Here is a 57,671-nt window from a genome sequence, read left to right on the forward strand (position 1 = left end):
ACTAACCAAGCTGCAACGATCAACGCAGAACCGGAAAGCCACGCAACGTGGTGAACAGGTTCTGAAGAGATGACCAACCTCAAAATCTTCCAGTTTGAAAATCCGACTTTTTCAACAGAATCAGCCGACTGCAGTCCATCTTGCACGAGGGGCAAGCTAGACCTCCACCAACGGAGGTCAAATGACATGAACACAAAAACCACCTCTCCTTGTCAGCTCTGGAATAAAGGCAAACTGGTCCGAAAAAACAACCGCTGCTGCCGCGTGACGTCTGGGGCATCAGGATCAGGCGTGAGGTTGCGCAATAACGTGAGGAGTCCTCGCCCTTTTCGGCTCAGCAATCGACCGCAAGCTTCGTGCATGCGATCTGACGAAGCTACATATTCGTGATGTCGCACACGCACATCGCGTTGCAGCTAGGGCCACAGTGATGCATCAATCACGGTAGGAATGTTGTCCTTCAATCAGCTAGAACCATTGTAAAAGCCTCCCCCCTTTCGCAACTAACTGCAGTGTAATCAGCATTCCATCGAGAGGTACCTATTCGGCGATACGTTCTGAATCTTAGTGAGGACCCTACCTGCTCGACAAAAAAACCATCAACGTCTCCCGAGCATTCTCCATCAGCGTATTCAAAAGTAATCTGGCAGACTTGTTCAACTTCCTTGTCATTACGTTGCAAACTGTAATTCTGCAATTCGTAACTTAGTTTCGGCGCACTATTTTCAAACTGTACACCTTTGTAAAACCCGGTTTGCTTGTATGTGAGATAGATACCACTTCCTTCGTGCAGCCATTCACTGGATGTTAATAATCCTTGTATTTCATCACAATCTGGAAACCATGCATGCGCAGTAAGAGGCAAGCAAAGAGAATAGGCATAACAAAAACATCTAACGATGCTCGATATTTTCGAACGTGCTTTTATAAATTGATTCATTTTAGCCTCCGGCCTTTGTGATTACAGAGTGGCTTATACATCACTGTTTAGGGATCTAGGGCCAGCGATAGTCGTACGTCCTGCAACATGCATCATCAATAAAACTGGGTACCCAATACGCGGTACAGATACCAAACCCCTCAAGAAACTCAAGTGATCCCCCCACCACTTCAACGAAAAAATACCCGTTTCTCCAACGCACAGATTCGTGCTACAGGCACGGGCTATCTGGCAGACTGGGGCAATCTCCCTACCGTTATCCCGCACACTTATAACTTGTAGAGTAGAAGCTAAGCGTCTCACGCCACATTGAAACTCAAGTCTTTTTTCAGAATCTGTAGATCGGAACAAGAAACCCTTAGCCGAAGAATAACCCTTCCATCCTTTAAATGTAATTAAGTTTTGGGCATGTTCATACTTTGAAAATGAAGCATTCACAACAAGAGACAAGAAAAACAAAAAACCAAACAACTGCAAGCTTTTAGTTGTAAAAATATTCACTATTGCCTCCCTCCTCCAGACTAGAGGGGAATGTCCCTATATCGCGAGTACTGCCGTTCTATCTCTTGAATTGTAGAGCATTCTAATAAACGTGCATGCCGATCGTCGGGATCGCTTCCTTAGTACCGAAGGCGGGTACGGCCATGAGCGCCTGGCCCGGTTATTTTCTTGACTGGCGATGTAGAAGGTTGTCAGTAACGACAGCCTTGAAAAACACTTCGCCCACAACCCCGCCAATCCTCCGCATTTGAGCGGCTGGGGCATTGCCGTGCCGCAAGGCCTGCGCAGCCAACAATGGCAATATGCCTAGTTGTGAAAAAAGTAAAATATAGGGAAAAAAGTCTAACTTGGCAGTTACCTGTATTTTTCGCAATTGGGACTGTAAACGCGGCGCTTCAGCGCCCATGTACCATAACCCAAGAAAATTCCCTAGGAGTTGGATTAGGAACGACGACCTCCCCTGAGGCAAATAACCCTTGGCCTACCGCAGGAAATTGGTGCCGGGTGTCAGGTAAATGGCCTGCCCCATGGCAACGGACGCCAAGAAGCGATAGTTATATCCTTACTGGAAGACTTACCGCGCCTTAAGCACAATAATTCATACATGCTCCGCAGCGAAGGTTGTGCAAACGCGTTTGCCAATCGAGCCGGAAGTTTGCAACAGCGGTGGCCGCCTCCCTTAACATCCCGCACCTAACCCAGTTTTCCTGCCCCCCCTACCCACCCAGGCTGGCACCGTCGATCTACTTTTCGAGCTGACGACCCCTCCCATGCGCTTATTCCTCTGCGAAAAACCCTCCCAAGGCAAAGACATCGCCCGCGTAGTCGGCGCAACCCAGCGCGGTACTGGCTACCTCACCGGCCCAGACGTCTGCGTCACCTGGTGCATCGGTCACCTACTGGAAACCTGTCCACCTGAAGCCTACAACCCTCAGTTCAAAGGCTGGTCGCTGGAGCATCTGCCCATTATTCCTGCGACATGGAAGGTCGAGGTAAAACCGAAGACAGCGACTCAGTTCAAGGTGGTGAAGAAGCTGCTCGCTCAAGCCACAGAGCTGGTGATTGCCACCGACGCCGATCGCGAGGGTGAGCTGATTGCCCGGGAGATCATGGAGTACTGCGGGTATCAAGGGCCGGTGCAGCGGCTGTGGTTGTCGGCGCTAAATCCTGAGTCGATCCGCAAGGCGCTGGCTGCGTTGAAGCCTGGGCAGGAGACGTTTTTCCTGTATCACGCAGCGTTGGCCCGCTCCCGGGCGGACTGGTTGATTGGCATGAATCTCACGCGGCTGTTCACGTTGATCGCCAGGCGCTGCGGGCATCATCAAGTGATGTCTGTCGGCCGGGTGCAGACACCGACGCTTTACCTGACGGTCATTCGCGAGCGTGCGATTACGGCGTTCGTGAAGAAGACGTATTGGGAGATAGATGTTCGTCTGTTAGCCAGCGGTGCGGCATTTCTGGCGAAGTGGCAACCACCCCGCAACGCAGTGGACGCTGATGGGCGTTGTATTGACCGTGCGCAAGCCGATCAGGCCCAGCGCCAGTTGAGTCATGGACAGGCGACGGTAGCGACGATCGATGTTGAGCGAGTCAGTGAGCGCCCACCCTTGCCTTTCGACATGGCAGCCCTGCAGGAGCAATGCGACCGGCAGTACGGCCTGGGCGTTGAGGAAACGCTGAATATCGCCCAGTCGCTGTATGAAACCCATAAAGCCACTCACTACCCGCGGACCGAGTGCGCTTATCTGCCGGAGAGCATGCTGTCGGAAGTACCGACGGTTCTGGCGGCGCTGGCTAAAACCGATCCGTCGATCATTCCACTGCTGCAGACGCTTGACGCAACCAGGCGCTCTCAAGCCTGGGACGACCAAAAACTCACCGGCCCGCACCACGGCATCATCCCCACCACCGAAGCGGCGGATATCTCGAAGATGTCTGAGAAAGAGGCCAAGGTTTACGACTTGATCCGCCGCCGCTATATGGCGCAGTTCATGCCGCACCATGAGTACAACCGCACGGTGGTAGTGCTCGACGCTGGGGGTTTGGTGTTGAAGGCGGTGGGCAAACAGGTTGTGATGCCTGGCTGGAAGGTACTGTTCGCTCGTGAGCAAGAAAGTGACGGCGATGAGCATAGTCAGCGGAGGACCCAGCTTCTGCCGGAGCTGAGCTCAGGCCAGGGCTGTGCCATTCAGAGTGCGGAACTCAAAGCCTTGACCACCTCACCGCCCAAGCGCTATACCGAAGGCACACTGCTCAAGGCGATGAAGAATATTGCCGATGTGGTTGAGGATCCGCGGCTCAAAGCCAAGCTCAATGCCACCACAGGGATCGGCACTCAGGCCACCCGCGCCTCGATCATCAAGGGTCTGATGCAGCGTGGTTACCTGAACAAGAAAGGCCGCTCACTAAGCCCTACTGCCTCAGCATTCGCGCTGATCGACACAGTCCCGAGCATGGTCAAGGATCCTGGCATGACGGCGATCTGGGAGCAGGCCTCTGACGAAATCGAGGCCGGCAGGATGCCGCTGGAGAAATTCCTCACCGGTCAGAGCGTGTGGATCGGCAAGCTCGTGGAGCAATGCTCGATACTGAATCTGACCATCGATCAGCCGCCCTCGTCGCCCTGTCCCATCTGCGGCGCGGCAACGAAAAGACGTACGGGGAAGAATGGCGCATTCCTATCCTGCTCGAAATACCCGGACTGCAAAGGCATCCTGAATCTGGCTCCGGCCAAAAAATCTCGGAAGCGGTAAAAATTCCTACTGAGCAATCCTACTAAATCTGTCGGCATGTAAGACCTGTTTCCTGCGTTCCCATCGGCCACGCCTTGTGCAAGAATTTGCTTGCCTCAACGATCACACCCGTTGGCTACTGTCGGTCATCAGTAGCAAGCCAGCTCAGCACGCTAAGCCTCGGGAAGCGCGTGCAGATTCTCCCTGCGTCTCCCTGGTTATCTAGGCAAGTTGCCGTCACGATCACCCTGCATGGGTAGTCATAGACGCATAGAGTTCGAAGCCCACCTGTCCTCGGGCCGCCCTGTTCCAGCGCGGCCCCTCCTCCCTGCTCCGCGGTCCCTTTGAAGAGTGCCCTGACGCCCTGCACGCCGGAGCGTGAGGACACCCTTCCGAGGGCAAGTATTCGTTGCCGGTGCCCGCCGGTGAAAATAAGGGCTCCTTTTGTGCGCGGATGCGCGCCAGTTGATACCGATCCCAGCCACGAAAAGGGTCGGGTGTTTGTGTGCAATGACAGGTCAATGCCAAGGGCCCGTCGCTGCGGTGCGTTCACAGGTGGTTACATTTTCCTAGCCGAGTTTATCTCGGCTTATTACCCAGCCCCTTCCTCGTTTCGCCATCATTTTTTGGGCAGCTTCTGGCTGTATATTTCAATATACATATAAGATATGCATAATGACGTTCAGAATCCAATTTGATCCCGCTAAAGCGCGAAAAAACCTCAGGAAACACAAGGTCCGTCTCGCCGACGCTGAAGCTGTTCTCCATGACCCTCGGGCGCTAACCATGGAGGACAATGACCACGATGAACCTCGCTGGGTAACGCTTGGCGATGCCGGCAGCGGGCAGATACTGGTTGTGGTGTACACCTACCGCGACCCGAATTTCATCCGATTGATCTCTGCCAGGAGAGCTACGTCCCATGAGATCAGTCAGTACACAGGTGGGTAAGCTGATGAAAGACCAATACGATTTTTCCAAAGCGAAACGTGGAGCCGTTGCCCCTGCCAAGGGCAAGAGCCGGATCACGATCATGCTGGACGACGCCGTGCTCGAAGCGGCCCGCGAACGCGCCGACGAACAAGGCATTGGCTACCAGACACTGATCAACGGGTTATTGAGAGAGGCGCTCGGCGTTGCCAACAAGCCTGTACCTGGTAAGGAACGGCTGCTCACAACAGGATCAGAGCTATCGCTCAATGCGTTCAATCGACAGCAAGTCGAAGAACTGGAAGCGCAGTTGAGCAGCATGGCTAACTCGCTGCATGTCTTTCTGAGTGACGGCAACAAGTCTTCCTCAGCCTGAAAAAAACTGGGACGTCCACGCTTCTATCGAGGTGCTCGACGTCCCTAGCTGTGCTGAAACTCGAACGGCATCGCGCCTAAGCCAAAGCCTACAGAAAACACGCCCAGCCCGATCCACTTTTACAACGTCAAACCACCTTGACGCCCGCCGCACCATTTTCCATCCTTCCCCCATGTTCCGCTGACGTGTCAGCAACATGCCCAGGTAGCTTAGATCTTCAAGGCTACGACGCCGCCATGCGTTGATCATCCCAAGATCGCCATCGCATTCGGCAGCGCGATCAATCGTCGGCAGAATCGACGATCGAATGCCTGACAGCACACCACCCACGCGGGGAATTACTTTCCCGCCCGGGTGAGTCGTTCTCCGCGTTTCATTGAGAAACGGAGAAACGACATGACTGAGACCAACGAAAACCAATACTTCGACCTGCACACCACCGGCATCGGCTACCTCAATCGCATCCGCGAAGTTGAGGTGCGCAAAGGCAAGCCGTTCATATCCACCACCATTGCAGCACTGCATGGCTCCAAAGACGATGTGGAATATTCCTATATCGACTGCAAGGTCAGCGGCAGCGAAGCAGAACGCCTGGTGATGCGCTACAGCCCTGAGGTTTCCGCCGGCAAGAAAGTGCTGGTTGCGTTCAGGATCGGCGACATTTGGGCCGACGCGTTCACCTATACCAAAGGCGAGAAACAGGGCAAACCCGGTGCAAGTCTGAAAGGCCGGTTGTTGTTCATCTCATGGATCAAGGTTGATGGTGAAACTGTTTACCAGGCCAAACCTAAAGACGAGCAACAGCAACCTGATCACCTGCAGAAGAGCAAGCCCCTGCAGCAGATCCCGACGAGGACTACTACGCCGCCTGAGCAGCCTGGTAACGCCTGATTCATCAACCACCTTCGCGGTCATGCCCAGCATGACCGCAGTACCAACCTCCCGGGGAGACATCCCCTTGGGGTGCTGCCCAACATTCTTAATGGAGAGCACCTCATGAAACTGCACATGATCGACGAAGCCATCACTGACCTCGCCGCTACTACCATCACCATCGAGAACGAGATGATTCAGGAAGCGCTGGATATCCTGGATCGACGTCTATTTACCTCCGCTGATCCGCTGGTATGCCCTCAGGATGTGGCGGCTTACCTGAAACTCAAACTAGCCGCTGAAGCCCACGAAGCGTTTGGCGTTATTTTCCTCAACGCCAAGCATCAGCCGCTGGCCTTCGAAATCCTGTTCCGAGGCAGCGTCGACTGCGCAACCATCCACCCCAGACAGATCGTCAAACGCGCCCTAGCTCACAATGCGGCGGCAATGATCATCAGTCATAACCATCCTTCCGGCTGTACCGAACCCAGCAATGCGGATATCAGCCTGACAGAGCGAATCAAGGAGTCGCTGAGACTGGTGGATGTGCGGTTGATTGATCACTTTGTCGTGGGAAGTGGGAGACCGCTTTCGTTTGCGGAGAAAGGGTTGCTCTAGGCGATCACAGCCCCCGAATTCGTACCCATGGGAATCTTCCACCCGCTTGATCAGAAAACTCCTACGCCATCCTCAGGTTGACATCGATGCCGGCCTGAACCATGGTTTCCAGACGACTCAAGCCCGTACGCAGCGATTAAGTTCGCTGGCCGTTGGGGTGAAAAAACCGGCCTCGGCCGGTTTTTTCGTTTTCAAGGAATGAATATTCGTGCGTACCGCGTTTTTCGTTGATGGCTACAACATGTTTTATGGCCTGCTTGCAGGCACTCAATTCAAATGGCTGGATCTGCGTGCATTGCTCTCGCATACCAGTCCGGCTCACTGAGGTAGGCGGCCACCATAGGCGAACCGTCAAAAATCCCGATTCGAGGGAACTCGGATCCGGCCGGAAAACTGCCCAGCAGCTTCTGCAAGTCGTCTTGAGAGACAGCGCTCATCAGGTTTGCAGAGAGATCCGCAACCCTTCGTCTCTGGGCATCCAGCAACAGACTTGGGTAACCGCTCAATAACTGTTCGATGCGGGTCAGCCGTTCATTCAGCTTGAGCTCATAGCCGGTCATGAACAGCGGTTTGCCGTTGGCATCCCGGGACACCACCGCCACGCTGAGCAACTGCTGATCGAGCAATGCATCGTAATATGGCCCAGACCACTTGCGGGCCATTGACTGGCAACTGGTCGAACAAGGCGCGCAATTGAACGGTACGGTTCTGCACAAACCCGGACGGAATATCAAGCTGCGTGGAGAACGCGGCCCCCGCATCAGGAAAATAGAAAAACGTATCCACGGTCATCGCCTGCCCCGCAGTGCCGAACGCTTCGGCTGCAGAGGCTGCACGCGCGAGCCTGTCGATCGCGACACGGTTGTCGACGTCGTCTGGCGAGGGTGGGTTAAGCACCCAATGCATGGTGCTGCGCTGGAAGATATTGCTGCCAAACTCGTTGGCCGCTCCACTTTCCCAGCGCGTCATCAGCCGCTTGGCACCCTATTGTGCGTCGCGAAAGTCATCGTTATCTGGAAAGCAAACGCATGCGCTGGCTCAGATCATTCAGAGCCTCGCTTTGCAGCTGCTCGAAGGTTCGCCAGGCGCTGAGCCCTGCAGCCACGCACCAGCAACGCCAGAACCAGCGCCAGCACACAGGTGATCCGCAGCGCCAGCGATCTTCGCCAACTCGTCATCGCACGCCGACTTTGCCAGAAGCGGTGCTATCTAGCTTTGAATCGACCCCCATCTTGCGCGCAATCTCCCGTATCGCCCGCTGTGCAGCCGCATCGTCGCGCAACGACACCACCAGCAAACGTTGCACTTTTTCACCTGTGGCGGTTTGTGCAGCTTCACGTTGCGTAGCAAGCCCCAGGGTGCGCAATTGCGCCTCCAGGTTTCTCGTCCGCATTTCGTTGTCGTAGACACCCAGGTCCAGCCGCAACCCTTCGCCAGCTGCAAAACCGGTATCCACTGGCCGTGGTGTCCAGCACCAGGCGATCTGTGTAGGCGGTTGAATGTTGGCGACGCCCTGCTGAGCCGGCGACCCAAGTGCCGAAAGGCTCACGTTCAGGGCAGCGGCCTGAGCTTCCATCGCCGTGAGTTGCTCGGCAATGCTCTTCAGGCGCTCATCCAGGACCGCGACCTGCACCTGCAGCTCATCGGCTTTGGCGTACTTCTCCAGCAGCAGCTGTTCACCTTCCTGGCGATACGTCAGCTGGATGCCTATCAGGTTTTCGCTGCCCATCAGATTACGCTGGCTCGGAAAGTCGGTAGCGGTGAAGGTGTGTTGCCCGCCGTTGAACAATCGCAGGAAGTCTACGAAAGCGCGGTCGCCGGTCCAGTGCCGAATCAGCTTGAAGTTGGCGAAGCTGATCTCCAGCGAGACGTCCGCACAGGCTCCTGGCGCCCAGACGAAACTGGCGCTGGTCGGGAAGTTGAAGTTGTCCAAAACCGTGGAGCGGCCACTGCATTGCAGGGTCAGGCGCGTTTGCTGAGGCAAGGAGCGAGCACTGATGTTGACCTGGGAGGGCGAGGCCGAAAGCTCCACCACCGCAGCAGTCGCCTGCAGCGTTGCAATGCTTTGCTTGAGCTCAGCCCGTTGCGCCGTCAGGGTTTTCTGCTCGGCGTCCAGCGCCTGCTTGCTTTGCTGCTCAGTCGCTTGCTGGGTCTGGCTTTGTCGTTGCGCGCTGACCAGATCGTTCTGCGCGTGCTGCATGCGACTGACGTAGGCATAGAACGCCCCGGTCAACGGGATCTGAACACCCAGGGACTCACGCCCGCTGTAGCGCTGCGCGTCGCGCTGCACAAAGGTTTTTACCGGCCCGTTCATAAACGCGGGCAGTTGGCCGCGATCTCCGTACAGCAACTCATTGAGCATCACCGGATCGCGCACACCCTGGATTGAACTGAGCAACTGCCCACTCCAATCACTCTGCAGACGGCAGGCGGCCACCTCCGCGACATAGTGCGAAGAGAAATCCAATTGCCCGGTCGCCAGTGACCAGACCACATCTTCACGCGGGTCTGGCCCCTTGAGTGCCCGGATCAACGCAGTCCGAATGCTATCGGCTTCCCACAGCGGCGCCGCTTTGACCGCCGGGTCCGCACCAAAGCCCCACGTATCGAGCGCGACCTGGAATGCCTGGGCGTCGTTTTTCTGCAGATCGTCAATCACCCCTTTCATGAGCTGCCCAAACCGGGCCAGCGCACGGGTCTGCGTCAGTTCATCGCGCAGACCACTGACACCGCTTTCGATTGATCCGCCATTGACCATGCCTTTGAGCACGTCGCCGCCCAGCGCATTGGTCACCTTGAAATTGGCCAACACGCCAGGCTCGACGTGCAGATCATTATTGGCCGCCAGCTTGAGCAGACGATCCATCGCCACCGCACGACTGGCCCATGGCGCCCGGTGCTCCACCGGAATCAACTCGAAGCGCGCAGCACTGCGATGCAACAGCCTGATAAACGGGTCGTTGGGAGTGCCCACCACACTGAGCGTCTGTTGCCAGTCACTGCGGGTTTTCAGACGTGTCTGGGAGCTGAGCAAACTGCCCTGGATAAACCGGTACCAAGCGTCCTGAGTGTCACTCTGGTAATGCTCCAGAAACTTCACCCGCTGCGCTTTCCACAAGGTCTGGTCGCGGCTGGCCAGGCCCAGTTCATCAATGAAGCCCAGAATTGCGCTGTGCCCTTGCGCGGTGTAGGCACCGGACAGGCTCAGGTTTGGGTTATCGGTGTCGGTCCAGTATTCGCTGAGCTGGATCGGCGGCAAATTACCCTGTAGCTCTGCCCACTCCGTGAGCCAGACCAACGGGCGCCCTTCAAGCCCCATGCTTTCGAGCTGCCCTAACAGTCCGGCCCGCTGGGTCTGCATCTGCGCGATGTCGGTTTGCCACTCCAGATAGGAGCGATAAGTAGACCCCAAGGTGACCAACTGCCCTGCGCCTATGGTCTGTTTAGAGCCATAGGCCAGGTTCAGAAAGCCCACCTCGGAGCCGGGAAGTGGCAGGTTTTCCATTGACTGATTATTCAGACGGGCGTCGAGCAGATTAATCCTGCGGACCAGGAACTCCACATACGCGGCAATCAATCGCGGGTCGCCATTGTTCAGCGCATTGCGCAGATTCTGTGAAATGAATCCATCGAAAACCGGGTGACGTATTTCGCTATCGAACAGGCTGACGTAGTCGGCCCGATAGTGCTCTTGCACGTCATCGATATGCCGTGAGAACGGAAGTAAGGAACGCCAGCCGCCTTGCTGCGCCTCAGATAAATTGATCAACGCCTGGCGGTAACGACGCAAGGCGTCCAGATCAGTTTCCAGCCCACCCGCGAAATCGGTGACAGCAGGCGGTTCGTGGAGCGCTTCAGCGAGCACCCCTTGGGTGTGACGATCGGCATAGAACATCAAGGCAGCAAACCCCACGCACAATCCCAGCCAGGCAATCACTGCGGCATGGGCCAGCAGACGTCGCCAGCGATGCCAGCTGTCGATGGCTTGATACGCGTAACGCTGACCCGGCAACAGCTGCCCCAGCAGGTCATGACTGAACCAACCCTCTGCCCGCCCCTCTGCATCGGCAGATTGTGCGGTGAGAAACAGCCCGCTCAGCAGCGGCGACTCGCTGTAGGGACTGGCATCAAATGCGGGCGAGAGCAGTTTCTCAAGGCGCGGACGCAAATCATCAATGCGTTCCGGCAGGCTGAATGCCTGCTCGTCGGGCAGGCCGCGCACGCCCAGCTCTATGCGCAAATCAGACAGGCGCCGGGCAAGCCCTGTGAAGACTTCATCCAGAAAAGCGCCCGCACCCGTGCGTTGCTGGCTGAGCAAGCCAAAGGGCTGTTCGCGCTGTACCGGCGTCAGTGCCGCCCCCCATTGTGTGAAACCAGGCAGAGCCTCGGCATGAGTCACGATGAAATAGACTGGCAGACGGGCACCGAAAACCTTCACCAAATCATCCAGACGACGGCGCAAATGGTGCCCCTGTTCGCCCAGAGCCTCATCGGAGTCCGCCAGCAGGCGTTTGCTGTCGATCACCAGCAACACGCCATTGAGCGGCTCGCGACGCCGGGAGCGCAATAACCAGTACAGCAAACGCCGCCATTCAGGGCCTGCATCGCTATGACCTTCAGACAGGCGTCCGGCAGGGTCAATCACCACTGCGCGCTCCAGGAACCACCAATCCAGCGTCCCGGTAGCAGCCGCCTGCTTGCCCGGGTTGGCCGAGCGCAACGCAGAGGTAAGACCGCTGTGGTTCAACAGGCTGCTCTTGCCACAGCCGCTCTGGCCCAACATCAGGAACCAAGGCAGGACATACATCGGTGAACCCAGCCGGCTCAGGCGCGAATCGCGCAGCCCGCGCACACCACGGTTCCAGTCTTGGTCCAGATGAGGGGATTCATCCCGACGACTCTGCGGCAGCTCGCCTTTCATCCGCGCACGCAAGCGCCATGCGTACCAGCGGCGCACGACCCAGCGGACCAACACAACCAGCGCCAGGGTCGCGATAAAAATCACCGGCACGTACCACAGCGGCCAGCCCTCGTAGAGCACCAGCGCCCAGAGCAGCACTGCAAACCCAGCCAGGAGCAGCACCCAGAGCAAGAAAACGCCTGCCTTCTTCAACATCAGCGCATCTCCAGTATTTGGCTGACTTGACGACCCAAAGAGAGATCGAAACTGATGTAAAGCACGGTCAACACGATCAAAGGAATCCCGATCAGCAACAGCAGGGAAATGCCCGGCAGACCACGACGTACCACACGAGCGCGCTTGGTCAGCAGGTCTTCAGGTTGCGAAAAAAGATGGCTGGTTGCATCCAGCCCCACCATCTGGTGATCAAGAATGATCCGCTCCATCAGCAACCTGCGGTACTGGGCCAGCTCGCCACCGGGACGCGCCGCATAGCGACCTCCAAAGCCACTTAACAAGGCCAGCCCGAACACTTCGCGAGCCTGCACCGCAGCCTCAGGCAGCGCCTCCAGGCGCTGGAAGAACTCGACACCTGCCCGGGTGGTGGAGAAGTAATGCCGCTGCAACGGAGCCCGGCGCCATTGCGCAGAACCCGGCCATTCGCGAGACATGGCGGTTTCGTCAATCCAGGCCACCACGGCGAACAACGCCTCGCGAACCTCAGCTTCGGCAAATTGCAACTCGCGAGCACGATTGGCGGCGGCATCAAGCAGCGCAATCAACGCTGGTGCCAGGTCTTCATAGGTCTGTGAGGGATCACTGATGCCGCGCTTGGCGGCATCGAAAACGGGCGCCCAGCAGTAAGAAAGTCGCCGATTGCTCATGAACGCACTACCACCAGATCAATCACCAGGTCAGCTGGCGGCTGGGGCAGAAAGAACGCTGCCTGACGCTCTTTGAGCAGCGCTTCCCAGCCATCACTGAGCGTTTCCAGGCGGAAGTACAGCGCCCCGGCAACTCGCGGCAAACCTTGTGGCGGGACTTGCAGATAAATCAGCTCGACACCAGGCAGGGCACGGTTGACCAGGCCCTGCATGACGCTGGCGGCGCCCAGCTTGCCGTCCAACGGTAGGTTCTCGGCCATCCAGGTCGGATCGACGGCACTGCGTGCCACCAGAAAATAGCGGTGGCGAGGGCCAAAAAAAGCATCCGGCAGTTCGGCTTGATAAAAACCATCGTGCAGTTGCAAACGAACCAGCAACTCGGAGCCGATGCTGATTTCATTGAGTTGCTGGCCAATCAACGCCACCAGCGCAATGATCGCGGCCCCTGCCTCCTCATGTTTGTAAGGCGGGACCAGCGCACGGTCATCCGGCGTTTCACCGAGCATGTCGCAGATATCGGAAAACAGACTCAGCTCACCTACCAGCTGACGCAGGGTGCCGTAAAGCTGCCAGGGCGATACCTGCGGTGTTTCCAGCAAATGAGTCAGCAGCGGGCCATAACGATTCAGCATCGCCAGGGCCATCAGGTGATTGATCTGCGCGCCGTCAACGTCGCCGCGCCGCGATTCGCCAGGCTGCTTGTACACCGACAACTGCCGGGCTCGGCCGACCAGCTCGTCGCGTACTTCGCGCAGCGTTTGCAGCAGCATGGGCGATGCCGCCAGATTGACCGAGGGTGGTACGTAGCGCTGCGCAACTCGCACCCGGTCCCCATCGAGATCGAGACGAGCGATGGGCAGCAACTCATAAACGCTCAAATGCTCCAGTTCGTCTTCCCAAAACAACCGCAGCACATACGACATCGAACGCACGCGGGCTTCCGGTGAGTTACCGAGACGGTCGGCGATGACTTCCGGGTCAGCAGCCACGACAAAGCGCGCTTCTGCCCGAACTCCATCAGCCAGGGTTTCGAAGACTTGGGCATTGGCATCACCGGGCAGCAAGCGACGCAGACCAACATACAACGTACGCCCGCCGCTGAAATCGCTCAGGTCGAGCGTGCGCGACTCCAGCACGGCGTTGCCCGGATACTCCGCCAGCGTGCCCTCGGGAAAGCGCACCGACAACTGATCCAGCAAGCACTGCTTGGCGGCCAGCGCCGACTCGTTGATCTTCAGCGAAATCAAGCCCCATGGGTAAGGGTGATTCAGCTCGGTGGTGCGCCTCAAACGGTGCTCAATCCGCGCATCATTCTGCTGAAAATGCTGAGGCTGGAGGAACAAGCCCTGATGCCAATACAACAACTGATCGATATTCATAGGGCTCGCGTTCGTGCAAAAAGATGGAAAAAGTGGTGATCACATTCAGGACGTAAGGATCAGTCCCTAGCGTCCGGCAGACGAACCTCGCCTTCCCTGGGCTGCACGGGTTTGGGCAACGCGAGGCGGCTTTCTTTGCCACGCAGCAGCGCATCCGGCCCTGCCAATAAATCAATGGCAATCGGCCTGGGCGTAGCGGTCCAGGTCTTGCTGAACCATCCCGTGGAAGTTACGTCCACACCCACCTGATAAAGCTTGGCGCTACGGGCCGGGTCCAGGTGGGCATAACCGGCGGCGATACCCACCATCCTGGCGCCCTCCAGCCTTGGCAGGCGCAACTGCTTGCTCTGACCCGGTTCGATGAACAGCCGCGTCAGGCCGATCATCCCGGTCGGTGCGCTGTTCATCAGCAACAGGCTGCTCAATTGCTGAGAGCTGCCGGTGTAAGCCGAAAACGCACTGATCTGATCGAACTGCGCGACCACTACCAGCAGGTTATGCGCCTGACCGTCGTACTGATTGAGGTCGTTATCGGCGGTAAACGTCAGCTCGATAGCGTTTTCGGTGTAATCCCACTTGAGTTCGGCGAGGGCCTTTTGCTCAGGGGTGAGCTCCTGGGAGCTGCAGGCGGTGAGCAGCAGACAGAGCGTGAGCAGTGGCGCAATTACCTTAATCATCCGAGCACCCGTGCGCGTGTCGGCGTTTTGCGCCGACCCAAGGCAGTGCAACTGTTTGTCACGGCTTCATTTTTGATCATCATCACACCTACCCTTGACCCCATTTATTCATTCGCCATCGGGCGTCTGTAACTTCACCGCTTAGCGCCAGGCTGTGGCGCCATGCCTCGGTCTTGCCTGACACCGTTGCCTTGATCAGGACATGACCATGACCACGGTCTGACTTGGAGCGCTGACCATCCCCGTGGTGTTGGGCGGGGTTCCGTTGTGAGCTGTCTGCGAGGTGAGCCGCACGGCGGGCATACCGCCCACCATGACCGCGACGCTGCCATCGATAAATGCCATCGAACCCATTATTACCCCGCTCACCACGCCTCCCCCCACGCCGGGCTCGTCGCCGGTGCTCAACAAGACCTTGCTCATGAAATTCATTGCAGGCAAACCACAGACCAGGACCGGCATAACCAATCCGCCTGGATCAGCCAGGGAGGTATCAGCCGTATTGGGGTAAGGCATTGGCATCGGTCCGGCGGGCGTTGGCGTCTTGCAGATGTCAGGCACCGTGGAATTCGCGGTCGCACCGCCATTGTTGAGCATGTACATAGCGAGTCCCCTCCTAACCCAGCTTGATGCGTTCGCCGCGGACGGCAACGGTGACTTCGGCAAACAAATCCAGCGTCTCGCCGCGCAGGCTCCAGTCTTTGTCAACGCGCTGGCGAAGCGACCCCGAGGTCAGCTCCTCATGGCCTTTGACCTCACGGCGGCTCTGGCTGTAGTTCGCGGTATGTCGCACCGCTTTCTCGCAATGCCTGATTGCGCTGTCGTTGCGCTCGTTCCAATAGTGATCCGAACGCTCACCCGTGACGCTCAGCGCCTTGACGCCAACCTGCGCCTCAGTGAAATGCGCCACAGCGTGATCGGCACGCAGTGCAAGCATGGGCCCCGTATCCGCCGAGAGGCCATCGCGGGTCTTAATGCTCAATGCGCCACTGGGCAGGCTCAAATGCACGTCGCCTTCTACACGCAGCTGCGAGGGCTGCTGTTGAGTGCGCTCCAGCACGCTAAGGATGTAGCCATCCTCCCCCGCCAGCGTAATAAGCACCGTGTCGCCAACGGCGGGGTGAAGCAGGCAACCCATGGCGGTTTTTAACCAGTAGCGATGGCCTTGCGCGCTGACGACGCCAAAACGCTCGCCGCTGACCGCATTGATCTGTGCATGGCGCAACACGGCCGGGGAGTCGATAAAGTTCAGGGCTTCTTGCATCGCAGGGCCTATAGAGTGGGTAGCCAGCGTTGCGCCGCCAGGCGATCGCTGTCTTCAGGACGGAGGGTGGCTACGTTGGAACCGCGCCAGTCACAATGGGTAACGTCGGCACCGTGAAAATCAGCACCGTTGAGCCTGGCGTCCACAAAGCTTGCCCGAGGCGCTTGCAGCGCCTCGCACAGCGCATACTCAAGAGAAGCTTTGGCGAACACGGCATCGGATAACTGGGCGTTGTTCAGACACGCCATGTTCAGGCTGGCCTCAGTGAAATCAGCGCCTGGCAGGTGTGCATCGGCAAAAATGGCTTTATCCAGGCGTGCGCCTTTAAACACCACACGTAAACCCTGGCTCTGGTAGAAAGACGCTGACGGGGCATCACACCCCGTGAAATCCGCAGCCGTAAGCGTGGAACGATCAAAAGCGCACTGGTGCAAAATCATCGCGGTGAAGCGCGCCCGCTCCAGCAGGCAATTGATAAACCGCGTCTGTGACCAGCGAGTTTGAGCGGTTTGCAGATCAGTCAGGGTGCAAGCCTCCCATTGGCTGGTCTGCATACTGGCCTCTTCCAAACGCGGGCGAGCAAACACACCCTCGTTCACCGACAGCCCCGTGATTGTGGCCTTGCGCAAATCCAGATCATTGCCCGTGCAGCGCAGCCATAGACCATGATCCAGCCGGGAACCTGACAAGCTTGCCCCGTTCAATATGCAGTCGGTGAGCGTTGAATCGGTGAACGCGCAGTCGTCGAATTGCGCCCCGGACAGTTCGCAGGATATCCATGAACAGCCTTCAAGATGAGCGCGGGAAAAAATTGCCCCACGCGCATTGACGCCCTCAAAGCGGACATTGCGAAGATCAATTGCGCGATAGTTTCCACCTTCCAGATCAAGCCCCACCAACGGCTCATTGCTGGCGACCAGCATTTGCAACTGATCAGCTGTCAATGTTTGCTCAGACATGGGCGAGATCCTCTTTCAGACGACACCGCCCCAGTAGAGCTCGATCCAGGACAACGCCCGTACCCTGGACCGCTTCGGTCATCGCACCGAACAGATTGCTCCCGGTCAGGTCCGCTGCGTCCAGTTGTACTTTACGTAACCATGCCTCCATCAAATTGGCCCCTCGCCAACGGACCTGCCTGAGATCACTGCCGGTAAAGTCAGCCTGCACCGCGTTCAAGTGGTAACCGTCGCTGTCTCGCAGATCGCAACGACTGATCAGCGCCTGCTTGAGCATCGTGCCTTTTAAACTGGCGCCCCGCAGATTCACCCCCTGAAAACTAGCCCGCTGTAATTGCGCATCATCCAGGCAGATACCGGGTAGCTGGCAACTTTGGTCTAGGCGAAAATTAGTTGCCTGGGCAGCTTTGGCATTAACTGCAGTGCCGGTCACTTGCGACCAGGACGCTTCTTGAAGATTAGCGCCAGACATCTGCAAACCGTCCACCACGCAGGCATGCAGGCTGGACTTGGACAGGTCCGCGTCAACGGCGCTCACCGCCGTCAGCGTGCAAGTGTGAAAGCTTGCACCGGCGAGTTCAGCGCGGGTGAAGTCGGCGTGGTCCAAGGCGCAGTCGACGAATTGTGCTTGAGGCACCACCGCCGCGGTAAATTGCGCTCGCAGGAAGCTGCAATCGCTGGCATAGGCCTGGGCAAGATGTGCGCCGCTGAGGTTGGCATCGTCCAGACAACAACCCTGAAAGAAAGCCGAGGACAGCTGCCCTTCATGCACAGCGGCCTGCGCCAGATCACAGTCGATAAATACACCCTGATGAATATCGGCTGCGGTCAGCACGGAGCCCGTTAACTTGCACTTTTCAAACACGCTACCCATCAGCCGGGCACCGCTTAAATCGATGCCCGAGAGGTCAAGCCCTGTGAATTTTTGATTTTCAAGCGCTTGCGAAGCAGCACAGGACGCCTCAATGAGCTCACGGGTCCAATCAACCTTGGCCACCACTAGCCCAGACGCAGGCAGCAGCGCAGTAGCTGCCACAATCTGCTCGGTCAGCGCAGTGATTTCGGCACCGATATTAGATTGCACCGATGCAGCCTGGCTCAATACATCCTCGATTCTGGCCTGATACTCCGCTTTGCTGGCAGCCGAGAGCGGTAACTTAGCCAACATGGAACCCGCATTGAATGATGGTGCCGGGTTTGCAGCCTTTAGTTCGGCGGCCTGGGCGTAAATGGATTCAGCGGTGCGATCAAGATGTCTGGCTACCTGCTCAACATAGCGGTGCGCTTGCCGCTCGGAGTCGACAATAGCAGCACGAATATTGGCCTCTAGCACAGCAGGATCAAAGGGGGCTTCTGCGATCACTGACGCAACATTGCGCTGCGCGATGGCTTCGGCGAAGTTGACCCGCTCCGGTGGCGGGAATCTGGATGCATCAAACGGTTTGCCAATGTCGGTGGCCAGTTTTTGCGCGGCCTGTATGCCTTCCTGATGGGCCGTTAGAACCTGCGCGTGGATTTGATCTGCTTGTGCTTGCAGGTCACGCAACATCTGTTCCTGGTCAAAGGTGGGTATCTCCAGCGCAGGCACCATGAGCGGTTCGACGGTCTCCTGGGCCCAGAGCCTGTCAATCCAGGCTTGAGGGCTCAGCGTCGGATCATCCCGATGTTCACAGGCCACGCCCAATGCAGCGATATCTTCAGCATCGACTTCATTGACCGGTATCTGCGCACGATAAATCAGCAGCAGGTGTTCGTCGTTCGGAAACAGCCATACCGTATCCAGGTCCAAAGGTTGTTCGACGATGGGCGAAGAGCTTTCCACGCGCTCCACGAACAGTCGCGCACGCAAGCCAGGCAAATTACCTTTGAGCTGCGGATGCAGTGGATGCATGCCGCTAACTGACCAGCTTTCATCACCGCGCCAGTAGTGCGCCTGGCATTGATCTTCAGCCACTTCATTGAACCATCGCGGATCGGTATCGGCGGGCAACCAAGGTGCGGTTTGCATCTGCCAGGACTCGTCCAGCCTGCCCATGAATCCCTTGCGCGCCATGCACTGGGGCGGCATAGGTAAAAAACTGGCCGGCGCTGGACGATCCATCGGGCTGCGCAAAGGTGCATCGGGGTGCTCTACCTGTGGCAGAGCAATCTGTTGCAATGGCCCAGGGTTTTCGACATAGCCCACACCCTCCAGATTATCCGCATAACCCTCACCCCCAAATGCATGCTGAAAATCCAGCGCAACCGATTCCAGCCCACCGCTGGAGACTGCATTCCAGCCGCTCAACCCGTAACGCCAGGTGCGCGGGGCGAAGGCATGCAAGGTTTTCTCGCATGAACCCACTCGGACATGGACAGGCATCGCTGTGCGCTGCTGCTCATTGAGCGCAAATGCCTGTCCATGTACTGCAAAAGTGCCGCAGCTTTTCTTCAGACCTCGATCAAAAGCTGCCCCGCTAAATCGAGCACAAATCCAGTCCCAGCTGTCTTTGGCGGGCACCGTCTTGCCTGTCTGAAGATTCACCAGAAAACCAACAGTCACCACCAGGTATTTCGATGAGAGCGACTGGTGGCGTGCAATCAGCAGCAGACTGCTTTCATCAAGTTTGTAGTTTTTCATACGACGCCGGCTACATCTCGTACAGCCTGGGCAACTGTGTTCAGCTCGTCTGCGGTCCGGTTCACGACACTGGCTACAATCACCGCTTGAGACTTGACCTGAAGCGCTGCTTCCATTGCAAAGATCATTGCGTTCTCAACGGCGGGCACGGTCGGAGCAACGCCAGTGCCCAGCAAAGGCTGCGTTGATTTGATGATGACCGACTCAAGTTTGTTGGTATTGATCGCCAACCCAGCCTTCACATTCATGATCGCGGTCAAATTTTTTGCGATCGTATTGCCACTAACAACCAGTTGGCCGCTCACATGGACGTCCCCGTGCAAGGAGATGGGTGTCACCGGTGAAGAGATAGTAATTCCGGCAGGAGTCAACGAGATGCTATGCGGTCCACAAACAATCTTTGTCAGGGCTGTCGTACTGTGAACATAGGTGCCCGTATCGACTGTTTTATTAACTGTTTTCTCTGTAACAGTGACGTGTTCTTTCTTGGAGTTGAGGGCTTGCTCCATCTTGGTGGCATGGGTTGATTCAAACCCTGACTTGAATTCGCGACCACCTGGACTGATCGCGTAAGACGTTTTGGGTCCGGCAATGCTGATGGCAAGTTCATGGACCATCACACTCAAGCTTTGCTTTAGCACGCCAAGCGTCGCGCTCGTTTGTACGGTTGTTGAATCGGCCTTTACCGACCAGGTTGGCGTGAAGCTTGCGGAAGGCAGGACCCAACCGTTGCGGTATTTACCTGCCGATGAAAAAGGCTTGAAATCATCCGACTTGGGCGCCGGTGCCGGTGCCTTTGCGGGCGTAGATGATGAAGGTGAAGATGAAGATGATGTGTCGTCATTCGACCCATTGCTTGGGGGAGGAGGTGAGGCACCTAATCCGCCGCCCATGCTGTGGGAATACATATCGGACACTTCGTGCTTGTATGAGTTGGATGCCAACTGCATATGATTATCGGTTTGCAGGTGAGCACCACTGACACTGCCCTCCCCCAGAGTCAGCCTGGTATTACCGATGGGCGCCCCCATTCTCATCATCGGACCCGATGCACTGTCCTCCATAGCAAGATAGTGGCCGCCAGGGGTATTGATCCCACTCTGTGTTGCATTGTCCATCGTGACCCGCGCAGGGTTTTCGGAGTTGGGTACGCTGCCGGTAATAACTGGCCGATCGGGGTCTCCCCCGAGAAAAGACACCAGCACTTCTGTGCCCTTGAGCAGTGGAAATGCCATGCCATGACTTGAGCCATTGGAAATGGTTGCCATGCGCAGCCAGGCCGAACCACGCGTCGCATTCTTCTCGCCACGAATGAACGGAAAACTCACTTTGTAACAACCGTGCTCATTGAGGAGCGGCCGGCCGGTGTCTTCATCACCATCAACCACAGCGCTGAGCACCCCTTGCACATACGGCTTGCGGGTCAGGCATGGCGCCCGAAACTGGACATCTGCAGGCAACGCGATGAACTGAGTGCTGATGCCCTTGACGATGCCCTCACCCTCCACGCCCAGACCCGGCAACGGCTGGTCGCCCTCGTGCTGCACCTGGATCACTTGATAGCGGGTGTTGAAAGACAACTTAGGATGGGCGACAAGCAGCATGGGATCGCCTGCGCGCAAGCTGCTGGCGCGACCGCTGCCGTGGAACTCGCGAGCGCGACAGCCGATTACCTGGGCCCGCCGTGTGGCCAGCCATTGCCCCTGCGCCTGGGAGCCAAAATGTTCGCCATAAAGACCCTGCTCACCCAGGAATGCCGCTGAGGCAGACACGGTTGACAGCTGCTCTGGCGTCGCATCGGTGGGCAGGCTCGCGACGGCCACCGAAGCATCAGCCTGCAACTGGAGTTGTGCATTGCTGGCTGAGAAGTCGCGCAAGGTCACCACTGCCGCCTGGCGAGTGAGTTTGCGCGCAAAGCTACGCACAACAGCCAAGCCTGGCTCAACATCAAGTGCCGAGTCGTGGCTGCGGTAGGTCAACAGGTGAGGGGTTTGCGGCTGGAAGCGCTGATCGCCGCAAAACACTATGGCTTCGCCACCCGCGTTTTGTTCGAAAAAGTAGTAAACCCCGAAGTATTCGAGCAGACGCGACAGAAAAGCGAAGCTCGACTCTTCGAACTGACACGTAAAGCTCGCCTGGGTCAGCGCCACGTCATCAACGGGCACGCGGATATCGAAGTCGTAAACCGAACCTCGCGCCGCATTGATGCCCGGTCCTTCGACATTCAGCCCCGTAAGCTTTAGTACGTCGCGAATCAGCTCCGGCAGGCTTTTGTCCAGCCAGATTTCGGAAAACCGGAAATGACGCAGTTGCACCAGGCGCGGCTCCAGCACCACGCGGTAGTAGTAATAAACGCAATCGGCGTCCAGATAATCCACCTGGGTCACCACGCCCTGATAAGGGTGTGGCTCCCCCATTCCATCACTGAGCGTCAAGACCGCCCGATGCCCCAGCAGCGCTTCGTCATCGAACAGCGGATTGACAGTGGCCAGACGGACCTCGAAACGATAAGGCTGCGAGAGCTTTTCCTCTCCCTGCCATTGCTGCACCCACAATGTTTCGAGCACAAGCGAGGGTGCCAGGCTGACGAAAGTGCAGAGTGCGTGATCATTGAGGGCCATCAGTTAATCCTTGGTCTTGAGTCGGTAACGAGCAGTCACTCTAAGGTTTCGAGCAGCGCTTCACCCTCGGGTAAAGACCTGATCGGATCCGCCTCTACTGGCGTAATGATCCATTCGCCCGACACATCCACCGCCACTTGCAACTCCGCCAGCGGCCGCTGATCGGCAATGGCCCCCAGCAACACGTCAGACAGACGCGGCGTCAGGCTTTTACGCAGGATGAAATCGATGTTACGTGCCCCGCTCTCCACTTCCGTGCAGCGTGCGGCAATCACGTCGGCGACTTCGTCTGCAAAGGTCAGGCGCACTTTCGATGAAGCCAACAGCCGCTCGCTGAGCCGGGCCAGTTTCAGTCGCACGATACCGGCCAGTTGCTCTCCGCCCAGGGTGAAGAACGGCACGATGGTCATGCGTGCCAGCAATGCAGGCTTGAAATGCCGGGAGAGCGTCGGGCGGATTTTTTCCGCAAGGGTGTCGGGGTCCGGGCGTCCGTCAGCGCACAGGTTCTGGATTTCGTCAGTGGCCAGGTTGCTGGTCAACAGCACCACGGTGTTGGAGAAATCGATCTGCCGCCCTTCGCCGTCGGACAGGCTGCCCTTGTCAAAGACCTGGTAGAAAATGTTCACCACGTCCAGGTGGGCTTTCTCGACCTCGTCGAGCAGCACCACTGAATAAGGGCGCTTGCGGACCGCTTCGGTCAACATGCCGCCTTCACCGAAACCGACATAACCGGCAGGCGAACCCACCAGTCGGCTGACGGTGTGCTTTTCCTGATACTCGCTCATGTTCACCGAGATCATCGCCTCCTCGCCGCCGAACAAGTGCTCGGCCACCGCTAGGGCGGTTTCAGTCTTGCCGACACCCGAGGGGCCGACCAGCAGAAACACGCCCAGCGGCTGCTGCGGATCGCGCAGGCCCGATTGTGCCGCCTTGAGGATTTCAGCGATTTGCTCGACGGCAGTGTCCTGACCGCGAATTCGCGTCTTGATGTTAGCGGCCAGGGCCATTACGCCACCGGCGGCGTCACGCAGCACTTTGCCCAGCGGCACGCCGGTCCAGTCAGAGACCACCTTGGCGATGGCGTCAGGATTAACCTCGGTGAACAGCAACGGCTCATCGCCTTGCAGCGCAGCCAGCGCCTGGCGAGCCGACTCCAGTTCCGCCTGACGGTCGGTCAGCGAAGCCAGAACCTGAGCCGTTTCGCCCTCGGGGGGCACGGGCAGATCGTCTTCTTTCAAGGCCACTTGCTTGCGAGCCTCCAGAACCCGCACTGCGGCCTCGCGCTCGGCAAGCCAGCGGGTTTGCAGCGTCACACGGCGATCTTCGATGCTCGTCTGTTCATCGGCAATATCGGCCAGACGCTGCACCTCCACCGGGAAGCCGTTGCTGCGATCACGCTCCAGCGCCGCCAGTTCGCGGGCCAGACCGGATAACTCGCGCTCCATACGCTCAAGCTCGGCGGGCTTGATACCCAGGCCAATCCGCACGCGGGCGCTGGCAGTGTCGAGCAGGTCCACGGCCTTGTCCGGCAGCAGGCGCCCGGTGATGTAGCGATCCGACAACTCGGCCGCAGCGACGATGGCGTCATCACGCACGCTGACGCCGTGGACTTTTTCGTAATGCCCCTTGAGGCCGCGCAAAATCAGTACCGCAGTTTTGACGCTCGGCTCATCGAGCTTGACCAACTGGAAGCGGCGCGCCAGCGCCGGGTCTTTTTCAAAATACTTTTTATATTCCGACCAGGTGGTGGCGGCGATGGTGCGCAACTCGCCACGCGCCAGAGCTGGCTTGAGCAGATTGGCCGCATCTGACCCGCCCGCTGCGCCGCCCGCGCCGATCAGCATGTGCGCTTCATCGATAAACAGAATGACCGGAGTGGCGGACGCCTTGATCTCTTCGATCACCCCGCGCAAGCGGTTTTCAAACTCGCCCTTGACGCTGGCCCCGGCTTCCAGGGCACCCAGGTCCAGGCTGAGCAGGCGGGTATTCTTGAGGAAGTCCGGCACTTCGTTCTGGCTGATCAACAATGCCAGCCCTTCCACGACCGCCGACTTGCCCACCCCCGGTTCACCCACGGCGATAGGGTTGTTTTTACGACGCCGGGCAAGGATGTCGATCATCTGGCGGATTTCATCATCACGACCAAAAATCGGGTCGATGCGCCCTGCCGCTGCCTTCGCGGTCAGGTCTTCACAAAAGCGCGCGATATTGTCTTCAGCGGCCGCTGCAACACCGCCTGCGCTGGCGACCGTCGAGGAAGATGAACCGATGTGCAGGCTGTCCAGCGGGCCTTCGCTGGAACCGTTCAGCAAATGAGCGAATTCAGCGGTCAGGGCGTCGGTGGAGATCGGCTTGAGCATTTCGCCGTACCGCGTCCCGGCGGTGTAATAGCCCAGGCGCGAAACCAGCGCCAGCAGCAGCGAACCGCCGCGAATACGCCCGGTGCCCACCACCAGCGAGGCGACGAGCCAGGCATCCTGAATCAACTCGGTGAGCAGGCTGGCGAACACCGGACGACCAGGATTGCCGTTCTTGAGTTGCGTCAGACCGTCGTCAAGCAGTGCCCGCAAGCGCAACGGATCAATTTCAAAGCGGGTCAGGATGCGAGTGACGTCAGCATGGGTATCGTCCAGCAATTGACGCAGCAAGTGCTCAACGGAAATCTCGTAGTGAGTGCGTGCCAGGGTCAGCCCTGCCGCAGTCTCCAGGGCTTTGGTGCCATATACATTGAGCCGCGCGAACAGCGGTTTGAGTTCAACCTGAATCATTGCAGCGTCCTCACTTCGGGCATCGAGCCGTTTGCAGCGGTTAACATGAATACAACGTCGTCTTGCGCATTTGTGTCGCCGAGCCAGGTATCCAGACCCAGTTGTTGCCAGCCCTGACCCAACGAGGCGCATCGCTGCTCCTGTGGCGCAAGCATCATGACCAAACGACTGTGCAGCGGCGTCTGCAGGTACAGCACCACCACCCTTTCCAGCTTTTGGTACAGCGCCTGCCCCGGCAACAGGTCGTGAAAACGCTGGGCACTCAATGAAGTCAGACGAATATCCAGCATGCCGCTACGGTCCATCACTTCTCGACCGAGCAGGCTGTCTTCGCCCAGGACACCGCACTGCATGCCCAGGTAAGTACGCGCTGGACGGTCGATACGCAGCCGTGTTTCGACACAGGGCACAACCTCCACAGAACCGTCGTTGAGCACCGCCTTCACCAATTGCTGCAGGCCAAGGGCCGAGCGTGGGTGCTGATTGAACAGGCCTGCGTATTGCAGTAAATCCAGGGATTGGTCGCGCAGTTCAGGCCGTGCATCAGCGACACCGATAAAGGCCTGCAGTTGGCGCAGGCTTTTGACGTCACGCCGCTCGGTGATGTCGATCCAGATGCGGTGCTTTTCCCAGGCGCGGAACAACAGCGGATAGAGCGCGGCATGCAAAATGTCGAGAAAGTCGCGGCCCGCCGAGTGCCCTTGCAACTGCTCGTCGATCAGGTCCTCGGTGTAAAACGTAGGCAGCGGCGAAGTCACCCCATACAACCCGAAGAAATTGGCTTCTATGCGGTAGCGACCATCCTCGCCCAGCTCGATCTGCTCAATGTCACGCTGTGGGAAACCCAGCCCCAGACGCGGCCGGACCCGCACATTTTCAGCGAACGATTTATCGCTGGGGAAACGCAGTCGCAACAGGCGCAGTGCCTGGAAAAACCCGAAATCGCCGCTGTCATCAAGCAACGAATCGCTCACAGCAGGCGTTGCTGCCCGATCTTCGCTGGCCATTGCAAGGTCTCGTGGTGAACGCTGTCGAACAGCGTGAAAGCGGTAAAGCTGTTGACAGCCATACAGCCAGCGAAAAACTCGTCGAGTACACAACCGAACAGGTAGAAATTGCCGGGGCTGAGAAAGTGATCACCGCGACACTCGACCCGAATGACACTGCCTTCAATGGGCAGCCCACGGATAAAACGTCGCTCTTGAATGACGGTGACGTTTTCGATGGCATCGATACGTCGCTGATTAGCGTCTTGTGCGCCCTCGCCGGTGCTGGGCAGATAACCCGTCAGCAGGCCACGCAAGTAATCGCGATCGGCCAGGCGAAAGTGATTGGCGTTCAACTGCGAGAGCATTCGCCAGAGTAATTTGTCGTCGAATTTCGGTGGCTGGCAGGGTGTGACACCCCGGATGCTCTTGAACTCCACCCTGGGTGGGGTGTTGTCCGTGGGCTGGTTCAAATCCCCCGGCCGCAGACTTTCAGGCAACTTGCCATTGGTGCACAACAAACCGATAGACAAGGTCATTTCGGCCGGCACTTTACCTTCGCGGTAAGGCAGGCTCAGATAATGGTCGTACCCATGAGGGTCGATACTCGAAGAGCGGATTCGCAAATTGTAAGTGTCGTTTTGCGAAAAGGTATTGAACGGCTCAAGCGGTCGCTCGCCTGCGCCCGCGGTGTAAGCGCTGACGCTGAGTACCGAATGAATCCGCATGCTCATGCGCTGGCCATGATCGGCTGGCTGAATACGATAATCGACTTGCTTGTGATTGATACGTAACGGGTGCGCTTGCTGCTCGAACAGATTGATCGCTGGCGTTACACCCATCATGAAACTGTTGGCGGACAAATCGGGCGTCCAGTCTGGCAGGTTTTCAAACATCAACCGGACGCTGAAGCGACCCTCCCGACCGCGTGCGCCCCACTGTTTGAACCCGGCCAGCTCCACGAAAAGGAATTTCTCTGGCAGCGCAAAGTATTCCTGCAGGCATCGATAGGCCGGGTGGGCCGTATCAGGGAATGGCAGCAACGGGTTGTTTGCATCAAACCCCAGCCCCCGCAGATACCGCGCAGGCAATACGGTCAGGGGTTGGCCTAGCGCGCTGATACGAATCTCCCTCAGGTTCAACTGCAACAGACGCAGTAATTTGCTGCCATCTACCATGCCGTCGCCAAGATAGAAGCGCAGGCTGTCCGCCTGCCAATCGCTCGGGTCGGCGGTGGTAAACGCAAAATCCATCAGCAAACTGCGTGCTTCGCCGTTGCCGCCATCCCAGCGCGTGCTCACCAGCTGCAGCGGTTCGAGTTCGACCGCCGCTGTGCTGCGAAAGCGTATCCGCTGCCCGTCAACGGGAACCGAGGCCACTTCACATCCCGCATCAATGCGGGTCACTTGTTGCAAAGGTCCACGGGGCTGAAATTGCAACAGCGTCAAGCACGGCAAGGGTTGCAAATAGTGGGGATACAGCAGCTGCGCCAGCTCTTGAATGAACTCGGGAAATTCATCATCCAGGCGTTGGCGAACCATGCCAGTGAGAAATGCCACCCCTTCCAGCAAGCGCTCGACATCCGGATCGTTCGCCGAATCCACACCCAACAGTGGCGCCAAGGCCGGATTGCTGAGGGCAAACTCATCAGCCAGACGCCTGAGGTGATTGAGTTCTCTTTGATAATGGTTGTTAAGCATGACTTAGTGCATCGCCAGGGAAACGCGACCGTCGGAAGACACCCGGGTAGCCAAATGAATGGGGATGTTTCGATCGTCTATTTCAACCAGCCCGTCAAGCGTGAAACTCAGCGACAGCACTTCCTGGGAACCTTCGGCGACCAGGATGCGAGGCGATTTCAGGCGGGGCTCGTAGCGGGCAATCATGCGGGTCATGTTTTCGATGATTTGCGTGGTCTCGCCGGTGGCAAAAGAACCGGCCAGATTGGTGAAGTCCGGAACGCCAAACTCGGCGTCTATGGGCACGCTGCCGCAGCGGGTATTGAGGATGCGTTGCAGGTGCAGGATGATCGACTGCATGAGCACTTCAGACTGGGTCAGGTGTGTACGGCCGGTATCGGCCTGCAACATGGTGATCCGTTCCAGCAATCGTTTTTCTTTCATCGCTGTACCCCCTCTGAAGAACCAGGATCGCCGCCCTGCAAGAGGGCGGCGCTTTAACCATGACGCGTTGTTTACGCCTTCGGCGCCAACCAAGAATCTTCGGCTTCGATGCCGTCCGGCTCCCACGTCCAGACGATTTTTTCGTAGGTGAAGCCGAAATCTTCCATATGGCCCATTTGCTTGAACTCTGGGTTCAAGGTGTTCGGCATCCAGGTGCGCGAAGAGATCAGCACCGCGTTGCTCAGGGTGACGGTGTAATACTTTTCCTCGGTGCCTTTGGGCGAGATGCGATAGAACTCAAGTACGACAGTCTTGAGCTGCTCGCCAGAGGTGAGGGCTTGCTGCAGTTTGGGTGAAGACTTGTCAATTTCCTTGGTCAGGGTCAGACCATGGTGAACACGCTTGCCTGCTGGAAGGCCGGTTTGCGGGTTTTTCGGAATGTCGATCAGGTGTTCAACAGCTTGTACAAGGATCTTCCCGGTATGGCCGGCAATCTGAACAGAACCTTCAATCTTGCCTTGGTTCTGGCCTTCGATACTCAAGTAGCATGGCATTGGCATAACAGGTACTCCGGGTTAAATCAGCTAGTTTCCAAACACCGGTCAGAACACTTGGCCCTGGCTCGCTGCGTTGAATCCATCGTATGAAATTACCGAGGCAATGACCCTCGGGTGAACACCTGAATGGGTGCAGTTGCGGCACCCATTCAGTCTGCAAATCAGCTCTTATCGAGCTTGCCCACCAGCGAAAGCGTGAAAGAAGCGCCCATGTACTTGAAGTGCGGACGAACCTTCAAACCCACGCGGTACCAGCCTGGATCCCCTTCAACGTCACTGACCGTAATGTCTGCCTGACGCAATGGACGGCGGCTGCGCACGCCGGCTGCCGGGTTGTCCATGTCAGCCACGTATTGGCGAATCCAGGTGTTGAGTTCCGACTCCAGGTCGCCACGCTCCTTCCAGGTGCCGATGTTTTCGCGCTGGATGACTTTGATGTAGTGCGCCAGGCGACTGACCACAAAGATGTAAGGCAACTGGGTGCCGAGCTTGTAGTTGAGTTCGGCCTCTTTGCCTTCCTTGTCATTGCCAAAGTACTTGGGTTTCTGGCACGAGTTGGCAGAGAAGAACGCTGCGTTATCGGTGTTCTTGCGCATGGTCAGCGCGATAAAGCCCTGCTCAGCCAACTCGAATTCACGACGCTCGGAGATAAGCACTTCGGTCGGGATCTTGGTCTGGGTTTCACCCATCGCTTCGTAGTTGTAAACAGGCAGATCGCCGACCGTACCGCCACCCTGCGGACCAATAACGTTGGCGCACCAGCGGTATTGGGCAAAGCTGTCGGACAGACGGCTGGCGAATGCAAACGCAGCATTACCCCAGAGAAAGTCCTTGTTCCCGCCACTGACGTTTTCGTTGTAGCGAAAGGTTTTTGCCGGAATCGTGTCTTCGCCATAAGGCGTGCGCAGCAGGAAGTGCGGCAACGTCAGGCCGACAAAGCGTGAATCGTCACTTTCGCGAAAGGCGTTCCATTTAGTGAACTGCGGGCCCTCAAAGACGGCTTGCAGGTCTTTGAGATTTGGCAGATCGGCAAAGCTGTCGATACCAAAAAACTGAGGGCCTGCCGACGCGATGAAAGGCGTGTGGGACATCGCCGAAATAGCCGCGACTGATTGCAGCAACTTCATGTCCTGCGGCCCAGGATTAAACTCGTAGTTACCAATGATCGAACCAAATGGCTGACCACCGAACTGGCCGAACTCAGCGGTGTACACCGCCTTGTACAGACCCGAGCGAGTGATTTCCGGCGCATCTTCGAAATCTTCGAGGAGCTTTTCCTTGGAGACGCTGAGGATTTCCAGCCTGTTGTTCTCGCGAAAATCAGTACGGTCAACGAGGAACTTCAACGAGCGCCAGGAAGATTCAAGCTTCTGAAACTTCTCATTGTGAATAATGGCGTCCACCTGACGGCAGAGCTTGGCATCCAGTGTGGCGATCATGTCGTCGATCAGCCCGGCACTGACCTTCTCGGTCTGGCGAGCCGGTTCAAGCAGTTCGGTGACGAAGGCTTCCAACCCTTGACGGGTGACGGCGTAAGCCTCGTCACCGGGCTTGACACGGGTGGCTTCTACCAACTGATCCAGCAGGGAAACCGACTCAACGGCTTGCCCGACGCCGCTCGTTGCCTGGCTTTTTTCTTCACTCATGGGTTACTCCTTGTCCCTGACGCCGAGCTCGGAGAGCAAACGCTCGCGAGCACCGTCATCGTTCATCAAGGCCTGAAGTTGCTTGCGAAATTCAGGCAGATTGCCCATCGGGCCTTTCAAGGCCTTGAGCGAGTCGCGCAGGGCGATCAGTTGCTGCAGCTCGGGAACCTGGGCAACAATGGCGTCAGGTTCGAAGTCGCGAATTGACTGGAAGGTCAACGAAACGGGTATCTGCTCATCTGCCGGCGCGTTTTCCGACAGCCGATTGGGCACCGCCAGTTGCAGACTCAGGTTCTGCCCTTTGAGCACGTCGGTGAAGTTGTCCTTATCGACGCGAATCGGCTTGATGTCCTCAACTGGCGTATCGTCATCACGCAAGGTGAAATCCCCAATTACCAGCTGCTTCAAGGGCAGTTCAACCTGCTCTTGAGCGCCGCCGGTGTCGGAGCTGTAAACAATATTGACGCGCTCTTTGGGCGCGACCGAACCTTCACTAGCCATTCATTCCCACTCCTGTTACCGGGCACGCTCAACGCTGCCATTGAAAAACTCATGGCATGGATATGCACATGTCTGTCGGGCATTGCATGTGACTTGTTTCAATTGGCCTGCGGGCTGGCCAAGCGCCAGAACGCAGGCAAATCCATTGCTGCCAGTTGCTGCATCCATATCGCTTTGCCATCGCCGTCTTCATAGCTCGAAGCCAGCTCAAGCAACGGCAGCACAAGATCGGGCTCCCAGCGGTCCAACCCTTGCTCGGTTGCTTCCTGCAGCAGGACATCAACCGCGACTTGCAGCCGGGCATGAGGATCAAATCGCTTGAGCAAAAAACATTGAGCGCAGCGCAGACGAAACCGGTCTCGGCCGCTGCTGACCTCACGCAGGTTGTCCTGCAGGCGGTTTAGCGCGCTGCTCAGCTGACCGTCGGCGGCGTCTTGGGCCGCGGCTTCAATCAGGGTTTGCACGGCATCAGCAGCACCCGAACGGGTCGCGGGCGCCAAGCCTTCGAGCCAACTACGCGTCGCGCCATCGGCAAACGGTTGGTCGTTGGCGAAAGTCAGCTCGGCGAGCGTCGGCAGACGCACCAGCAAATGCCGGGTTTCCAGCGCCAGGCTCGTGGCGGCTTGCACCGCTCCGGCGCCAAGGCGCGTAAGTGCCAAGTGACTGGCTCGATTCAGGTCCAGCCAGAGTGGATAGGTGTTGAGTCGGCCCTCGCAAAAGCGCACGACATCCAATGGCTCGCCGATGCTCTGCAAGCGATTGAAACTCTCGACCTCAGCCCCGGAGGGCGCTGGCAAACGGGTTGTGGTGCCTTGTGCAGGCGGCGCCTGCTCCAAAGTCATCCAGGCCAATTGGCGATTCAGGCGAAACAACAACGGCAGCGTTGCCTTAGACTCCAGACAAAAACCCACCAGAGGCATCAGCGAGGCGAACACACCGGTGACTGCATTTTCTACCGTTTCATCGCCTTCCAGGCTGCCCAAGGGCTGAGCAGCTGCCAATGTAGGTGGTTCCTTGCCGACCGGTGTTGCGGGCTTTACGACCGGTGCCTGGACCGGTTCAGGTGGTGCCGAAATCACCTCGGATGAAGCAACCGTCGACACGATTGCAGCCTCTACAGGGAGCTGTGAAAGACGACGACGCAACGCAAAGAAGCTCGGCCCTTCTGAATCACGGTCACGCCACTGAGTGTCTATCGCATCCCAGTCTTCAAGCAGCGCCGCCAATCGCTCACCGGGCACAGGCTCAAAGCTTTCCTCGATCTTGGCGGTAAGCCACTCAAGCATCCATTCGGCCTGATTTCGTCTGGCACGCAGCCTCGCGGGAGGTGGCGTGAGGGTGTCCCAGTACAGCTCAAGCATTTCGCGTAATACGTGCACACCGGTGACCAGGCCAGGTATGCCTCTGATTGTGGTCCAGGCACATAACAGCCAGACCGCAGCATTGATATCCTTACCCTCAACGCGAAGAACATCAGCGCAGGATTCGGCAACAATGTGCCAATCAACTCCGGTATCAGCGTGAATATTGGTCAGCTTCTCTAGTTCAGCTTGCGCCCGTGCAAAAGCAGCGCTCTCACGTGGATTAGCACCCGATGGGCTAGTCACACTAATGGCTAACGAGCCTAATTCTTGATCTTGGTAACTCATACGTTATTCCTGCGACACCACAACTACTGAGTACCACGTCATATGCGCAAAAATGCCGTCGATGCCTTTACTCTTACAAATCAAACCGTCTTGCTCATCGGTGGTATAACGATGATCTGTTCGCCCTGCTGGCACTATCAGGTGAACACCTGAATGGGTTGGACTATTCATTACTTCTCGGTAATAAACTCGCTGAACCAAAGGCATTCCTTACCTGTTGTGGAGGAAACTTATCAGACGGCTGCCGCATGGCTTGACCTTGCGTTGCAGTTTTTGAACTTTATTTAAAAATCACGGTATCCGTAGCCGGATGCCTAGACAGCACCACCGCATTGCCCGTACATTGCGAACAGCCCGATCGCACAAGGAGATAAGATAACCGCCGCCTTTCACGACTGGGCCAGCCACGGATTTGCAGCCCCCGTACCACAATCAATGAGTCACGAAAGCTTGATCGTCTGGTCAGCTGTTAATTTATGAATAAATCAACGCTCATTGAATCCTCAAGCCAAGCCCGTGCATCGCAGAGCCCCGATCATTTCGATGTCAGCGCTGAGCCCGCTGCCAATCAGTTGCTGGCATGGCGTCGTCGTGTCGGCCATGTGATCGACGTTCTCCCGTCATCCAGCGCAGTGACCCTGCCCTTCAACGCCTGCATTGACCGTTACGCACTAGGTGACCGGGTTTTCAGCGATTGCGCCAGCGACCATCTGGTGCTTGATCGCCCGGTCTCGCGTATTTCCACGGACGACAAGCGGGACTACGTGTTTCAGGTTTATACCGAGGGTGGTATCGAATGCATTCAGGGTGCGGGTCTGGAGAGTCGTAGTCCTGGCTTGGCCAGCATCATGGCTCTAGATTTAAATCAGCCGATCCGCATGCACCGAAGTCGTTGCAGGGTCCTGAGCTTTTTTGCGCCACGCCAGATTGTTGAGCTGGCACTGCCCCATGCGGACTCCCTCCATGGCCGCATCTTCGAAAGCACAAACCCGCTGACCCGACTGATAGTCGAGCACGCAGCCGCGTTGGCAGGACGTGTCGCTAGAATGAGCGAACATGAAGCCAGCCAGGCCTTCGATACCACAGTCCAGTTGATGCTCGGGGCGTTTGCCAAACAGGCCAAACTCAGTGGGAACGTAAGGGCTGCAGCACGCAGTGCAATTTTCGACCAGGCCAGACGCTACGTCAGAGTGAATCTCTATCAGCCTTGGTTAACGCCAGAAAGTGTGGTGGTCAAACTTCAACTTCCCCGCGCGACACTGTATCGGCTGTTTCAACATGAAGGCGGATTGGGGCGCTACATCATCAACTGCCGTTTGCGTGAAGCCGCCGATGAAATCGTGCGTTATCCCAACAGACAGATTATTGAAATCGCCTACAGCTTGGGATTTAACAGCGCTTCAGACTTCACCCGAGCCTTCCGTCGACACTATGACATGTCCCCACAAGACCATCGTTTTCTGGCGCTGCAAAGAATAGGCAAGAAATTATAGTTTCTGTCCAATAGGCCCAACTAAGTCACGCTGACTTTCAATGGGGAACGCTTTCAATGCAAACAAACTGATCAGCATCGCGCTTAGCAAATACCATGCTGGCGCCATCGGACTATGCGTAACACTGATCAACCAAGTGACAAAAAACGGGCTGAACGCGCCAAAAATAGTCACGCCCAGGCTATAAACCAGCGACATGCCCATGCCACGACAATGCAGGGGAAATGACTCCATGATCATCACAGTCATCACACCATTGTTTCCCATCGCTACAACCGCATAAACGGCGATTATCAGAAGGGATAACCCTTCGCCGACACCCTCAGTCAAAGCAAGGAATACGGGATATACGGACCCAATACTGACGAGCATCGTCACATATTGAGTTGGCTTTCGCTGAGTACCACGATCTGCGATACGCGCGAACAAAGGTGCGGCGATGAATAGCATCGCACTCGCCAGGCACGATGAAAGCAGACTCATGGTGGGCGACATCCCAAGGTTTCGGGTCAGATAGGTGGGCATATACAACACCATCAAATAAATGCTTGCCGTGGGTGAAGCCATTAGCAAAATCCCGAGCAGAAGCGGGGAACGGTGCTGGTTAAGCAAAACTTTAAAAGACGGTCTAGGGATAACAGGCTGTACATTTTCAATCATATTCCGTCGAATCAACCAGCCGATCGGACCGATCAATAATCCCAAAATAAAAGGGATGCGCCAGCCCCATGCCATTAACTGTTCGGGTGTCAGTAAATAAGTGGTGCAAGCGCCTACCAGAGCACCTACCAACGCCGCCGCAGCCTGACTGGCAGAGCGCCAACTGACCAGATAGCAGCGTTTACCCGCAGGGGCCAACTCCATCAAGACCGCAGAAGCAACGCCAATCTCACCACCGGCAGCAAAACCCTGCAGCAAACGAGCGATGACGATTAGCAAGGTGGCTGTAACGCCAATCGACTCATAGGTCGGCATGAATGCAATCAATGCTGTGCCTGAGGCCATCAGCAAATTGGACATATTCAGGCCTGCTTTGCGACCTTTGCTGTCCGCGATGTGACCGATCACCAAAGCCCCCAGTGGCCTCATGGTGAAACCGATGCCAAAAGTCAGCAACGACATAAGCAGAGAAGAGAGCGAACTGTCAGCAGGGAAAAAAAGTTTTCCTATGATCACGGCAGAGAAGCTGTAAACGGTGAAGTCGTATATCACCAGACCATTGCCAATCACGATCGCGAAGACGGTGGTTTTTGACTGCCGGGTGCCTGCAGAGAGATGAACGGTGCGAGGGGTCGACATAGGCAGTAGGACGAGTGCTCAAGCATAGTGAGTCGGAGATTTGATGTGGGCGTTAATTAGGCATCGGTATTCGAAGACGGCAATGTATTGATTGCCTCCCGACATACAGCTTCCCTTTTGCCCCCCCCAAAAAGGCACATTAACTCACCAGCAAAAAGGGGGTGAATCATTCAGAATGGTCCCACAATACCATCATCTTGATATTGTTGGATTAGATCGCCTGGGCTCGGTAATCCCGCCTTGCTTGATTAGAGCGGGTGTCACCTTTGCGGCAGCAAATGATCGATTTCACTCACACGCTGCGTAGGCAACTGGATAGGTAACGGAATCAATGAGGGTTTGCAGAACTTGCTGGCTCAAAGAGCTTTCGAGGCTGCATAGGTCTGAAATCCAGATACGTTCAGGTAGCAGGCGGATTGAGACGCCCGTCCAGCCCAAATCGCTCCTGCAGCACCAACTCGTACAAGCCTTTAGCGAGCATAGGATTAACCAGCAGATTCCAGCTATGGCGCGACACGCTTGAGGGCATCAGCACAAACGGGTGCTGTGCGAGCAGAGTCGCTCCGAAGGCCTGTTGACTGCGGCTCGGCGTTCCAGGGATAAGCCAGTTTGGGTTGGGAATGTCTTCCGGGTCGACTTTATGGACCCGTGACATGTCGAGCACTCTGGCCGCAGTCAGCGTATGCGGCATGTAATCAAGCGCTTCAAAACCCTTGTGGACGGCCACTTCGAGAATGGCGGTGGCGGCGTCCAGGCTGGTGTAAACAACCTGCACGCCTTTGGGATTCCAGCGCCCTCCACTGCCTTCTGCTCCAATGCCGCTATTCCAGGTGGACGCGTGTCTAGTCTGGTCGAGACGCCAAAAGTGGATTGGCGCACTGAGTGGATCTGTGACCATCAATAAATCCCGTACTCGATCCTGTGAAGGAAATCAGTTACCAGCTCGTAGCCCACCGGATTGGATAGCAGATCGATTGGCGACTCGCCATCCAGGCCACGTGCAGGTTTGGTTATCCAGTTCTCTGCCAACTCGCGCGTTCCAAACACTGCTTGAGCCTTCTCCAGCGCTTCCGCGTAGTACAAGGCACGGGCGCTCTGCTCAGGAGTGAGCGCGTCGTCCTTGTGTTTCATCCGACGCGCGAGGGTTCGATCAGACAGGCCAACGATCTTCGACAAAACGTTATGGCGCCTGAACGCTTCGACAGATTCAACCAGGTCAATGACTGCACTGAGCGTGAATCCAGCCTTGGTCGCCTTGAAGACCGCCATACGATCGTCAGTATTGGTACCAGGCAGCAACAGGCTCACCATGGGCTGATGGGCGCTATTCGACCGCACCGCATCTGATATTGAATAGCTAACTTCGGGCAACGTTGTTTCCCTCTGCTTGATCTGGCCCTTGCTGACCGGGGCTGCGCGCTTTGTAATGACCTTTTTTGCGGCAGGCTTAACCGGCACCTTTGCGCTACCGACTTTCGCTTTGACGGTTTTTGGGCGCGCCGTTTTACCCTCAAGAACTTCTGCTGTCGCAGTCATGGTGACCTCCGTCACGCTCGGACATATGACATCTAAAATACTGCCATATGGCCGAAAATGCAAAAGATCGGTCTACAGTGGCATGGATCTTTCAAGCACCTACCCCTAGGAAAACCTCCCTTACCTCCTACCACCTGAACCAGTTTTCCCCTTTTGCCCGTGCTCCAAAAGGCCCATAACCCCACCAGCCAAAAGGAATGGCACAGCAAGGGAATGGAAGCCAAGGGTAAGAGCCCTACCCGAAAAGGGCTGGGTTTGGGTGAAGAGCAAAAGGCTCTTCTGTGGTTGAAGCCGAGGGTGAACTGAAGTCCAACAAAACCGCCCTTTTTCGTTGAAATCTGTCCTGAAAGACTGATTCTCAGTCCCGATGATCGGCTTAAGCGCTGTCTCTAATCAATCGATTTAGAGGCAAGCACCATGAAAATCGCATCGGTCCTTTCGACCTAAGGCGGCCCTGGCAAGACCACGGTAACCGCAAACCTGGGCGCTTTCTGCGCCGACTCAAATATCCGCACCCTGGTCATCGACCTCGATACGCAACCCTCGTTGTCCTCCTTCTATCGTCTGGACAGCGAAGCCCCTGGCGGCACATATCAACTGATTTCCCAGAACGAAACCATCCCTGATCTGGTCGTTTCCCGCACCTGCATCCCCAATCTGTCGCTGATCCTCTCCAACGATCCCCACAAACCGGTGATGGAGTTGGGCAGCATTGAGGCCATCAAGGAGATGGTCGCCGCCGGCTTGGGTTACAGCATCGTGCCGGCCATGTCAGTGACAGCCACTCATCATCGACGGGGCTTGCGGGTCGAGTCACTGCAACCGCCATTGACCCATACGCTGGGCATTGCGCTGCGTCAGGACAAGCCGGTGGGCAAGGCGCTGCGGCAAGTACTCGACGCCTTGCAGACGCTGTCGTCCTGACAGGAGCCGAACACCAATGCCCCACAGCGAATACTGAAAATCTTCAGTAGCGAGCGCCATCAAAACATTCCGGGTCTTCATCCAGATATTTTTTCATACGCCGCCACAAGGTAGTCGTGCTGATCTGTAAACGCTTGGCGGCCGCCTCACGATTGCCACGCACACTGCTGAGCACTTCTTGCAGCACCGTCAATTCACTCCTGACGGCTGCGCCCTCGTCTATCGGGGCACTGACCGAAAGGTCCTCCAGCACATCCTCCAGCAGTGACGCTGCGAACGGCTGCCCCTGACTCATCACGGCCAGGCGCTCGACAACATTGCCCAACTGCCGAATATTCCCGGGCCACGGGTAGCGGCTCAAGCGCATCAGCAGCGCTTCGTCCGGTTCCGCAGAATCCATGGGCAGGCTGCGAAGCAGGTGGCGCACCAGTTCGGGAATGTCGTCGTGGCGCTCGCGCAAGGCCGGCAGGCGCAGTTTCAACACGCAGATGCGGTAGTAGAAGTCTTCACGGAATAACCCTTTGGCCACCAGCTGCGGCAAGTTTTTATTGCAGGCAGTGATGATACGAATATCGACGGGCGTGACTTTGTCGTCACCAATGCGCACCACCTTTCGCTCTTGCAGGGTGCGCAGCAGCTTGACCTGGATATCGGTGGACGTTTCGTTAATTTCGTCGAGAAAAATGGTGCCCGTATGCGCCAGCTCAAATACCCCGGCCCTGCCCTCATTGAGCGCCCCGGTGAAGGCGCCTTTCACGTAGCCAAACAGCTCACTCTCCAGCACTCCCGGAGCGAAGGCCGCGCAATTGATAGCCACGAATGGACCTTGCTTGCGGCGCGAAGCATTGTGGATGCTCTGGGCGAACAGCTCTTTACCGGTGCCGGTTTCGCCCTCGATCATGACCGTGCTGTCGACCGCCGCATAGGTCGTGGCCAGGCGTTTGGCCTTGATCAGCGCCGGGCTGCTGCCGATGATGTCGTCGAAGTTTCTGTCGGCAACGTGCTGACGCGCCAGCACCCGGCGCATCTTGCGTTCGAGGGCGGTGATTTCCGTCTGGCTTTGCAAGGTGGCCACCGCACCGATGACTTCACTGTCCAGGACGATGGGCGCGATGCTCAAGGTCAGGGAGAGGCGGCCCAATGTGATCAAAGCCCCGCGCACCGGGCGACCGCTGCTGAGTACTTGGCCGAAATAGTCTTGAGCCAGCAGGCCATCAATGCTGTCGCCGCACGCCAGGCTGCCGAGGTAAGCCGTGGCCACGCTGTTCATGTTGGTGATCATGCGCTGGCTATCAACACTGAAAATACCTTCCGAGACACAGTTGAGAATCGACTGGATCATCTCGTAGCGGCTTTGCAGCTCCACCCGCTTGAGTCGGCGTTCCTCCTCGATTTGCAGCAGGTGCAAGGCTTCGTCAACCGCCTCGTCAACGGCGTCTGGATCTGCATCAGACATGATGTAACGCATGCCCCGCGCAATCACCGCCTGGCGCAACGACAAGCCGCCAATCGCCACTTCAATACCCTCGGCCTGCAAGCGATCCAGATGAGCCTCAGTGGCCTGGCTGCTGCCCAGCGGATCGATCAGGCAGATGGAGACCTGCGCCATGAACGGTCGGGCTTTTTCCAGAATGCTCGCATAGCCCTCGGAGGTGGCCAGGAAGGCGATCCGCTCCGAGGACTGCCGGGCTTTGCGATAGGCATTGATACAGTCGAAAAACGTGTGTTTGACCTCAACGATGGGCACTCGCAAATGCTCACGCAGGACACTCGCTGTGCGGCCACGACTGATGATCACGCTCACGCCGCCGTCGATCAGTTGGCGCGCCTTGAGCGTGGCGTCGTGCTGAGCGGCCTCGACCACCTCCAGCGAGAGGCCGCGCTGCTCAACGGTGTCACGCATCACCGACGTTAACGTGCTGGAGGGAGAAATAACCGCGATGGTGCCTTGCATGGACATGCCCTGTTGAATGCCAAGTGCATTGCATCCTATTTCACGCTGCAACAAATTGAAATGCCCTGAAATTTTTCAATTTTATGGACGATTTCCCAAGTCTTTGTTTTCAAAGGACTAACGTCAAAAATCAACCTTCTGGCACAGCCCTTGCTGCCTACAAGCCAATAATAAAGACAACACAGGACACACCGGATGGATATCACCTTTATCGGGTATGGCGAAGCCGCCCATCACATCAGCACCGGCCTGCGCACTACCGGCGCCCTGCGCATCGGCGCTTTCGACGCCAAGGTCAGCCCCGCGCTGGAACAACGCGCCGCAGACAATCAAGTCACCCTCTTCGACTCGCTGCAAAGTGCCTGCCAGGGCGCTCGTTTTGTCGTCTGCCTGACCAGCGCCAGCAGCGCGCTGAGCATCGCGAAAACAGTCTTGCCCTTGCTGGTTGCCGGGCAAACCTACGTCGACATGAACTCCGCCGCCCCCACCGTCAAACAAGCCATGGACCAACTGCCACGTGCAGTGGGCGTGGACTTCTGCGACAGCGCGGTGATGGGCACCGTACCCGGCAACAACCACAAGGTACCCATGCTGCTGTCGGGCAGCGGTGCAGCAGCGTTTGCCGCTGCGTTCTCGCCTTTGGGCATGCGCCTGACCGTACTCGACGCAGACGCCGGTGCCGCCTCGGCGATCAAGATGCTCAAAAGCGTGGTGATGAAAGGCCTGCCGCAATTACTGCTGGAAGCCTTCCAGGCGGGTGAGCGCTTTGGCGTGCTGGATACCCTCGTGGCGTCCCTGGGCGACTCATTGAACGGCAAGACGGTAGAGCAACTGACCAACACCTTCACCGCCCGAACGCTGATCCACGCCAAACGCCGCAGCGCGGAAATGGACGATGTGGTCGCGACGCTCGAAGCGTCCGGGGTCGACGCCAGCATGTCCCGCGCCACCCAAGGCCAGCTGGACAAGCTGGCCGCCACGGACTGGGCCGATCTGCTCGGCCCCGACGGCAGCGACATGGACTACCGCACTGCCATCCAGCACCTGAACGCTCATCAACGAGAACTGCCATGAACACTGAACATTATTTCCCGCTGCCCGATTTGATCCCTGAAGAGTTGCTGGAGCGCTTTCGCAAACTCAGCCCGGCGCAGCTGTGCGACGGCATGCAAAGCCTTGGCATCCCACGCAATGGCGCAATGGACGCCGACCTGATGCCCCTTGATGAAAACAAAATCATGCTCGGCACCGCTTACACCGTCGATACCGAAGACGGCGACAACTTCCCAATTCACGTCGCTGTGTATCAAGGGCAACCGGGCTATGTGCTGGTGGTGGCTGGCAAGGGTTACCCTGGCCGCGCCTACATCGGTGACCTCATGGCCGGTGCTGCACAGGCAGTGGGTTTGAGCGGCATGGTCATTGATGGTTGCGTGCGCGACAAGGTGCCGCTGTCTCAACTGGACATCCCGGTTTACGCCAAAGGTTTCATGCAACGAAGCCCTGGCAAAAAAGGCCCCGGCAAGATCAACGCCACGGTGAACTGCGCAGGTGTTGAAGTCGCGGCGGGTGATCTAGTGTTCGGCGATTACGATGGCGTGACCGTGGTACCCCGCGCTCGGCTGGTGGAAGTGCTGGAGGCTTCAGAGAAGAAAAGCGCGTACGAAAATCAGCGCCGTGAGGTCATGGACGAATACACTCGCTGCCGCGACAGTGGTCTGCCCTTGCCCCCATTGGCTCCGGACTGGGTCACCCAGCTTCTGCAAGGCAAGTAACGTTCCAAGCCGTACCGGGGCGCCTGCAGCCCCAACCCGCTGCGCTCACTATAAAAATAAAATGTGGAGACGTTCAGATGCTGACAGTTCTGGGCTATTTATTGATCACCTCGTTTCTGTTGCTGGTCATCAAGCAAAAACTTTCGCCGTTCACCGGTTTGATCGTGGTTTCGCTGGCCGTTGGGGTGCTGGTGTGCCTGGTCAACGGCGTGCCGATGGGCACCATCATGACGTGGGTACGCGAGGGCCTGTTCTACTCGCAGAACGGGGCTGGGAAGGTCTCGCTGGGCACGGTCAATCCGACCGTGATGATCCTGTTCGCCGTGCTGTACTTCAGCCTGATGATGAACGTCGGCCTGTTCGATCCGCTGTGCACTTACCTGATTCGAAAGGCCAACGGCGACCCGCTGAAAATCATTCTGGTCACCGCTTTCACCTCCGCCGTCGTCACCCTGGACGGGGACGGGACCACCACCATTCTGATCATCACCACCGCCTTCCTGCCGCTGTATAAACAGATGGGCATGAAGCTGTCCAACCTTGCGATGCTGATTATCCTGCCTTGCGGCCTGGGCAACTGCCTGCCCTGGGGCGGGCCACTGGCGCGGGCAGCGGCGGTGTTGAATCTGGAGGTCAATACGCTGTTCGTGGCGATCTTGCCGATCCTCGGCGTGTCGTTCATCTACGTGTTCTTCATGGCCTATCTGATGGGCATCAAAGAGCGCAAACGTCTGGGCTTCGTCAAAGGTGAAAAGGTGATCGTGACACCTGAGCAGATCGCCCAGATGGTGACGGTGATCGAGGACCACGACAAAGAACTCAAGCGTCCGAAGCTGTTCCTCTTCAACCTGGCCCTGACCCTGGGCATGCTGGTCATTCTGATTGCCGGCTGGGCCAGTGGTGCGGTGGTTTTCATGCTCGGTACGGCCATCGCACTGACAGTCAACTACACCGCCGTTGAACAGCGCGAACGCATCACTGCCAATGGCGGCGACGCCGTGGCAGTGGCCTCGATCATTCTGGCCGCCGGGTGCTTTCTGGGTATTTTCAACGGCAGTGGCATGGCCGGTGCCGTCGCTGAACACATGGCCAGCCTCATCCCGGACTCCATGGGCAGTCACACCGCGCTGATCTTCGCCTTCCTGGGCGCCCTGGCCTGCTACGCCCTGCCGGTGGATGCCTACTACTTCGGCATCCTCCCGGTCGTCGCACCCATCGCTTACAAGTTCGGCATCACCCCAACCGAGATCGGTGTGGCCTCGTTCATGGGCCAGGCCCTGCGCTATGCCAGCCCGACCGTGGCCTGGTTGTTCCTGTTGATGAGCCGTACGGAGATGACGTTCGGCGAATACCAGAAAGAGTTCTTCAAATGGTCGATCCCGATGTTTTTCATCTTCCTGATTACCGCGATCGTGACCGGTGAATTGCCTGTGGGATAAGGGGCAAGACAGCGGTTGCAATTCAAGCGCCGCGCCAGATCAGTGATTTGGCGCGGTGGTCTGCTTCTCACGGCATCACTTTTTCGCAGCATTCCCTGAAGCCAAATAACTTTGCACGATTGCCCGGACGCGGTCGGCGTCGGTGGTCGTAACCGGGTTGTAGACGATCATCGAAAGATCCGGGCGACCGTCCACCGCGAAGCCTGAGTATTCCAGCTCGATAAGGCCATGGGTAGCATGGCGCAGGCGCTTGGTGCCTTCACCCTGTAGGCGAACGTCGTTATCACACCACAACGCCGAACAATCCGGGCTCAGGCTACAGAGTTCATCGGCAAGGTTGATGACCTCAGAGGCAGCACCTGCACGGGTGGCATCAGCCCGAAATGCAGCAACGATGAAACGTGCGACCGCCTGCCAGTCGTCTTGCTTATCCCGCGTGCCGGGATTGCAAAACATCAGGCGCAGAATGTTGCGCTGCCCTACCGGCAAAAGACTGTAGTCGGTAAATACGGCTGCCGCGGCGTTGTTCCAGGCCAGCACATCCCAGGTGGCGGTTTTAATAAAAGCGGGGCTGAATTCGAGGGTATCCAGAATTCGTTGCAAGCGCGGCGTCCCCCCTCGGGCGCGGAATAAACTACTTCGGGAGGATGACCAAAGGCGAGCATGAACAAATGCTCACGCTCCGGATCGGTCATCAACAGGCTTTGAGCAATGCGGTTCAATACCTGAGCAGAAGGTGCGCCACCGCGCCCCTGCTCCAGCCACGTGTACCAGGTCGCGCTGATGTTCGCCCGGTGTGCCACTTCTTCTCGGCGCAAGCCCGGAGTGCGTCGACGCGCGCTGGAATATCCAAAACTCGCAGGATCCAGACGCGCAGAGACTCCGGTAATGTCGGAACATCATTGGTGGTCCGCAAACGAGCTGAGATCAACGGGGGCAACAGTATGGCCAGAGGGTTTAGCGGATATGCTGGTGGATGCGGGGGTATTGGAAACGGCGGCATAAAACCTATGCTCCTTTACTCACTCCGAGCCCGGAACGGACATTTCTACAACGTGCTGAGGGGCTTATCTAGACATCGTTAAGCATGGAAGGGAAAGCTGTCAGATTGACGCCCCACCCCAAAGCTATTAAAAATCTCCAACAGGACCGCTGTCGCAGACATCACCCTGCCCAGGTAGCCCGAATCCTAAAGGCTACGGTGCGGTTCGCCGCATTGATTCAACCCAGTCCGTATCGCATTCGGCAGCGCGGACAATCATCGATGCTCTCGATGATCGAATGCTTACTCAAACCACCCTGACGGGAACCTCCGTCAGGCGGTGTCTCCTCGTCAAATCTGGAGATGCCATGAAAATATCGCTCACGCTGTATGCCCCACTGATAGCCGCCAACGTACCGGCCGACAAGGCCAAAGCTGTGGTGGATGCATGGGAGACCGATGTGGAAAAGCTCGCGACCAAAGCTGATCTTCAGCAAGTAGAAGTCAGACTGAACGCCTCGATCTCAGAGGTCCGTTCGGAAATGAAAGTCATGCGCTGGCAGCTCGGTGCGATTTTCGTCTGTGTTGTCGTTCCTTTGCTGAAAATGGGCTTCGACCTGCTTTCGAAAACATCCGGCTGGGGCTGATTAAATGGGGCGGACGTTAGTTGCGGCTTCTGCGTCTTTAGAGACGCGAGAATGACTCTAATGGCTCAAACTCCTAATTGGCATTACCAGCGTCAAGCGTGTCCCACTTTCACTGGATTCGATCTGAATCTTCGCACCAATAGAATTAGCGCGGCTCAACTGGTTGCTCAGGCCTTTGCCAGCCTTCAACGGTTGTACTGAAAAACCTTGCCCATTGTCGATTACGATCACCCTCACATGTTCGTCATTGCATGACGTGGCAACGCGGATTTCCGTGGCCTTTGTGTGTTTGATGATGTTGGAGAAGGCTTCCTGCAGGATGCGAGGAATGTGTAAGGCGTTGCGGGGGTCGAGCCATTCCAGCGCAGGAACGTTTTCAATGTCTCAACGCAGGGTTATTCCGGCGCCCTCCAGGCGGGGCGTCAAACGGAATCGCAAAGTGGCCAGCAGCAGAAGCAAATCGGCTTCCACAGGTTCCATGGAATCGATGGTCAACTTGAGGTCATCAATGCAGGTTTTGGGGACATCGGCGAGCATGGCTGAGTCCAGTTCGCCCTTCTCTGCTGACAACAAAGCGACCAGCAGCGATGAGCCCATGCCATCGTGCATATCTTGCATGAGCCGTTGGCGCTCGCGACTAAGTATCTGCCGATTTTCAATCTCACGCAGGCGCAGATGACTCAGTTTAAGTTCGTCCTCACGCTTCTGAAGGCGAAACGTCAGGCTTTCATTCAGTTGCTGAACGCTTTCATTGGCCTGCATGTAGCGGCGAAACATGATGTGCATGCAGATCAGGAAAGCACCGATATTACTAAAGGGCCTCAGGTAGATATCTTCGATACTCAAGTAGTTGTCCTGAAGGGCCCAGTCGTGGCAACCGAAAAGCATCCCGACCACAGCCCAACTGCTAAGAATCAAACCATCCCGGGAGCGAGCGCGCCGGGATTGATACAGGCCGCCCCCGGCCACCAGTGAGCCGACAACTATGAGCATCAAGTATGTCAGCGGTGCAAGGGCATAAGCATTGAGCAAATCTGACAAGGCCGGCAGGGTGAAGACCCCGACACCCAAAATTGCCAGGTAAACCGTCACGTTCAGCCAGCGCTGCGGACGCCGATGCAGATGATTGAGGAATAAATGAGTGACCAGAATCATCCACAAAAGGGAGTTGATGGTCAGCCAGGTAAACCACTCCTCAGAGATGGGCAGCTTGTTTTCCCCGACATAGTAATGAAGGGTACGGATAAACGAGGCGGCTTAAATAAAGAAGAACAGCAGATACGAAGTTTCTATACGCAGCCAGCACCATACAAAAAAATAAAACATCCCGATAGCCAGGAATGCCGTACTGCCCGCATAAGGCAAGCCCACCTGCAGCATGTACCGGATTCGATAACGCCAGTTCAGGCTGTCGCGATCCTTGACCCAGACGGTGGATGCCGGGTGGTGTCAGTTGTATGACCTGGTGATGGAGAATATAGGCGAGCGCGGCGTCATTGGCCTGCATCAATCGCCAGCTGCAGTCTCGGTGGGTTGGTAAGAATGGGGGCATGGCGAGTCCCGCTGTATAATATATGGCGCAACACTTATTAACGCTCGTTGCCAAACAACATTCATAGGCAAAGCAATAGGAATTCATTTTAGCGAGCCAACTGCAATTCAACTATGCAGTTGGGCACCAAACTCAAAGTTACGCGTACCCATTTCTAGCGACACCGATGGCATTGACAAAGTCTCACAGTTCGCCACACCCTTTCGCGCTACCGGAACAGACTCCCCGTGCTAATCAGCCAACCTCAATACGATTCACAGGGCCTCAGTGCACAGCAAGCCTCGCACTCCCTGCATCTCTCATTAGCGATATTGTTTCGAGTAGCGAAAGCCAACGTGGAGAGAGCTTTGCTGATATGCGGCGGCTAGTCCTTCGCAGAACATTACCCTGAAGTTCTAGATACAAGCTGCAAACACGGGCGAGATTCGTACCAGCAAATGGCAACAGCTGGCTCCCCTCGTCAGCCAGACCGGTGATGTTTTCTCTGATCACCGTCCAGTAGTCCAGTCACAGGACGGTGGACTGTCTGGGGCGTGCTGAACCGTCACTTCCAGGTAATGCATTGCTTTACCCTGCTACTCACCCCTTTACAGGTGATGTGCGATCTGATCGTGGAGGTCTGCTATGCACGGCTTTGACAGCATTGCGCCCCGCAACGATCCTACGTTGATCGACCTCAACGAACGGTTGTTATGCGATTCACATCATGCTGGATGGGATTTTCAGGAGCCCGTGCGGGCAGACGTTACACCTGCTTATCTTCCTCTGGTAACGAACGGCGAGCCTTGAATACTAAACTTGGGGGCTGTCCTGGAACGTCATTTAGAGTATCGACACGCTGCATGCCGATTTTTTCAAGAACACGGATTGAGGCCACATGGTTCGGTCGCACCACCGCAAAGACTTCATGTAAACCAAGCTCCTCAAAACCAAACCTAAGTGCTGCTTCGCTCAGTTCCGTCGCATATCCCTTGCCCCAGGCAGTGGCGGCAAATCGATACCCGAGATTCAAACGCTCAACGTCGACATACATTCGAGCGTCTAGGCCGCCGAAACCAATCAACTTTTGCGAAGCATTACACGTCGAAATTGCCCACTGGCCATAGCCCTTTTTTTCCCAGTGCTGCAACCAGACATGAAGAAGCGCTTGGGCCTGGCCGATATCTCTCAAAGGCCCGGAAGGATTAAATTGATTTGTGGCTGGGTCACCGTAAATGGCGAAAAGGCTTTCCAGATCATCGGCATTTGGCTTTCTCAGCACCAGGCGCGCAGTTGTTCGATGCATCGTTGTTCCTTTTAGGTTTTAATCGGCCCCTCTGGAGATTCAGAGTATGGGCGGTGATTACATCGGCGGTGTGAGCCTTGTAATTGTTTTTATATGCTTGGGGCTTGCAGCAATGGTCGGGAAACTGAAATCAAGGACCCATTTTGCTGGACGATCGGCGGGGCGAGATCCGTGTCGCGGGGCGGCACTTTGTAGGCTGCGGCTCCGGTCCCCACCTGGAACGTACGGCCCCAGTTTGCGTAGAAGCTCGCCTGCTTCCGGGGTGAATACACCACACTGATCTTCGCTTGTTTGATCAGGCCATAGTCGTTGATGTCGTAGTCAAGACCCGTCAACTGGTTAGTAAAGTTGCCCTTGGTCTTGTCTACCCGATAAGCCGGGATGATCTTCAGCGACTCAAGAGGTTTGATGACGGCCTGAACATAGTCCCCGTATGTATAGAAATCGAACTCCTGGTCACGGGTTTGCGCTTGGCGTGTGCGATTCAACGTGCGATAACGCTCGCTTTCATCGTCCTGCTTCTGAACATCCAGCCCCCCTTCCAGCGCAAAATCGTTGAGCCAACCGATCACCGGTCGGTAAGTCAGGTTGGTCATCGGACCATATTGCTTCTCATAGTTATCGCGTTCCTGTTGAGAGCTACTGCGCCAGTACTGTGTCCAGCGGCACCTCGATGCTGTCGATATCCAGCGGAAAAAGATCATTTCCATGAACGGCATATTGCCGTCGTTGCTGTTGCTCGGAATGCCGTCGATCAAAAGCTTTGCGGCGTTCACTTCGCCTTCGCCATTGAAGCCACGGAGCGAGATCTTGCCGGACGTAGTTCCCTGGTTGAACTCAGGGATGGTGACACCAGGTGTGCGGCGAAACAGTTCCCAGCTGTAGGCGACCGGCATTTTTTCAATGACATCCCCCCCAGAATATCGACCGAACTCAACACGCTGGTCGTCGAAAGAGGCCCGCTGGCAGAGCTGGAGACGTTGGCAGTACCAAGGGTCAGTGTCGAGTCCGCGATCTGAGTCTGTTCGGCCCATACGTCGTCGATTGGTATTAATGTAAATAGACCAAAGACCAAGAAACAGTGCTGCAATGTCGATTTACGGGCAGATGGGGCAAATGCAAAACATTGGTTGTTTCGGTTAGTCATGGACACGCCTCCTAGTGACCTGGTAGTACGGCAGACACCCTGCCTTTGCTTAAAAGCGCGCAGGTGCTGTACGTGTTTGTGCTGCCTGTCTTTTAAAAGGCAGCCGAGGTTTGGGATGTTTACTTCAAGCGATCTGCCCGGGTGTTTTTTGGGGTTGCAGAGCAAAAGTGGTAAGCGTCGTAAGAAGATCAAAGACATGCGTGGCTCGAAAAGGAAAGTTGAGCACATCGAAACAGCCCTGGGCGCTAGCCCAGGGCTGCGCTGCTTAGAAGCTGAAATCGACCTTGGTCCACAGGGTCCGGCCAGGCTCGTTGAGTGCTTTATCCCCTGCGAAGCCGAAACCCGCATCGCCAGCCAGGTTGAGGTGCTCGGCGTAGTTCTTGTCGAGCAAGTTATCGACGCCGGCACTGACCTTCAATTGCTTGCTCAACTTGTAGCTGCCATTGATTGAGAACACGCCGAATCCGGCGCTGGTTCCAAAGTCCTGTCCAACTACGTTGCCTTTACCCTCTGCCACACGACTTTGTGCGGCCACCACTCGCCAAAGCGCTCCAGCGCTCCAGGTGTCTTGTTCGTAAGTGAGTCCAAGCTTGCCTTCCAACGGCGGTATCTGCGGCAAAGCCTGGCCGTCAGAACTGTTCTTGCCCCACGCATAGGCCAGGGTGGCGTCGGTCTTCCAGTTCGGGCTCAGGCGATAGGCAAAACCCAGCTCGCCTCCCATGATTCGCGCATCGACGTTTTCGGTACGCGAACTGCTCATTCCCATCATGTCGGTGCTGTAGTCGAACAGAATGAAGTCGCGAACTTGCCCCACGTAGCCCGATACCCATGCTTGCAAGTCTTCGCCGTTGAATTGCGCACCGAAGTCCAGCTGAGTGGTTTTTTCAGGCTTCACACCCTCGAAGGCATTTCGCGAACCGGCCGGGCCACTGCCACCGGAAAACAATTCCCAGTAATCGGGGAAACGTTGCACGTGACCAATACCCGCGTACAAGGTCGTTGGTGAGTCCGCCAAGTCGTACTCATAACGGGCAAAACCACTGGGCAACGTATCTGCGCGGGTTTCGTTGGCTGTCGGGTTGGGTACGCTCATGGACATGCTGGTGATGGCCTGCCGATAATCTTTGGCCGAGGCTCTGTCCAGCCGCGCACCTGACACAATACGACTGCGTTCGGCGGCGTACCAGGTCATTTCGGCGAAGGCGCCGTAGTTGTGCTCAACCGCGTCCTTGCTCCAGGCAAAGGCGTCGGTATCTGTGTAAATGTCCGTCATCATGTCGTAGGTGGAGTTACGCTCACGATGTTCGCTGCGCAAGGCATCTACACCGGTGACCAATTCAACATCCTGCCATTTCCAGGTCGCAGCAACACGTCCACCCACGGTGCGGCGGTCAACCTGTGACGCCATAGGCATGGCCATCATGCTGGCCGGATCCGGAGTACGCAGGCGAAAGTTGTCCATGATGTGGTCAGCGTAGTTGTAATAGACCTGCGCTTCGAGCTTATCCAGTACGCCACCGAGATTACGCTTCTCGAACTTCAAACCGAGGCTTTCACGCTCCAGCTGGGAGCTGTCCATCCCTCTCCCGCCTAATCGCGCCTCGCCGTTGCCTTTACCCGCCGTCAGCTCGATCAACGTGTCGGCATCCGGCGTCCAACCCAAGGCAACATCACCGTTCCATTTTTCCCAGCGGGACGGGACTGTGTTGCCGCGGCCATCTTTGTAGTCGTCGGCCTGTGCCTGATTGCCGACAACCCGCATATAGCCCTCTGGGCCACCGACGGCACCGTCGAGCACTTTATCGAAACGGCCATTGGAGCCTGCCAGGACGCTGCCATTGAGACGGCTGCCCAGCTCGCCGAAATGTTCTGGCTCACGCTCGAACAACACCGTCCCCGCAGAAGCACCCGGGCCCCACTGCACGGTTTGCGGCCCCTTGACGACTGTCAGCTTGTCGAATGTTTCGGGGGCAATATAGGAACTGGGCGCATCCATACGAAACGGACAGGCACCCAACATAAGACCACCATTGGTGCGCAGGTTAAGGCGCGAGCCGAACATGCCGCGCAGCACCGGTTCACCGTTGGAGCCGCCGCTGCGGATGGATGAAAAGCCGGGGATGGTTTTCAGGTAATCGGTGCCATCGCTGGCTGGCACCGGTTGGCGGGCGTCCTTGGGGTTGGTGACAACCGTCAGTGGCGAACTTTGCTGCACCGCCGTGATGACCAGCGGTGATAAGCCCAAAGTCGGTTGTTGTGTATCGGTCTCGTCATCTTGTGGCTGAGCCGCCTGGGCAAATAATGGCGTCGCCAGGCCTAGAAACATGCAAAAAGCATGGCGCCAACGCAGGCGCGACAGGTCGATGTGAAACAGCAGCTCGCTCTTGGTCGAGTACATGGGATCTTCCGATGACAGTCAAATGAGGACTGAGCGCGCGCGCGAACCGCATCACCGGGCACAAGAGTCCGTCGACGCAGTGTTTGCCATTCGCGTTCAGCAAAAAGTAGGGGTGACGTTCAACGGCAGGATCGGAGGTGCTCGGCTTCGCGCGCCGGGAAATACCGGAGGCGTCGCTTGCTGAGGCATGAAGTGGATGAAGCGGTACTGCGGAGATGGAACATAAAGCCGCAAACCGGGCAGGTTCGACTCGGCTAGCGCAGGGTGTTGAAAAAGCAGCGAACAATACCCGCACTTCTCCCACACGATCAGCTCATGGGGCTTTTCAGGTAAAGCATGGTGAGACATCTGGCGCATGCCAGGCATGTCGTGGCATTCCATGCCAGCCATTTCCATTGCCTGGCTTTTGCCATGGGCAAGGCTGATCCCCTGACTGATCAGCGGACCGACAAAAATCATCAGCATGGCGAACAGACTCAGCCATGCTCCGATCGAATGCCTGTTACGCATTACCTTCGCTCTCGATGGTCACGCGTTGCCTTCGACAAGGATTATCGAAGCTCGCCGAAAGCACAGAAAAGCGTCCAAGAGAAGAAAACCCAGCAGACTCCAGCCCAGCACGGGCAGCGCGATGCCCACTAGCAGCGCAACCAGAATCACAGAGAATTGCGCCCCCAGGTTCAATGAACGCCAAGTGCTCAAGAGTGTGGCTTGATGGGCTCTTCCCAGTGAAAGAGTTGGCCGACGTCGCCACCACATCAGATAGCCCATGATGACCATCGCGGCAAGACCACTGGCAAAGACCACCAGCACAAGTTGATTGGCCAGGCCAAACAGCACGCCCATGTGAGCGTCGATACCCCAGCGGGTAAGTTTGGCGGGCAGCGAATACTCTGAAAATCGGACTTTATCGACCACTTCCAGTGTTTGCGGGTCGATCGACACAGCATCGACCTGCGTTGGCCAGCGACGGTCTATCTCACTGACAACCCAGGCTTTGTCACTCGTCTTGGACGGCCTGATTTCCACTTTGTCCGCACTGATATCCTCCGCCCGGGCTCTGGCTAAAACGCTGTCAAACAAGGCTGGGTCCAACACGGATGTCTGAGCCGTTGGCGCCACGTGCATATGATGCTCAGCATGTTCATCGATGGGCATCTGCATCGCCGCAGATTTACCCAATGCTGTGGATACGCTGGGTGTAGACCAGCCATAGTAGGCACGGAGCACGCCAATGTTATCGCCAGCGTACTGGGACCAGGTCAAACCGGTCGCTGAGAAGAACAGCAATCCCAGCAGCAGCCATAAGCCTGCCGTGGCGTGCCACCTGCGCACACTGCCACTCACGCGATTCTGCCTACGACGGCGAACCGCCCACAACACCAGGCCGCCCGTAGCAGCAACCCACAACCACGAGGCTGCCAACTCGCTGTATATCCTGCCGATATCGCCCAGTAGCAGGCCTCGATGAAATTGATCGATCCAGGTGCGCAGCGGTAATACGCCGCTGGTGCCGTAGACCTTCATATCGCCACGAATTTCGCCACTCACCGGGTCGATGAACAGTGCCCGATGCTCAGAAGCACCAAAATCCGGGTCGCTGAACATCACCCTGGTTGTATCCCCCGGAGTTGGGGCGGGGCGAACGGCCGCAACGCTCAGACCTGGCCCCACCTGCTGGACAGCACGCAGCACTTGCGCCTGCAGGCTTAGAGCAGGCCCCCGCGTCTCGGTGTGCAGGGCTCGGGCATAAAGTGAAGACTCAATCTGAGGGGTCAAGGCGTAGACGACGCCGCTCAAAGCCGCAACCAGCAAGAACGGACCGATGAATAAACCGATGTAAAAATGCAGCCTTTTCAACAAGGCGACAAAAGGCCCCGACGACGGTAATAGTGCCGGATTTGAAGATGAAGCAGACATAAGGACTCACCAACGGGTAAACGCACCCAGCCAGGATCAGCTCTCGGCAGGTTTCAGAATCAAGATTGGTTTTTTTGCACGAGCAGGCTCGCACTTCCACGAGGATCTCTAGGGAGCCTGTGGATTGAGTCCAGGAAAGGAGTGGCGCGATGGTTTACGAAGCCAGAGAAGCGGCAAACCTACGCGTGGGCTTCGGGTCCGAATCAACCAACCCAGCGCCACGAAGAAAATCATCGCCAGCGTAAGCGTTCCTGCGAACGAACAGTCACCTGACTGCGCGTTCATGCTTCCTGACATGTCCATTTTTTTGGAAGATTCCTGCATGGGCATATGCATCTCATGATGCCCTCCATGCATATCGGACATCCCATGGCCGGTGTGGGAAACCGAGGCGACAACCTCTTTGGCGAAAGCTGCCATCATCTGACCGTGACCGATACTGCACGCGAGCCCATTGAACAGGATGACTGCGTACAGTATCCAGGCAATGGGCGCGCAATGGGTTCGGAAGAAATTCATGGCGGGCAATTTAACATCTCAAGCTCAACCGATACAGAAGTCTGTCTCTGCGCGCACGGTAGCCATCGAAAATTTGACCTGGATCAATTGATAGCCCGCTACCGGGCAGCGGACGCCAACGCGCTAAACAGCGTCATTTCTTCATGTGGTTCTCTACACTTTTCAGGTCTTTCGCCAGCTGAATGCGTAACGCTGACATTAGTTTTTTTGCGTTTTCGGACAGCGGACTACCGGGTCTCAAAAGCAGCAAGCTGTTAAAGCGTACATCCAGTGAAAAGGGACGAATCACAAGACCCCTCTCCAGGTAATCGACCACCGCCACCGGGTTTACGAAACCGATACCGATCCCACGTAAGGCCATTTCGCAGACCGTGTGGCCATATGGGGTTTCGACCCTGACGTTCAACTGCACCCCACTGGAATGAAGGGCGGTTTCCAGCCTCACACGGCTGCTGTCTTCAGGGTTATGGGCTAAAAAATCGTGTCCCCGAAGGTCCTCCGGTTCGATGACCCGCTTGCTCGACAATGAATGACCGGCTGGCATGACCACCACACCGGGAGAATCAAGGAAGGGAGAGTGTTCTAATCCTACCACCGTCATTTCGTCGGCCATTAACCCAAAATCACACTGCCCCGACGATACATCCTGGTGCACTTCGCGGGAGCTGAGCACCTTCAGTGAAACTCTGAGATCACGTTCAGCCAGCTGAAAACCCGCCAATGCACGGGGAATAAATGCATTCCCCAATGCGGGATGGGTCGAGATAACCAAGCGGTCAGTGCCGAATTGCTTGAGACTTTTGAGGCGGTGCTCGATGACCTCCATGCCGACAAAGAACTTGTCGACATCAATGAGCAATGCCTGTGCTTCTCGGGTCGGAATCAACCGGCCTCTAATACGATTGAACAGCTCAATACCCGCACTGGATTCCAGCTTGCGAATCGCCTGACTGACCGCAGGCTGCGAAATTCCCAGAAGATGCGCAGCCTTGCTGGTGCCGCCAGCATTCATGACCATGCGAAACACTTCGATCTCACGAACGCCCATCAGAACAACCTATAACTTCTACTTATAGAGTTAATCATCCTAGCTGTAGCCGCCCTCCTTGGTCTACATAACAATGGCTCCATCGTTCACCACCCCGTGCAAGGCGCAAAACTCATGAAAGTCACTGATCAAGCGGGCAATCCATACGCAAGCCTTTCGCCCTCAGTGTGGCGTGGTTCTACTGTCGTTTTTGATACCTTTGAAGATTTTGTCGGCCGCAAAAACCGCCAGCCTGACGGCTACAGCTATGGCATCACCGGGACGCCGACAGCACGCGGCCTGGAAAAACGCATCGCAGAACTGGAAGGCGCCAATCACTGCATCGTCATGCCCTCAGGTGCATCGGCGTTGATCACCACCGTGATGGCTTTTGTTCGCGGCGGTGACCATTTACTGATTTCTGAATCCTGCTATGGATCACTTAAATCTTTCAGTCGCTTGTGGCTGGCAAAGATGGGGGTGGAAGTTGAGTTTTACCCCCCGACCATCGATGCGGGGATCGAAGCGCTGATACGCCCGAACACCAAGATGATCTGCATGGAAGCTCCGGGCACCGTGACCATGGAGATGCAAGACATCGACGCCATCACCGCCATCGCCAAGCGTCGTGGCGTGCTGACTATGATGGACAACACATGGGCCAGCCCGCTGTTCTTCAAGGCCATCGAGCATGGCGTGGATTTTGTGGTGCAGGCCGCGACCAAGTACTTCGGCGGCCACTCCGATGTATTGATGGGTACTGTCAGCCTCAACAATCTGGACAACTACGGCGTACTGCGTGAAACCCAAAGCATTTTTGGCCAGGCGACCAGCCCGGAGGACTGCTTTCTGGTTGAGCGTGGCCTGCAAACTTATGAGCTGCGTTTACGCGAGCAAAGCCGCAAAGCACTAAACGTCGCCCGCTGGCTCGAAAACCACCCGCTGGTAAAGCAGGTTCTGTTTCCGGCGCTGGAAAGCCACCCTGGCCATCGTATCTGGCGCGAGCAATTCAAGGGCAGTGGCTGCCTGCTTTCTGTCGTGCTTGAAACTCCGCCAGAGGAGGCAACCTTCGGCGTGTTCTTTAACGCACTCAAGCATTTCCCAATTGGCGCCAGTTGGGGCGGCACTCATAGCTTGATCGCTTACTACCCGGCGTCCCAGCAGACTTCGCGCCTGTACTCGCCCACCGACCAACCCATCGTACGTATCTCAATCGGCCTGGAAGATGAAGCCATGCTGATCAGCGATTTGGCCCAGGCCCTCCAAGCCTACGCAAAAGCGCTCTGATGTATCTGGCAAGCCACGCGTGAGATGTGGCTGCCCTGCTCTCTGGTTTGTTCTGCCGTTACTAATGTATTCGCTCCCCCGAGCAGACTGCACACTCAATTTGAGGATGGATAAAAATGAAACAGAACGGCATTCGTTTCGCATTAGCACTGTTCACCGCGTTCAGCGCATGCACGGCCGTCCACGCGGATGACTCGCTTCAAACCATTCGGGAACGTGGCGTCATCCGCGTGGCCAATACTCAAGCCAGCCCACCCTGGAGTTATCTGGGTGATGACAACCTGCCTGCTGGTTACGACGTAGCGATAGCCAAGGAAGTCGCCAAACGCATCGGTGTGGCTAAGGTCGAGTTCGTTGCAGACAGCTTCAAAAACTTCGTTGAGGGGCTAAAAGCAGACAAATACGACCTGGTCATGAATGACGTGACGCCCACCGAGGAGCGCAAAAAGCAGGTGGACTTCTCCAGCCCTTATGGCGTCGAGCAGTTCTATATTTTTGTGCGCGAAGACAACAAGACGATCAACAGCATCAAGGATATGCCCAGCCGCTCCATCGGCGTGACTTCCGGAACAAGTAACGAGTCTTGGGCGCGCAAGCACATGACCACTTCGGATATCCGCACTTATGAAAATGGTGGTCTGGTGTTCAACGACCTGGCCATCGGCCGTGTCGACGGCGTGCTGTCGTCTCTGTTTGGAGGCGAGAAATACAAGAAGACCAATAACCTCCCGATCAAGGCGGTTGGTGAACCTCTGACCTATCAGCTGTCTGCCCCAGTTTTGAAAATAGGCCGGGACAGCCTGCGCGAAGCGGTTAGCAAGGCAGTAGACGAAATGGTCAAAGACGGCACTGTGGATGCGTACTCCAAGCAGTGGATCGGTCCCGACTACCACATGACTCATGGTATTCAGGCCGCACTGACCGAATTGGCCGAGGAATAAACTATGTGGGAATTATTCCTGCGCTCGTTGCCTTTGCTGGAAAAAGCCATTGTGATGACCCTGGGCCTCGGCCTCGGGGCCTTCATACTGGGCTGTATCCTTGGCATGCTGATCGCTTTGTTACGCCTCTCCAGCGTACGTCTTCTTAGGGCGCTGGCGTTTTCCTACGTATCGCTGTTTCGCGGTACTCCACTACTGGTGCAGATCCTGCTGATCTACTTTGGCTTGCCACACTACGGCATCGTACTCACGCCAATTCCATCGGCACTACTGGCCTTGACGCTGTTCTCTGCGGCGTACTTGAGCGAAATATTCCGTGCCGGTATCAACTCTGTGGATCCCGGTCAGTGGGAAGCTGCCAAGTCGATGAGCATGGGTTACTGGACCAGCCTGCGACGCATCATTCTGCCCCAGGCGCTGAGGATTGCGACGCCACCACTAGGCAGCAGAATGATCGCGTTGGTCAAAGACACCTCGCTTGCCTCGACCATCACGGTTATGGAGCTGACTCGCGTCGCAGAACAAGTAGGCGCAGCAACTTTCCGCTACATGGAAATGTTCTTGATGGTGGGCGCCATGTACTGGTTGATCAACCAGGTCCTGACTATTTTGCAAACCTGGCTGGAAGGCCGCTGGACGAGGCACATGCGATGACTACCACAAAGGTGCGTGTCTGTGGTTTGAGTAAGGCCTTTGGGGACCTCGCGGTTCTCAAGCAGGTTGATTTGGAGGTCAAGGCAGGTGAAGTCGTAGTTATCCTTGGTCCTTCAGGATCAGGAAAAACGACCCTGCTGCGCTCCCTCAACTTATTAGAACAACCAGACAGCGGTGTGTTGGAAGTCTGTGGTCACATGGTGGAAATCCCAGCTAACGGCCACCTTGATCGTGCGACTCGCAAGCAAGTCGATTTGCTGCGGCAAAAAACCGCGATGGTCTTTCAGTCGTTCAACCTGTTCCCCCACATGACAGCGTTGCAGAACGTTATTGAAGGGCTGATCAGTGTCCGCAAAGTGCCTCGCGCCCAAGCTGTACAAAGGGGCCA

General features: G+C 56.7%; 47 protein-coding genes and 5 pseudogenes (1 of these 52 running past the window's edge). 18 read left to right on the forward strand and 34 right to left on the reverse strand.

The features are described 5' to 3' along the window. Positions 1-460 precede the first annotated feature (460 nt). A complete protein-coding gene (locus tag IV01_RS26675; RefSeq protein WP_154232232.1) occupies positions 461-940 on the reverse strand; it encodes a hypothetical protein in 480 nt (159 codons plus the stop codon). Between the two features lie 1,271 nt (positions 941-2,211). Here IV01_RS26675 and IV01_RS10160 point away from each other — a divergent pair. The 6 genes and pseudogenes from IV01_RS10160 to IV01_RS27085 form a co-directional block, all read left to right on the forward strand. Further along, complete coding sequence (locus IV01_RS10160) at positions 2,212-4,194, forward strand: DNA topoisomerase III (RefSeq protein ID WP_032629416.1); 1,983 nt, start codon at positions 2,212-2,214, stop codon at positions 4,192-4,194. A 654-nt stretch (positions 4,195-4,848) separates the two neighbouring features. Next, positions 4,849-5,124, forward strand: coding sequence for a BrnT family toxin (locus IV01_RS10155; protein WP_032629418.1), 276 nt, complete (start codon positions 4,849-4,851; stop codon positions 5,122-5,124). 4 nt (positions 5,125-5,128) lie between these two features. Continuing rightward, positions 5,129-5,479 (forward strand): BrnA antitoxin family protein, encoded by a 351-nt coding sequence (locus IV01_RS10150; protein ID WP_032629468.1) that lies wholly within the window; start codon positions 5,129-5,131, stop codon positions 5,477-5,479. Between the two features lie 396 nt (positions 5,480-5,875). Continuing rightward, positions 5,876-6,370: an STY4534 family ICE replication protein gene (locus IV01_RS0125200; RefSeq protein WP_080290328.1), complete on the forward strand. Its 495-nt coding sequence runs from the start codon at positions 5,876-5,878 to the stop codon at positions 6,368-6,370. A gap of 105 nt (positions 6,371-6,475) precedes the next feature. Beyond that, the gene (gene radC / locus IV01_RS10145; RefSeq protein ID WP_032629419.1) at positions 6,476-6,970 is read left to right on the forward strand and encodes a RadC family protein; all 495 of its coding nucleotides are present in this window, start codon (positions 6,476-6,478) and stop codon (positions 6,968-6,970) included. A gap of 208 nt (positions 6,971-7,178) precedes the next feature. After that, positions 7,179-7,283, forward strand: a pseudogene (locus IV01_RS27085) (NYN domain-containing protein); the annotation flags it as partial. Here IV01_RS27085 and IV01_RS27090 read toward each other — a convergent pair. From IV01_RS27090 to tssA, 19 genes are all read right to left on the reverse strand, one after another. After that, a complete protein-coding gene (locus IV01_RS27090) occupies positions 7,243-7,632 on the reverse strand; it encodes a hypothetical protein (protein ID WP_032629420.1) in 390 nt (129 codons plus the stop codon). The pseudogene IV01_RS27085 and the gene IV01_RS27090 sit on opposite strands and share 41 nt — an antisense overlap. Continuing rightward, positions 7,517-7,939 (reverse strand): hypothetical protein, encoded by a 423-nt coding sequence (locus tag IV01_RS27095; protein WP_229636131.1) that lies wholly within the window; start codon positions 7,937-7,939, stop codon positions 7,517-7,519. Before IV01_RS27095 ends, IV01_RS27090 begins: the two co-directional genes overlap by 116 nt. 205 nt (positions 7,940-8,144) lie before the next feature. After that, positions 8,145-12,086: a type VI secretion protein IcmF/TssM N-terminal domain-containing protein gene (locus tag IV01_RS10130; RefSeq protein ID WP_032629422.1), complete on the reverse strand. Its 3,942-nt coding sequence runs from the start codon at positions 12,084-12,086 to the stop codon at positions 8,145-8,147. Beyond that, on the reverse strand, positions 12,086-12,754 hold the full coding sequence (locus tag IV01_RS10125; RefSeq protein WP_032629424.1) for a DotU family type IV/VI secretion system protein: 669 nt from the start codon (positions 12,752-12,754) through the stop codon (positions 12,086-12,088). The genes IV01_RS10130 and IV01_RS10125 overlap by 1 nt, the downstream gene beginning before the upstream one ends. Continuing rightward, positions 12,751-14,133, reverse strand: a complete 1,383-nt coding sequence (gene tssK, locus IV01_RS10120; RefSeq protein ID WP_032629426.1) for a type VI secretion system baseplate subunit TssK — start codon at positions 14,131-14,133, stop codon at positions 12,751-12,753. The genes IV01_RS10125 and tssK overlap by 4 nt, the downstream gene beginning before the upstream one ends. A gap of 59 nt (positions 14,134-14,192) precedes the next feature. After that, on the reverse strand, positions 14,193-14,810 hold the full coding sequence (gene tssJ / locus IV01_RS10115) for a type VI secretion system lipoprotein TssJ (RefSeq protein WP_032629427.1): 618 nt from the start codon (positions 14,808-14,810) through the stop codon (positions 14,193-14,195). A 195-nt stretch (positions 14,811-15,005) separates the two neighbouring features. Then, positions 15,006-15,413 (reverse strand): PAAR-like domain-containing protein, encoded by a 408-nt coding sequence (locus tag IV01_RS10110; RefSeq protein ID WP_032629428.1) that lies wholly within the window; start codon positions 15,411-15,413, stop codon positions 15,006-15,008. Positions 15,414-15,426: 13 nt separating this feature from the next. Further along, a complete protein-coding gene (locus IV01_RS10105) occupies positions 15,427-16,074 on the reverse strand; it encodes a DUF3540 domain-containing protein (protein WP_032629430.1) in 648 nt (215 codons plus the stop codon). A gap of 8 nt (positions 16,075-16,082) precedes the next feature. Beyond that, positions 16,083-17,033: a pentapeptide repeat-containing protein gene (locus tag IV01_RS10100; RefSeq protein WP_050507706.1), complete on the reverse strand. Its 951-nt coding sequence runs from the start codon at positions 17,031-17,033 to the stop codon at positions 16,083-16,085. Beyond that, the gene (locus tag IV01_RS10095; RefSeq protein WP_032629431.1) at positions 17,026-19,653 is read right to left on the reverse strand and encodes a DUF2169 family type VI secretion system accessory protein; all 2,628 of its coding nucleotides are present in this window, start codon (positions 19,651-19,653) and stop codon (positions 17,026-17,028) included. The genes IV01_RS10100 and IV01_RS10095 overlap by 8 nt, the downstream gene beginning before the upstream one ends. Further along, the gene (locus IV01_RS10090) at positions 19,650-22,274 is read right to left on the reverse strand and encodes a type VI secretion system Vgr family protein (RefSeq protein WP_032629432.1); all 2,625 of its coding nucleotides are present in this window, start codon (positions 22,272-22,274) and stop codon (positions 19,650-19,652) included. Before IV01_RS10090 ends, IV01_RS10095 begins: the two co-directional genes overlap by 4 nt. A gap of 35 nt (positions 22,275-22,309) precedes the next feature. Then, positions 22,310-25,042 (reverse strand): type VI secretion system ATPase TssH, encoded by a 2,733-nt coding sequence (gene tssH / locus IV01_RS10085; RefSeq protein WP_032629433.1) that lies wholly within the window; start codon positions 25,040-25,042, stop codon positions 22,310-22,312. Further along, the gene (gene tssG, locus IV01_RS10080; protein WP_032629434.1) at positions 25,039-26,049 is read right to left on the reverse strand and encodes a type VI secretion system baseplate subunit TssG; all 1,011 of its coding nucleotides are present in this window, start codon (positions 26,047-26,049) and stop codon (positions 25,039-25,041) included. The genes tssH and tssG overlap by 4 nt, the downstream gene beginning before the upstream one ends. Next, a complete protein-coding gene (gene tssF / locus IV01_RS10075; protein WP_032629435.1) occupies positions 26,013-27,728 on the reverse strand; it encodes a type VI secretion system baseplate subunit TssF in 1,716 nt (571 codons plus the stop codon). The genes tssG and tssF overlap by 37 nt, the downstream gene beginning before the upstream one ends. 3 nt (positions 27,729-27,731) lie before the next feature. Then, on the reverse strand, positions 27,732-28,151 hold the full coding sequence (gene tssE, locus IV01_RS10070) for a type VI secretion system baseplate subunit TssE (RefSeq protein WP_195758794.1): 420 nt from the start codon (positions 28,149-28,151) through the stop codon (positions 27,732-27,734). Between the two features lie 71 nt (positions 28,152-28,222). Beyond that, positions 28,223-28,711: an Hcp family type VI secretion system effector gene (locus IV01_RS10065; RefSeq protein WP_032629436.1), complete on the reverse strand. Its 489-nt coding sequence runs from the start codon at positions 28,709-28,711 to the stop codon at positions 28,223-28,225. A 158-nt stretch (positions 28,712-28,869) separates the two neighbouring features. Then, entirely contained in the window at positions 28,870-30,354 is a 1,485-nt protein-coding gene (tssC, locus tag IV01_RS10060) for a type VI secretion system contractile sheath large subunit (protein WP_032629437.1), read from the reverse strand. A 3-nt stretch (positions 30,355-30,357) separates the two neighbouring features. After that, positions 30,358-30,855, reverse strand: a complete 498-nt coding sequence (tssB, locus tag IV01_RS10055) for a type VI secretion system contractile sheath small subunit (RefSeq protein WP_032629439.1) — start codon at positions 30,853-30,855, stop codon at positions 30,358-30,360. Positions 30,856-30,953: 98 nt separating this feature from the next. After that, positions 30,954-32,504, reverse strand: coding sequence for a type VI secretion system protein TssA (tssA, locus tag IV01_RS10050; protein ID WP_032629441.1), 1,551 nt, complete (start codon positions 32,502-32,504; stop codon positions 30,954-30,956). A 476-nt stretch (positions 32,505-32,980) separates the two neighbouring features. Between tssA and IV01_RS10045 the strand changes: the two genes are divergently transcribed. Next, entirely contained in the window at positions 32,981-33,997 is a 1,017-nt protein-coding gene (locus IV01_RS10045; protein ID WP_032629442.1) for a helix-turn-helix domain-containing protein, read from the forward strand. On the opposite strand, the gene IV01_RS10040 is transcribed toward IV01_RS10045, so the two are convergent. The 3 genes from IV01_RS10040 to IV01_RS10030 all read right to left on the reverse strand — a co-directional run bounded on the left by IV01_RS10040 (position 33,992) and on the right by IV01_RS10030 (position 36,832). Beyond that, on the reverse strand, positions 33,992-35,296 hold the full coding sequence (locus IV01_RS10040; RefSeq protein WP_032629443.1) for an MFS transporter: 1,305 nt from the start codon (positions 35,294-35,296) through the stop codon (positions 33,992-33,994). The two genes, IV01_RS10045 and IV01_RS10040, sit on opposite strands and share 6 nt — an antisense overlap. Before the next feature lie 400 nt (positions 35,297-35,696). Next, positions 35,697-36,194 carry an RES family NAD+ phosphorylase gene (locus IV01_RS10035; protein ID WP_032629445.1) on the reverse strand — a complete coding sequence of 166 codons (498 nt, stop codon included), beginning with the start codon at positions 36,192-36,194 and terminating at the stop codon, positions 35,697-35,699. Then, positions 36,194-36,832 (reverse strand): antitoxin Xre/MbcA/ParS toxin-binding domain-containing protein, encoded by a 639-nt coding sequence (locus tag IV01_RS10030; RefSeq protein ID WP_080290329.1) that lies wholly within the window; start codon positions 36,830-36,832, stop codon positions 36,194-36,196. The genes IV01_RS10035 and IV01_RS10030 overlap by 1 nt, the downstream gene beginning before the upstream one ends. Positions 36,833-37,339: 507 nt before the next feature. On the opposite strand from IV01_RS10030, the pseudogene IV01_RS27500 reads away from it, so the two are divergent. Together IV01_RS27500 and IV01_RS27505 are read left to right on the forward strand one after the other, a co-directional pair. Continuing rightward, a pseudogene (locus IV01_RS27500) lies at positions 37,340-37,513 on the forward strand (ParA family protein); the annotation flags it as partial. Positions 37,514-37,519: 6 nt separating this feature from the next. After that, positions 37,520-37,756, forward strand: a pseudogene (locus tag IV01_RS27505) (LysR family transcriptional regulator substrate-binding protein); the annotation flags it as partial. 43 nt (positions 37,757-37,799) lie between these two features. Here the strand turns inward: IV01_RS27505 and IV01_RS10020 are convergent. Continuing rightward, entirely contained in the window at positions 37,800-39,710 is a 1,911-nt protein-coding gene (locus IV01_RS10020) for a sigma-54-dependent Fis family transcriptional regulator (protein ID WP_032629448.1), read from the reverse strand. A 195-nt stretch (positions 39,711-39,905) separates the two neighbouring features. On the opposite strand from IV01_RS10020, the gene IV01_RS10015 reads away from it, so the two are divergent. The 3 genes from IV01_RS10015 (at position 39,906) to IV01_RS10005 (ending at position 42,924) form a co-directional block, all read left to right on the forward strand. Further along, complete coding sequence (locus tag IV01_RS10015; protein WP_032629450.1) at positions 39,906-40,784, forward strand: NAD(P)-dependent oxidoreductase; 879 nt, start codon at positions 39,906-39,908, stop codon at positions 40,782-40,784. Then, positions 40,781-41,485, forward strand: coding sequence for an S-adenosylmethionine--2-demethylmenaquinone methyltransferase (locus IV01_RS10010; protein WP_032629451.1), 705 nt, complete (start codon positions 40,781-40,783; stop codon positions 41,483-41,485). The genes IV01_RS10015 and IV01_RS10010 overlap by 4 nt, the downstream gene beginning before the upstream one ends. Before the next feature lie 77 nt (positions 41,486-41,562). Beyond that, the gene (locus IV01_RS10005; RefSeq protein WP_032629453.1) at positions 41,563-42,924 is read left to right on the forward strand and encodes a CitMHS family transporter; all 1,362 of its coding nucleotides are present in this window, start codon (positions 41,563-41,565) and stop codon (positions 42,922-42,924) included. A gap of 75 nt (positions 42,925-42,999) precedes the next feature. Here the strand turns inward: IV01_RS10005 and IV01_RS0125205 are convergent. Beyond that, a pseudogene (locus tag IV01_RS0125205) lies at positions 43,000-43,814 on the reverse strand (helix-turn-helix transcriptional regulator). A 460-nt stretch (positions 43,815-44,274) separates the two neighbouring features. On the opposite strand from IV01_RS0125205, the gene IV01_RS10000 reads away from it, so the two are divergent. After that, entirely contained in the window at positions 44,275-44,553 is a 279-nt protein-coding gene (locus tag IV01_RS10000; protein ID WP_032629454.1) for a hypothetical protein, read from the forward strand. A gap of 57 nt (positions 44,554-44,610) precedes the next feature. On the opposite strand, the gene IV01_RS27510 is transcribed toward IV01_RS10000, so the two are convergent. Together IV01_RS27510 and IV01_RS25935 are read right to left on the reverse strand one after the other, a co-directional pair. After that, positions 44,611-44,934 (reverse strand): ATP-binding protein, encoded by a 324-nt coding sequence (locus IV01_RS27510; protein WP_080290332.1) that lies wholly within the window; start codon positions 44,932-44,934, stop codon positions 44,611-44,613. 3 nt (positions 44,935-44,937) lie between these two features. Beyond that, positions 44,938-45,708: a hypothetical protein gene (locus IV01_RS25935; protein ID WP_050507708.1), complete on the reverse strand. Its 771-nt coding sequence runs from the start codon at positions 45,706-45,708 to the stop codon at positions 44,938-44,940. Here IV01_RS25935 and IV01_RS26685 point away from each other — a divergent pair. After that, complete coding sequence (locus IV01_RS26685; RefSeq protein WP_154232233.1) at positions 45,691-46,014, forward strand: hypothetical protein; 324 nt, start codon at positions 45,691-45,693, stop codon at positions 46,012-46,014. The two genes, IV01_RS25935 and IV01_RS26685, sit on opposite strands and share 18 nt — an antisense overlap. A gap of 836 nt (positions 46,015-46,850) precedes the next feature. Here the strand turns inward: IV01_RS26685 and IV01_RS09995 are convergent. The 7 genes and pseudogenes from IV01_RS09995 to IV01_RS09970 all read right to left on the reverse strand — a co-directional run bounded on the left by IV01_RS09995 (position 46,851) and on the right by IV01_RS09970 (position 54,422). Beyond that, positions 46,851-47,390 (reverse strand): GNAT family N-acetyltransferase, encoded by a 540-nt coding sequence (locus IV01_RS09995; protein ID WP_032629456.1) that lies wholly within the window; start codon positions 47,388-47,390, stop codon positions 46,851-46,853. Positions 47,391-47,542: 152 nt separating this feature from the next. Next, a pseudogene (locus IV01_RS26690) lies at positions 47,543-48,537 on the reverse strand (TonB-dependent receptor domain-containing protein); the annotation flags it as partial. Between the two features lie 265 nt (positions 48,538-48,802). Next, a complete protein-coding gene (locus IV01_RS09990; RefSeq protein ID WP_418903541.1) occupies positions 48,803-50,863 on the reverse strand; it encodes a TonB-dependent copper receptor in 2,061 nt (686 codons plus the stop codon). Positions 50,864-51,031: 168 nt separating this feature from the next. After that, a complete protein-coding gene (locus IV01_RS09985) occupies positions 51,032-51,445 on the reverse strand; it encodes a DUF2946 domain-containing protein (protein WP_080290334.1) in 414 nt (137 codons plus the stop codon). An 18-nt stretch (positions 51,446-51,463) separates the two neighbouring features. Next, a complete protein-coding gene (locus IV01_RS09980) occupies positions 51,464-52,855 on the reverse strand; it encodes a PepSY-associated TM helix domain-containing protein (RefSeq protein ID WP_032629459.1) in 1,392 nt (463 codons plus the stop codon). Positions 52,856-52,963: 108 nt separating this feature from the next. Further along, on the reverse strand, positions 52,964-53,374 hold the full coding sequence (locus IV01_RS09975; protein ID WP_032629460.1) for a DUF2946 family protein: 411 nt from the start codon (positions 53,372-53,374) through the stop codon (positions 52,964-52,966). A gap of 133 nt (positions 53,375-53,507) precedes the next feature. Next, positions 53,508-54,422 carry a LysR substrate-binding domain-containing protein gene (locus IV01_RS09970; protein ID WP_032629461.1) on the reverse strand — a complete coding sequence of 305 codons (915 nt, stop codon included), beginning with the start codon at positions 54,420-54,422 and terminating at the stop codon, positions 53,508-53,510. Positions 54,423-54,536: 114 nt separating this feature from the next. On the opposite strand from IV01_RS09970, the gene IV01_RS09965 reads away from it, so the two are divergent. From IV01_RS09965 to IV01_RS09950, 4 genes are all read left to right on the forward strand, one after another. Next, positions 54,537-55,688 carry a trans-sulfuration enzyme family protein gene (locus IV01_RS09965; RefSeq protein ID WP_032629463.1) on the forward strand — a complete coding sequence of 384 codons (1,152 nt, stop codon included), beginning with the start codon at positions 54,537-54,539 and terminating at the stop codon, positions 55,686-55,688. Positions 55,689-55,804: 116 nt separating this feature from the next. Further along, the gene (locus tag IV01_RS09960) at positions 55,805-56,629 is read left to right on the forward strand and encodes a transporter substrate-binding domain-containing protein (protein WP_032629465.1); all 825 of its coding nucleotides are present in this window, start codon (positions 55,805-55,807) and stop codon (positions 56,627-56,629) included. Positions 56,630-56,632: 3 nt separating this feature from the next. Further along, positions 56,633-57,283 (forward strand): amino acid ABC transporter permease, encoded by a 651-nt coding sequence (locus tag IV01_RS09955; protein ID WP_032629466.1) that lies wholly within the window; start codon positions 56,633-56,635, stop codon positions 57,281-57,283. Beyond that, positions 57,280-57,671 carry the 5' portion of an amino acid ABC transporter ATP-binding protein gene (locus IV01_RS09950; protein WP_032629467.1) on the forward strand. The gene runs 367 nt beyond the window's last position, so only the first 392 of its 759 coding nucleotides appear in the window; the start codon lies at positions 57,280-57,282; its stop codon lies beyond the right edge, outside the window. Before IV01_RS09955 ends, IV01_RS09950 begins: the two co-directional genes overlap by 4 nt.

The organism is Pseudomonas syringae, assembly GCF_000737245.1.
GTDB lineage: Bacteria > Pseudomonadota > Gammaproteobacteria > Pseudomonadales > Pseudomonadaceae > Aquipseudomonas > Aquipseudomonas syringae_J.

Excerpts from the sequence above, each read along its gene's own strand:
- IV01_RS26675 (WP_154232232.1), bottom strand. The coding sequence starts at position 940 with ATGAATCAATTTATAAAAGCACGTTCGAAAATATCGAGCATCGTTAGA.
- IV01_RS10160 (WP_032629416.1), top strand. The coding sequence starts at position 2,212 with ATGCGCTTATTCCTCTGCGAAAAACCCTCCCAAGGCAAAGACATCGCC.
- IV01_RS10155 (WP_032629418.1), top strand. The coding sequence starts at position 4,849 with ATGACGTTCAGAATCCAATTTGATCCCGCTAAAGCGCGAAAAAACCTC.
- IV01_RS10150 (WP_032629468.1), top strand. The coding sequence starts at position 5,129 with ATGAAAGACCAATACGATTTTTCCAAAGCGAAACGTGGAGCCGTTGCC.
- IV01_RS0125200 (WP_080290328.1), top strand. The coding sequence starts at position 5,876 with ATGACTGAGACCAACGAAAACCAATACTTCGACCTGCACACCACCGGC.
- radC (WP_032629419.1), top strand. The coding sequence starts at position 6,476 with ATGAAACTGCACATGATCGACGAAGCCATCACTGACCTCGCCGCTACT.
- IV01_RS27090 (WP_032629420.1), bottom strand. The coding sequence starts at position 7,632 with ATGGCCCGCAAGTGGTCTGGGCCATATTACGATGCATTGCTCGATCAG.
- IV01_RS27095 (WP_229636131.1), bottom strand. The coding sequence starts at position 7,939 with ATGACGCGCTGGGAAAGTGGAGCGGCCAACGAGTTTGGCAGCAATATC.
- IV01_RS10130 (WP_032629422.1), bottom strand. The coding sequence starts at position 12,086 with ATGTTGAAGAAGGCAGGCGTTTTCTTGCTCTGGGTGCTGCTCCTGGCT.
- IV01_RS10125 (WP_032629424.1), bottom strand. The coding sequence starts at position 12,754 with ATGAGCAATCGGCGACTTTCTTACTGCTGGGCGCCCGTTTTCGATGCC.
- tssK (WP_032629426.1), bottom strand. The coding sequence starts at position 14,133 with ATGAATATCGATCAGTTGTTGTATTGGCATCAGGGCTTGTTCCTCCAG.
- tssJ (WP_032629427.1), bottom strand. The coding sequence starts at position 14,810 with ATGATTAAGGTAATTGCGCCACTGCTCACGCTCTGTCTGCTGCTCACC.
- IV01_RS10110 (WP_032629428.1), bottom strand. The coding sequence starts at position 15,413 with ATGTACATGCTCAACAATGGCGGTGCGACCGCGAATTCCACGGTGCCT.
- IV01_RS10105 (WP_032629430.1), bottom strand. The coding sequence starts at position 16,074 with ATGCAAGAAGCCCTGAACTTTATCGACTCCCCGGCCGTGTTGCGCCAT.
- IV01_RS10100 (WP_050507706.1), bottom strand. The coding sequence starts at position 17,033 with ATGTCTGAGCAAACATTGACAGCTGATCAGTTGCAAATGCTGGTCGCC.
- IV01_RS10095 (WP_032629431.1), bottom strand. The coding sequence starts at position 19,653 with ATGAAAAACTACAAACTTGATGAAAGCAGTCTGCTGCTGATTGCACGC.
- IV01_RS10090 (WP_032629432.1), bottom strand. The coding sequence starts at position 22,274 with ATGGCCCTCAATGATCACGCACTCTGCACTTTCGTCAGCCTGGCACCC.
- tssH (WP_032629433.1), bottom strand. The coding sequence starts at position 25,042 with ATGATTCAGGTTGAACTCAAACCGCTGTTCGCGCGGCTCAATGTATAT.
- tssG (WP_032629434.1), bottom strand. The coding sequence starts at position 26,049 with ATGGCCAGCGAAGATCGGGCAGCAACGCCTGCTGTGAGCGATTCGTTG.
- tssF (WP_032629435.1), bottom strand. The coding sequence starts at position 27,728 with ATGCTTAACAACCATTATCAAAGAGAACTCAATCACCTCAGGCGTCTG.
- tssE (WP_195758794.1), bottom strand. The coding sequence starts at position 28,151 with ATGAAAGAAAAACGATTGCTGGAACGGATCACCATGTTGCAGGCCGAT.
- IV01_RS10065 (WP_032629436.1), bottom strand. The coding sequence starts at position 28,711 with ATGCCAATGCCATGCTACTTGAGTATCGAAGGCCAGAACCAAGGCAAG.
- tssC (WP_032629437.1), bottom strand. The coding sequence starts at position 30,354 with ATGAGTGAAGAAAAAAGCCAGGCAACGAGCGGCGTCGGGCAAGCCGTT.
- tssB (WP_032629439.1), bottom strand. The coding sequence starts at position 30,855 with ATGGCTAGTGAAGGTTCGGTCGCGCCCAAAGAGCGCGTCAATATTGTT.
- tssA (WP_032629441.1), bottom strand. The coding sequence starts at position 32,504 with ATGAGTTACCAAGATCAAGAATTAGGCTCGTTAGCCATTAGTGTGACT.
- IV01_RS10045 (WP_032629442.1), top strand. The coding sequence starts at position 32,981 with ATGAATAAATCAACGCTCATTGAATCCTCAAGCCAAGCCCGTGCATCG.
- IV01_RS10040 (WP_032629443.1), bottom strand. The coding sequence starts at position 35,296 with ATGTCGACCCCTCGCACCGTTCATCTCTCTGCAGGCACCCGGCAGTCA.
- IV01_RS10035 (WP_032629445.1), bottom strand. The coding sequence starts at position 36,194 with ATGGTCACAGATCCACTCAGTGCGCCAATCCACTTTTGGCGTCTCGAC.
- IV01_RS10030 (WP_080290329.1), bottom strand. The coding sequence starts at position 36,832 with ATGACTGCGACAGCAGAAGTTCTTGAGGGTAAAACGGCGCGCCCAAAA.
- IV01_RS10020 (WP_032629448.1), bottom strand. The coding sequence starts at position 39,710 with ATGCAAGGCACCATCGCGGTTATTTCTCCCTCCAGCACGTTAACGTCG.
- IV01_RS10015 (WP_032629450.1), top strand. The coding sequence starts at position 39,906 with ATGGATATCACCTTTATCGGGTATGGCGAAGCCGCCCATCACATCAGC.
- IV01_RS10010 (WP_032629451.1), top strand. The coding sequence starts at position 40,781 with ATGAACACTGAACATTATTTCCCGCTGCCCGATTTGATCCCTGAAGAG.
- IV01_RS10005 (WP_032629453.1), top strand. The coding sequence starts at position 41,563 with ATGCTGACAGTTCTGGGCTATTTATTGATCACCTCGTTTCTGTTGCTG.
- IV01_RS10000 (WP_032629454.1), top strand. The coding sequence starts at position 44,275 with ATGAAAATATCGCTCACGCTGTATGCCCCACTGATAGCCGCCAACGTA.
- IV01_RS26685 (WP_154232233.1), top strand. The coding sequence starts at position 45,691 with ATGAGTGACCAGAATCATCCACAAAAGGGAGTTGATGGTCAGCCAGGT.
- IV01_RS25935 (WP_050507708.1), bottom strand. The coding sequence starts at position 45,708 with ATGATTCTGGTCACTCATTTATTCCTCAATCATCTGCATCGGCGTCCG.
- IV01_RS09995 (WP_032629456.1), bottom strand. The coding sequence starts at position 47,390 with ATGCATCGAACAACTGCGCGCCTGGTGCTGAGAAAGCCAAATGCCGAT.
- IV01_RS09990 (WP_418903541.1), bottom strand. The coding sequence starts at position 50,863 with ATGTTTCTAGGCCTGGCGACGCCATTATTTGCCCAGGCGGCTCAGCCA.
- IV01_RS09985 (WP_080290334.1), bottom strand. The coding sequence starts at position 51,445 with ATGCGTAACAGGCATTCGATCGGAGCATGGCTGAGTCTGTTCGCCATG.
- IV01_RS09980 (WP_032629459.1), bottom strand. The coding sequence starts at position 52,855 with ATGTCTGCTTCATCTTCAAATCCGGCACTATTACCGTCGTCGGGGCCT.
- IV01_RS09975 (WP_032629460.1), bottom strand. The coding sequence starts at position 53,374 with ATGAATTTCTTCCGAACCCATTGCGCGCCCATTGCCTGGATACTGTAC.
- IV01_RS09970 (WP_032629461.1), bottom strand. The coding sequence starts at position 54,422 with ATGGGCGTTCGTGAGATCGAAGTGTTTCGCATGGTCATGAATGCTGGC.
- IV01_RS09965 (WP_032629463.1), top strand. The coding sequence starts at position 54,537 with ATGAAAGTCACTGATCAAGCGGGCAATCCATACGCAAGCCTTTCGCCC.
- IV01_RS09960 (WP_032629465.1), top strand. The coding sequence starts at position 55,805 with ATGAAACAGAACGGCATTCGTTTCGCATTAGCACTGTTCACCGCGTTC.
- IV01_RS09955 (WP_032629466.1), top strand. The coding sequence starts at position 56,633 with ATGTGGGAATTATTCCTGCGCTCGTTGCCTTTGCTGGAAAAAGCCATT.